The sequence below is a fragment of the Pseudomonas capsici genome (assembly GCF_017165765.1).
Lineage (GTDB): Bacteria > Pseudomonadota > Gammaproteobacteria > Pseudomonadales > Pseudomonadaceae > Aquipseudomonas > Aquipseudomonas capsici.
The window spans coordinates 1-55,339 of sequence record NZ_JAFGZD010000018.1 but is presented as its reverse complement, the minus strand read 5'-3'; the positions used below and the strand labels follow the sequence as shown (position 1 = coordinate 55,339).

The window sequence follows — 55,339 nt, the reverse complement described above, 5'->3', positions numbered from 1 at the left end:
GCTGTGCACTCTCAAGGCACAGAACGGCGTCCCGGACTGGGACAAGGTTCAGGCACTGATCAACGAGTGGAAACCCGATGCCATCGTCGTCGGCCTGCCGCTGAACATGGACGGTACGCCCAGCGAAATGAGTGCCCGGGCCGAAAAGTTCTCGCGCAAGCTCAACGGCCGCTTCAACATTCCGGTCTATACCCACGATGAACGCCTGACCACCTTCGAAGCCAAGGGCGAACGCATGGCACGTGGCGGTCAGCGAGGCAGCAGCTATCGTGACAACCCCGTGGATGCCATCGCCGCCGCGCTCTTGCTGCAAGGCTGGCTGGATGCCAATGCCGAGCTGTTGAATGCGTGACTTTTCGGGCCAGAACAGCTTCGAGATACCCGGATTTCAAGTTTCCGCCTGAGCAGCCAGCCCCATGGGCGGTGCCCGGCCCTTCGATCAAGGAGCAATCATGAGCTTGCCCAACCCCAGCGATCTGATTCGTCAGATGGCCACCGACCTGAGCGCTCACCTGAGCAAGCGCGGCATCAACGACCCTCGCTTCATTGGCATCCGCACCGGCGGCGTATGGGTCGCCCAGGCGCTGCTCAAGGCTCTGGAAAACGACACGCCGCTCGGCACACTGGATGTCTCCTTCTATCGCGATGACTTCAGCCAGAACGGCCTTCATCCTCAGGTTCGCCCCTCGGAGCTGCCTTTCGAGATCGAAGGTCAGCACCTGATCCTGATCGATGACGTGCTCATGAGCGGGCGCACCATTCGCGCAGCCCTCAACGAACTGTTCGATTACGGACGTCCGGCCAGTGTCACGCTGGTCTGCCTGCTGGATCTGGATGCCGGTGAACTGCCGATTCGCCCCAACGTGGTGGGCGCATCGCTGTCCCTGGCTCCCGACGAGCGCGTCAAGCTGACCGGCCCCGAGCCGCTGGCGCTCGAGCTTCAAGACCTTTCCACCGCTTCAGCCCTTTAAGAGTCCCTTGCGATGACGCCTCTCGACGCCAAGCGCCCGCTGCAACTCAACCATCAGGGTCAGCTGCGCCATTTTCTGTCTCTGGACGGCTTGCCCCGCGAGCTGCTCACCGAAATCCTCGACACGGCCGACTCCTTCCTTGAAGTCGGTGCCCGTGCGGTGAAGAAAGTCCCGCTGTTGCGTGGCAAGACCGTCTGCAACGTGTTCTTCGAGAACTCGACCCGCACGCGAACCACCTTCGAACTCGCCGCCCAGCGGCTGTCGGCGGATGTCATCACCCTCAACGTTTCAACATCCTCCACCAGCAAGGGCGAGACACTGTTCGACACCCTGCGCAACCTGGAAGCCATGGCTGCCGACATGTTTGTCGTGCGTCATGCCGACTCAGGTGCAGCCCACTTCATTGCCGAGCACGTGTGCCCGGAAGTGGCGATCATCAACGGCGGCGACGGCCGTCACGCGCACCCGACCCAGGGCATGCTCGACATGCTGACGATCCGCCGCCACAAGGGCAGCTTCGAGAATCTGTCGGTGGCCATCGTCGGCGATATCCTGCACTCGCGAGTGGCGCGCTCCAACATGCTGGCCCTCAAGGCACTGGGTTGCCCGGACATCCGCGTCATCGGGCCGAAGACCCTTTTGCCCATAGGTATCGAGCAGTACGGGGTCAAGGTTTATACCGACCTCACCGAAGGCCTGAAGGATGTGGACGTGGTGATCATGCTGCGCCTGCAACGCGAACGCATGACCGGCGGCCTGCTGCCCAGCGAGGGCGAGTTCTACCGCCTGTTCGGCCTGACCACTGCACGTCTGGCAGGTGCCAGGCCTGATGCCATCGTCATGCACCCTGGCCCGATCAACCGGGGCGTGGAAATCGAATCGGCCGTCGCCGACGGCGCGCACTCGGTCATTCTCAATCAGGTGACCTACGGGATCGCCGTGCGCATGGCCGTACTGTCCATGGCCATGAGCGGACAAACCGCACAACGACAATTCGAGCAGGAGAACGCCCTGTGAAGCTCAGCATTCTCGGCGCTCGCGTCATCGACCCGGTCAGCGGGCTGGATAAAGTCACGGATCTGCACCTTGAAGCGGGCAAGATCCTCGCCATCGGTACTGCTCCATCGGGATTCGAGGCGACTCAGACCATCGACGCCCACGGTCTGGTCGCAGCCCCCGGCCTCGTGGACCTCAATGTCTCCCTGCGCGAGCCGGGCTACAGCCGCAAAGGCACCATCGCCAGCGAAACCCGTGCGGCCACGGCAGGCGGCGTCACCAGCCTGTGCTGCCCGCCGCGCACCAAACCGGTACTCGACACCTCGGCAGTCGCCGAACTGATCCTGGACCGTGCCCGCGAGGCCGGATACAGCAAGGTCTTCCCTGTCGGAGCCTTGAGCAAAGGGCTGGAAGGCGAGCAACTGGCCGAACTGGTTGCCCTGCGCGATGCCGGTTGCGTGGCGTTCGGCAATGGTCTGAGCAGCTTCAGCAACACCCGCACGCTCTGCCGGGCACTGGAATATGCGGCGACCTTCGACCTGACGGTGATTTTCAACTCTCAGGATCGCGATCTGGCTGAAGGCGGCCTGGCCCATGAAGGCCCGACCGCCAGCTTCCTGGGGCTGGCTGGCATTCCGGAAACGGCAGAAACCGTGGCACTTGCCCGGGACCTGCTGCTGGTGGAGCAAAGCGGCGTACGAGCGCATTTCAGCCAGTTGACCAGCGCCCGTGGCGCAGCCCTGATCGCTCAGGCGCAAGCCCGTGGCCTGCCGGTGACCGCCGATGTGGCCTTGTATCAGTTGATCCTGACCGACGAGGCGCTGATCGACTTCTCCAGCCTGTATCACGTCCAGCCGCCACTGCGCACCCGCGCCGACCGCGACGGTCTGCGTGAAGCCGTGAAATCCGGCGTGATCCAGGCCATCTCCAGTCATCACCAGCCTCACGAACGTGATGCCAAGCTGGCACCTTTCGGTGCGACCGAGCCAGGCATCAGCAGCGTCGAGCTGTTGCTGCCGCTGGCGATGACACTGGTTGAAGATGGCCTGCTCGACCTGCCAACCCTGATCGCCCGCCTGAGCGCCGGTCCTGCTGCTGCCTTGCGCCTGCCAGCCGGACAGTTGAGCGCGGGTTCAGCAGCGGATCTGGTGCTGTTCGACCCGGCAGCCTCGACAGTTGCCGGCGAGAAGTGGCTGTCCAAAGGCGACAACTGCCCGTTCCTGGGCCATTGCCTGCCGGGTGCCGTGCGTTACACGCTGGTGGACGGGCGGATCAGTTACAGCGCGTAGCGCTGTGAAGTCTGTGCGGGAGTTCGCCGGTGTCGCACTTTCGCGCAGCAAGCAGGTGTAGATTTTGCGAGCGCTTCGCACTCGGTCGCGGGCAAGCGCGCTCCTACAACGTCCCCCTGCTTGCTGCGCGACAGCGCTGCATCATAGACACCACAACACTTGACGAGGACAGAGCGAATAACCTCAACCGCGCTGCGCGTTCCTGATGGATATCTGGTTATTCATTGTCCAGAAGTCATAAAGCACGCCCAGCAGGAACAGCCCGCCTGTCAGCAGATAGATAAAACCGGTAATCCACTTGCCCTGATACATGCGGTGGACACCGAAAATGCCCAGGAAGGTCAGCAACAGCCAGGCCACGTTGTAGTCGGTCGAGCCCTGATTGAAGCGCAGGTCGGCCTCGCGATCCATGGACGGGATCAGAAACAGGTCGATCAGCCAGCCAATCCCCAACAAGCCGAAGGTGAAGAACCAGATAGTCCCGGTCACCGGCTTGCCATAGTAAAAACGGTGCGCTCCCAGAAAGCCGACGATCCACAGCAGATACCCCAAAAGCTTGCTGTGCGTATCCGGTCGATAGCTGTTCATTTCTTGCCTCTTTGCGCTGATAGAAAAAAATATGTGTGAGTTTTGTGACTTTCATAAGGCATTCCGACGTATGGCATTACGTCGCTGCCAGGTGAGCCAACCCCTTGCCAGCAAAGGGATTGAGCCGAGATCCGCAAGAGTGTGTCGCATAAAACGCAAGGATGCGACTGTGATCGGGTCGACAAATGGGGTCAGGTTTGCCCAAAAAGCTGTTATAAAGTTGCGCGCTGACCACCTATGAGCCCTGCCGCATGCGTCCCTTTTTCAAGACATGGCTGACCATCTGCCTTTTTATGCCTCTGGCCGCCCACGCCACCAACCGTGAGCAACAGCTTCCTGCGAGCTTCACCGGCTATACCGCGAAAAGCCACTTTTCGCCCGTCATTACGCCTCGCACTACCCCCTTGGAAGCCTCTATCCCTCTCAAGTTTCAAAGTGCCACCGACACTCAGATACCGGCACCACGAAAGAATTCAGCCAAGCCCGTCAAAGCCACCAAGACCGTATCGACCCTCAATGCCAGACAAGGCAATGCTGTCGTGAAACGGGCCTTGCAAGCGGTGGGCACGCCTTATCGCTGGGGCGGAAACACGCCGGGCAAAGGTCTGGATTGCAGCGGGCTGGTGAAATACGCCTTCAACGACGTGCAGGAAGTCGATCTGCCGCGCACCTCCAATGCCATGGCTGAAGGTCATGGCCAGAAGGTCGATCGCAAGGATCTGAAGCCGGGCGACCTGCTGTTCTTCAACATCAAGAGTCGCAAGATCAATCATGTGGCTATCTATCTGGGCAATGACCGCTTCGTTCATGCGCCCCGTCGTGGCAAGGCCGTGACTGTCGATACGCTGAAAAAGCCGTACTGGAGCAGCCACTACAAGATCGCCAAGCGTGTGCTGCCCAAACAGACAGCGCCCATGCACGTCGCCCAGCGATAAGACCAAGGCCTGCTTCACTGGCAGGCCTGTTTTCCCTTAGAAGTTATCGGGCACCTTGGCCCGCTCCCGCGCACTGTCGCGGGTGATCAGGCCTTTCTTGACCAGATCTGCCAGACACATGTCCAGCGTCTGCATGCCCACCGATCCGCCCGTCTGGATGGCCGAGTACATCTGCGGCACCTTGTCCTCACGGATCAGGTTACGAATCGCGGGCGTCCCCATCATGATTTCATGGGCTGCCACACGCCCGCCGCCCACTTTCTTGAGCAGTGACTGCGAAACCACGGCATGCAGCGACTCGGAAAGCATGGAGCGGATCATGGATTTTTCCTCCGCCGGAAACACGTCGACCACACGGTCGATCGTCTTGGCGGCCGAAGTCGTGTGCAGGGTGCCAAAGACCAGGTGACCGGTTTCAGCCGCCGTCAGCGCCAGGCGAATGGTTTCCAGATCGCGCAGCTCACCCACCAGAATCACGTCGGGGTCTTCACGCAGGGCCGAGCGCAAGGCCTCGGAAAAGCCCAGCGTGTCACGGTGCACTTCACGCTGGTTGACCAGGCACTTCTTGGATTCGTGAACGAATTCGATAGGGTCTTCGATCGTCAGGATATGGTGATGCTTGTTGCAGTTCAGGTAATCGATCATCGCCGCCAGCGTGGTCGACTTGCCCGAACCGGTCGGCCCGGTCACCAGGATCAGGCCACGGGGCACGTCGGTAATCTTGCGAAACACTTCCCCCATTCCCAGATCTTCCATGCTCAGGATCTTCGAGGGAATGGTCCGGAATACCGCGCCAGCGCCACGGTTCTGATTGAAGGCGTTGACCCGAAAGCGTGCAACACCCGGCACTTCAAAGGAAAAGTCGGTCTCCAGGAACTCTTCGAAAGCCTGACGCTGCTTGTCGTTCATGATGTCGTAGATCAGCGCCTTGACCTCCTTGGCATCCAGCGGCGGCAGGTTGATGCGCCGCACATCGCCGTCCACACGGATCATCGGCGGCAGGCCCGCCGAGAGGTGCAAGTCCGACGCGCCCTGTTTGGCACTGAAAGCCAGCAGCTCGGTAATATCCATACAGCTCCTCAATCACATAGAATGCCGCAGACTTTAGCCCTGCTGGCGCAAATCAATGTCCACGATAGCAGCGAACATTTCAACGCTCGAAGAACGAATTCGCGCAGCGGCACACACCGCGCAGCGCAACCCGTCCACCATTGGCCTGCTGGCAGTCAGCAAGACCAAGCCGTCCAGCGACCTGCGTGAGGCCTTTGCCGCCGGTCTGCGCGATTTTGGCGAAAACTATTTGCAGGAAGCGCTGGGCAAACAGCAGGAATTGACCGACCTGCCCTTGTGTTGGCATTTCATCGGCCCCATTCAGTCGAACAAGACGCGCGCTATCGCCGAGAACTTCGCCTGGGTACATTCCGTGGATCGCCTGAAAATCGCTCAACGCCTGTCCGAGCAACGCCCCGAACACCTTGAACCGCTCAATATCTGCATTCAGGTCAATGTCAGCGGCGAGGCGAGCAAGTCCGGCTGTACGCCACAGGACCTGCCGGCATTGGCAGCCGCCATCAATGAATTGCCTCGCCTGAAGCTGCGCGGGCTGATGGCGATACCCGAACCCACAGAAGACAGCGCTGAACAGAACGCTGCCTTTGCTGCCGTACGTACACTGCAAGAACAATTGAATCTGCCGCTGGACACACTTTCCATGGGCATGAGCCACGACCTGGAAGCCGCCATTGCCCAGGGCGCGACCTGGGTGCGGATCGGCACTGCCCTTTTTGGCGCCCGTGACTACGGCCAGCCATAACCCACGTACAAGGATCTCTTCATGAGCAAGACTCGTATCGCCTTTGTCGGTGCCGGAAACATGGCAGCCAGCCTGATCGGTGGCTTGCGCGCCCAGGGCGTGGAAGCCGCACTGATCCGCGCCAGTGATCCGGGTGCCGAAACCCGCGAGCGCATCGCAACCGAGCACGGAATCACCGTAGTCGCCGACAACGCAGAAGCCATCGAAGGCGCCGATGTGGTGCTGCTGGCAGTAAAACCGCAAATGATGAAAGCCGTCTGCGAAGCCCTGCGCCCAAGCCTCAAACCTCAACAACTGATCGTCTCCATTGCCGCGGGCATCACTTGCGCCAGCATGACTCAGTGGCTGGGCGAGTCGCCTATCGTGCGCTGCATGCCCAACACTCCGGCCTTGCTGCGCCAAGGCGTCAGCGGCCTGTACGCCACCGACAAGGTCAGTGCCGCACAACGCGAGCAGGCCGAGCAATTACTGTCGGCAGTGGGCATCGCAGTCTGGCTTGACGAAGAGAAACAACTGGATGCCGTGACCGCTGTTTCCGGTAGCGGCCCGGCCTATTTCTTCCTGATGATCGAGGCGATGACTGCGGCAGGCGTAAAGCTGGGCCTGCCCGAAGACGTTGCCAAAAAGCTCACTCTGCAGACCGCTCTGGGTGCCGCGCTGATGGCGACCGGCAGTGATGTGGATGCAGCCGAACTGCGTCGCCGCGTGACTTCTCCTGCCGGCACCACGGAGGCCGCCATCAAGGCATTCCAGGCAGGCGGTTTTGAAGCACTGGTAGAAACGGCCCTCTGCGCCGCTGATAATCGTTCGGCAGAATTGGCCGAATTACTGGGTAAATAATTTTCCAGGCTTTCCGGAGCAGATCGATGATTGGATTGAACACCGCTGCAATTTTTGTCCTGCAAACCATTGGCAGTCTTTACCTGCTGATCATCCTCTTGCGCTTCGTGCTGCAACTGGTGCGGGCGAACTTCTACAACCCGCTGAGCCAGTTCACCGTCAAGGCCACACAACCCTTGCTCAAGCCTCTGCGCCGGATCATCCCGAGCGTGTTCGGCCTGGACATGTCTTCGCTGGTGCTGGCGATCCTCGTGCAAATGATCCTCATGGCCCTGACCCTGCTGCTGACCTTCGGCACCACAGGTGACCCGCTGCACCTGCTGATCTGGGCGATCATTGGCGTGACGGCGCTGTTCCTGAAGATATTCTTCTTTGCTCTGATCATCAGCGTGATCCTGTCCTGGGTCGCACCGGGCAGCCACAACCCGGGTGCAGAGCTGGTCAACCAGATCTGCGAACCTGCGCTGGCACCGTTCCGCAGATTTCTGCCCAACCTGGGCGGTCTGGACCTGTCGCCGATCTTCGCCTTCCTGGTGCTCAAGCTGCTGGACATGCTGGTCATCAATAACCTGGCCGCCATGAGCATGATGCCGCAGGTTCTGCGCATGCTGATCTGATGGTTGTTCGCTCCCACTCCTTCTGTACCGTCGGAGTGGGGGTGAATTGATTCGCGAAAAAACCTGCCGCTTTATTTCCTCTGTTGCCGCTACCCCCCGCGATCTTTAGACTTACGCCTCATTCACGCGAGAGCAGGGTCGATGCCCACAGTCTTTCCCCACGATTCTGTCGGTCTGGTCACACCGCAACTGGCACATTTCAGCGAACCCCTGGCACTGGCCTGCGGTCGTTCGTTGCCAGCCTATGACCTTGTTTACGAAACCTACGGCCAGCTCAACGCTGCGCGCAGCAACGCCGTACTGATCTGTCACGCGCTGTCCGGGCACCATCACGCTGCGGGTTACCACAGCCCCGAAGATCGCAAGCCGGGCTGGTGGGACAGTTGCATCGGTCCCGGCAAGCCTATCGATACCAACAAGTTCTTCGTGGTCAGCCTGAACAACCTCGGCGGCTGCAACGGCTCGACAGGCCCCAGCAGCATCGACCCGGAGACCGGCAAGCCTTTCGGTGCCAACTTCCCGGTCGTGACCGTGGAAGACTGGGTCAACAGTCAGGCACGTCTGGCGGATCGGCTGGGTATCGAGCAGTGGGCAGCGATTGTCGGCGGCAGTCTGGGCGGCATGCAAGCGCTGCAATGGACCATCAGCTACCCGGATCGCGTGCGCCACTGCCTGGCTATCGCCTCGGCACCCAAGCTGTCGGCACAGAACATCGCATTCAACGAGGTGGCTCGCCAGGCGATTCTCACCGACCCGGAATTCCATGGCGGCTCCTTCCAGGAAGTCGGCGTAATTCCCAAGCGCGGCCTGATGCTGGCGCGCATGGTCGGGCACATCACTTACCTGTCCGATGACTCCATGGGCGAGAAATTCGGCCGTGGCCTCAAGAGCGAGAAGCTCAACTACGACTTCCACAGCGTGGAGTTTCAGGTCGAAAGCTATCTGCGCTATCAGGGCGAAGAGTTTTCCGGGCGCTTCGATGCCAACACTTACCTGTTGATGACCAAGGCGCTGGACTACTTCGACCCGGCCGCGAACTTCAATGACAATCTGGCGCAGACCTTCGCCAGTGCCAAGGCGAAGTTCTGCGTGATGTCCTTCACCACCGACTGGCGCTTCTCGCCTGCCCGCTCCCGTGAGCTGGTGGACGCCTTGATGGCGGCCCGCAAGGACGTCTGCTACCTGGAAATCGACGCGCCTCAAGGGCACGACGCCTTCCTGATCCCGATCCCGCGCTACCTGCAGGCTTTCGGTAACTACATGAACCGGATTTCGTTGTGAGGACGCCATGAGAGCCGATCTTGAGATCATCCAGGAATGGATCCCCGCCGGCAGTCGCGTGCTCGACCTGGGTTGTGGCGACGGCGAATTGCTGACCTGGCTGCGCGACAACAAGCAAGTCACCGGCTACGGCCTGGAAAACGACCCGGACAACATCGCCGAGTGCGTGGCCAAGGGCATCAACGTGATCGAGCAGGACCTGGACAAGGGCCTGGGCAACTTTGCCAGCAACAGCTTCGATATCGTGGTCATGACCCAGGCGCTGCAAGCCGTACACTACCCGGACCGCATCCTCGACGAGATGCTGCGTGTCGGCCGTCAGTGCATCATCACCTTCCCGAACTTCGGCCACTGGCGCTGCCGCTGGTATCTGGCGAGCAAGGGCCGCATGCCGGTGTCCGAGTTCCTGCCGTACACCTGGTACAACACGCCGAACATTCACTTCTGCACCTTTGAAGACTTTGAAGAGCTGTGCCGCGAGCGCGAGGCACGAGTGATCGACAGGCTTGCCGTCGATCAACAGCACCGCCATGGGTGGGCCAGCAAGCTATGGCCTAATCTGTTGGGTGAAATCGGCATTTACCGGGTCAGCAGCCCCGGCCTGCCGGAACATCAGGTCGCTGTCTGATTCACAGCTTGTGGAGGAGAACGAACATGAGTCGCCTGGCCATTTTCCTGCTGACTGCCTGTCTGGGCCTGCCCGCAATGGCAGCCGATGCCATCAAGGGCGAGCGACAGGAAAGGTTCGGTGACATAACCGTTCACTACTCCACCTTCAACTCGACCTTCCTGCAGCCGGAAACCGCCAAAGGCGTCGAGTTGATCCGCAGCAAGAACCAGGGTGTGATCAATATTTCCGTGATCAAGGATGGCAAGCCACAGGCGGCGCAGGTCAGCGGCACGGTCAAAGACCTGACCAGCGCCTCGATCCCCTTGAGCTTCAAGCAGATCACCGAACCCGGCGCGGTCTACTACATCGCGCAATACCCTGTGCCACAGCAGGAAAACCGGACCTTCGACATTCACGTCAAGACTGGCAGCGATACCCATCGCTTCAGTTTCAACCAGGAACTTTTCCCGGGCCAATGATGAACCTCACGCAACTTGTATTGGCCAGCCACAACGGCGGCAAACTCAAAGAACTCCAGGCCATGCTGGGCGACAGCGTGCAATTGCGCTCCGTGGGCGAGTTCAGCCATGTCGAGCCGGAAGAAACCGGCCTGTCCTTCGTCGAGAATGCCATTCTCAAGGCGCGCAATGCTTCGCGCCTTTCCGGCCTGCCCGCACTGGCCGACGACTCGGGGCTGGCGGTGGACTTTCTCGGCGGAGCACCGGGCATCTATTCGGCCCGCTACGCCGACGGCAAGGGTGACGCGGCCAATAACGCCAAGCTGCTGGACGTCCTGAAAGACGTGCCCGACGAGCAGCGCGGCGCTCAGTTCGTCTGCGTGCTGGCGCTGGTTCGCCATGCCGACGATCCCTTGCCGATCCTTTGCGAAGGCCTGTGGCACGGGCGCATCCTGCATGCGGCCAGCGGCGAACATGGTTTCGGTTACGACCCTCTGTTCTGGGTGCCTGAGCGCAACTGCTCCAGTGCCGAGCTGAGCCCGACCGAGAAAAACCAGCTCAGCCATCGCGCTCGCGCCATGGCCATACTGCGTCAACGCCTGGGCCTGCAATGATCCACGATCCACCTGCGCAGCCGCTGTTTCCGGGTGAGACAGGTTTCTCCTCGGAAAGCCCAAGGGCTGCCCTGGCGCAACTGCCACCGCTGTCGCTGTATATCCATATCCCGTGGTGCGTGCGCAAATGCCCGTACTGCGACTTCAACTCCCACACCGCAAGCCCCGTGCTGCCGGAGCAGGAGTACGTCGATGCGCTGCTGGCGGACCTGGATCAGGACCTGCCGCACGTCCATGGCCGGGAATTGCGCTCGATCTTCTTTGGCGGCGGCACACCCAGCCTGTTCAGCGCCGAAGCCCTTGGCCGTCTGCTGGCCGGTGTAGAACAGCGCATCCGCTTTGCCAGCGACATCGAAATCACCCTGGAAGCCAACCCCGGTACGTTCGAGCAGGTCAAGTTCAGCGCCTATCGCGGGCTGGGCATCAACCGGCTGTCCATCGGTATCCAGAGTTTTCAGGAAGCCAAACTCAAGGCGCTGGGACGGATTCACAACGGTGACGAAGCGATTCGCGCCGCCGACATGGCGCGCATGGCCGGTTTCGACAACTTCAACCTTGATCTGATGCACGGCCTGCCGGATCAGTCCCAGGACGAAGCCCTGAACGACCTGCGCCAGGCCATTGCTCTGGCACCGACACACCTGTCCTGGTATCAGCTGACGCTGGAGCCCAACACCGTATTCTGGAACCAGCCACCGGTCCTGCCCGAAGACGACATCCTCTGGGATATTCAGGAAACCGGCCAGCAACTGCTGGCAGACAGCGGTTATGCGCAATACGAAGTCTCGGCCTACGCCCAGCCAAGCAAGGCCGCGCGGCATAACCTCAATTACTGGAGCTTCGGCGACTTCATCGGTATCGGTGCGGGAGCCCATGGCAAGCTCAGCCAGCCGGGCGGTCGGATTGTCCGCACCTGGAAGACGCGTCTGCCCAAGGATTACCTCAATCTGGAAAAGCCGTTCCAGGCCGGTTCAAAGCTGCTGAGTGTCGAGGAATTGCCTTTCGAATTCCTCATGAATGCACTGCGTCTCACAAATGGCGTGGACGCTGCATTATTTCGCGAAAGAACAGGTCTAAGCGTCGATTCACTGGCCAGCGCCCGCCAGCAAGCCGAACGACGCGGTCTGCTGCAGGCCGACCCGACACGTCTGGTTGCCACCCCGCAAGGCCAGCTTTTTCTCAATGACTTGCTGCAATACTTTCTGATCTAAGGACCCTGCATGGATCTCATACTCGATCTGCTCGCCACCGTCTCGCGCTGGAGTCGCAGCAATCTTTCGGACATTGCACTGGCGCTGGTGGGCTGTCTGCTGGTGCTGTTCGGCTCGGACTTCAAGGTGTGGATCGAACAGCGCATCAGCAGCATGACAGGTGCCTTGCGCATCCCGCTTCTGGCGCTGCTGTGCACCATCGGCAGCGGCCTGGCACTGATCTATGCCACGCCCTGGGTGGTGCGCGGCCTGAGCCAGTTCAACAATTACAGCCTGGCTCCGGTTCTGCTGGTGGTGCTGGTGTTGATTGGCGTTATTGCAGACCGAAAATAGCTTTCGCGGATAAATCCGCTCCCATGACGTCTGTGGGAGCGAATTCATTCGCGAACAGGCTTAAGCCAGCTTCTCGAACTTCAGGTCCCAGACGCCATGCCCCAACCGCTCGCCACGGCGCTCGAACTTGGTGATCGGGCGCTCGGCAGGACGGGGAACATACTGGCCGTCTTCTGCCTGATTGCGATAGCCAGGTGCTGCGCTCATCACTTCCAGCATGTATTCGGCGTAAGGGCCCCAGTCGGTGGCCATGTGAAACACACCGCCGACCTTGAGCTTGCTGCGCACCAAAGCCGCGAACTCAGGCTGCACGATGCGGCGCTTGTGATGACGGCTCTTGTGCCATGGATCGGGGAAGAACAGCATCAGGCGGTCGAGGCTGTTGTCGGCGATGCAGCGGTTCAGGACTTCGATGGCATCGCAGTCGTAGACGCGCACGTTGGTCAGGCCTTGAGTCAGCGCGCCATTGAGCAACGCACCCACACCCGGCGAATGCACTTCGACACCGATGAAGTCGTGCTCCGGTGCAGCCGCCGCCATTTCCAGCAGCGAGTGACCCATGCCGAAGCCGATTTCCAGAGTGCGCGGTGCCGAGCGACCGAATACCTGATCGAAATCGACCGGCGCGTCAGTCAACTGCAAGCCGAACTTCGGCAACCCCTGATCCAGGCCGCGCTGCTGGCCTTCGGTCATGCGACCGGCGCGCATCACAAAGCTCTTGATGCGGCGGTGATGGCGCTCTTCGCCTTCTTCGGTAGCAGGCGACTCTGGGTGTGGAACGTGCGAATCAGTCATCAACGGGCTCTTACTTGATCAGGCCATCCAGCGGCGAGGATGCGCTGGCATAGAGTTTTCTTGGCATGCGCCCGGCGAGGTACGCCAGACGACCGGCAATTACAGCGTGCTTCATGGCCTCGGCCATCATGACCGGCTGCTGGGCGTGGGCAATGGCCGAGTTCATCAGCACGGCTTCACAACCCAGCTCCATGGCGATGGTTGCGTCGGAAGCGGTACCGACACCGGCATCCACCAGCACAGGCACCCTGGTTTCTTCCAGGATGATCTGCAGGTTGTACGGGTTGCAGATCCCCAGACCGCTGCCGATCAGGCCGGCCAGCGGCATGATCGCGATACAGCCGATCTCCGCCAGTTGACGGGCGATGATCGGATCGTCGCTGGTGTAGACCATCACGTCGAAACCGTCCTTGACCAGCACTTCGGCAGCCTTGAGGGTTTCGATCACGTTGGGGAACAGGGTTTTCTGGTCGGCCAGCACTTCGAGCTTCACCAGATTGCGCCCGTCGAGCAGTTCGCGGGCCAGACGGCAGGTACGCACCGCTTCGACAGCATCGAAGCAACCCGCCGTGTTGGGCAGAATGGTGTAGCGGTCCGGCGGCAGCACGTCCAGCAGGTTCGGCTCGCCCGGGTTCTGGCCCAGGTTCGTGCGCCGAACGGCCACCGTCACGATTTCTGCACCCGAGGCTTCGATAGCCAGACGGGTCTGTTCCATATCCGCGTATTTGCCGGTACCTACCAGCAGACGCGACTCAAAGGTCCGACCGGCCAGTATGAATGGCTTGTCGCTGCGAACATTGCTCATCGGAAATCCTCTCAACTAGCACAATGGGGTCATTGCTGTACCGGGGCTAGCCGCCGCCGATGGCATGGACCACTTCGACCTGATCGCCTTCGCGAAGGACGGTGGATTCATGCTGGCTGCGGGGCACGATATCCAGGTTCAGCTCGACGGCCACCCGACGCCCGGCAAGATCCAGACGAGCCAACAACGCCGCGACGGTTTCACCATCGGGCAATTCAAAGGATTCACCGTTCAACTGAATGTGCATGCGCGATAGCAGCCATCATTTTAGGGGCCAGCATTCTAGCCCGATCAGCCGGTATGACCAAGGCATAGCCGAGCCATTCGTCTCAAGCGCGACTGGCGCTCACTGGGATACGCCACCCAGACGCCAGGCCGCAACACCCAGAGTCAGCCAGCCGATCAGAAAAGCCAGACCACCGAAGGGCGTCACGATCCCCAGCTTGCCGATACCGCTGAGGGTCAGCGCATACAGGCTGCCGGAAAACAGCACGATGCCAATGGCAAAGGAAAAACCGGCCCAGGTGACCAGTCGACCGGGAATCTGGGCAGCGAGTACCGCCACGCCCAGCAAGGCCAGTGCATGCACCAGCTGGTAAAGCACACCGGTATGAAAAATCGCCAGATACTCGGGGCTCAGGCGACCCTTGAGGCCGTGGGCAGCGAATGCACCGAGGGCCACACCGGTAAAACCGAAAAAGGCAGCAAGCATCAGGAAGCTACGAAGCATCAAGGATCTCCAGTCAAAAATCGTCCAATGGCGCACGGTCTGTATAATGGCCCGCTCAACGGGTTCGGCCAAGCCATCTCTATGCTGCGTTTTCTCTTGCATCGTGTCGCCAAAATCCTGCTGTGGTTCGCAGTAGGCAGTTTCGTTCTGGTTCTTGCCCTGCGCTGGGTTCCGCCACCGGGTACGGCGCTGATGATCGAGCGCAAGATTGAATCATGGGTCGATGGCGAGCCTATTGATCTGCAGCGCACCTGGCAGCCGTGGAACAAGATTTCCGACAACCTGAAAATCGCGGTCATCGCCGGCGAGGATCAGAAGTTCGCCGAGCACTGGGGTTTTGATATCAATGCCATTCAGGCGGCGATTCTGCACAACGAGCGTGGAGGCTCGATTCGCGGGGCCAGCACCCTGAGCCAGCAGGTCGCGAAAAACCTGTTTCTGTGGTCGGGCCGCAGCTATCCGCGCAAGGCGCTGGAAGCCTGGTTCACCGTGCTGATCGAACTGCTGTGGTCCAAGGAGCGCATTCTTGAGGTGTACCTCAACAGCGTCGAGTGGGATGAAGGCGTATTCGGCGCACAGGCCGCGGCACAGCATCACTTCGGTATCAACGCCAGCGCACTGTCGATGCAACAGGCCAGCTATCTGGCCGCAGTACTGCCCAACCCGCGCCAATGGAGCGCCAGCCATCCCAGCAGCTATGTTTCACGCCGTGCAGGCTGGATTCGTCAGCAGATGCGTCAGTTGGGCGGGGATGGCTATCTGGCGGAGTTGAACAATAGCCGGAAGCTGTAGCTGCCTCGGAGGGAGAGAATTCATTGGCTTTGTCTGCATTAAGTGTTGTGGTGTATCTGGCACAGCACAGGAAAACTGTGGGAGGCAGCTTGCTGGCGACAGGGCCCCAGTCGCCAGCAAGCTGCCTCCCACGGTCCTCTGGCTGACTTGCAACACTTAACGAGGACAGAGCCAATTCATTCGCGAAAAGGTTCGCGGATAAATCCGCTCCTACACATTCTCACACAAACAAAAACGCCCTGAGGTCATCAGGGCGTTTTTTGTCAGGCAGCTATCGAGCTCTTGAGCTTGTTCATCGCACTCTTCTCGAGCTGGCGAATCCGCTCGGCGGAGACGTTGTACTTCTGCGCCAGGTCGTGCAGCGTGGCCTTCTCTTCTGCCAGCCAGCGCTGATAGAGGATGTCACGGCTGCGCTCGTCCAGCACATCCAGAGCCTGATGCAGATTGGCCGTGGAGTTGTCGCTCCAGTCGGAATCTTCCAACTGACGCGCAGGATCGTAGCGGTGGTCTTCCAGGTAGTTGGCCGGCGACTGGAACGCGCTGTCGTCATCGGCTTCCGACGCCGGATCAAAGGCCATGTCCTGACCGGTCAGACGGCTTTCCATTTCGCGCACTTCACGCGGCTCGACACCAAGGCTTTCAGCCACGCGATGCACTTCATCGTTGTTCAGCCAGGCCAGACGTTTCTTCTGGCTGCGCAGGTTGAAGAACAGCTTGCGCTGCGCCTTGGTCGTGGCGACCTTGACGATACGCCAGTTGCGCAGAATGAATTCGTGGATTTCCGCCTTGATCCAGTGCACGGCAAACGACACCAGACGCACGCCCATCTCGGGGTTGAAGCGCTTGACGGCCTTCATCAGGCCGACGTTGCCTTCCTGGATCAGGTCGGACTGTGCCAGACCGTAACCCGAGTAGCTGCGTGCGATGTGTACGACAAAACGCAGGTGGGCGAGGACCATCTGACGAGCCGCATCCAGATCCTGGTCATAGTAGAGACTCTCAGCCAGTTCACGCTCCTGCTCAGGCGTCAGCAGAGGAATGCTGTTCACCGTGTGCACGTAAGCCTCCAGGTTCGCACCCGGGACTAATGCATATGCAGGTTGCAAAGAAGTGGTCATACCTACAAAACCTCCAACTCATGACTCGTGCAGTTCAGCACTGCGAAGATTGACCGGGAACCGCTAGACAAGTTCCCTCTGCTGAAAAGTCAATGGGTTAAACAAAATTCACTTTAACGTGGCGCCAGCTCTCGCAAATGGCGGGCGACCGCAATCCAAGCACCGATATACCCTAACAGGACCGCTCCAAGCAAGAGCGACAGACCGTCGGCCAGAGGAACACCCGCCAGCGCGAAGTCGCTTCCATACAGACCGGCCAATCCGACGACCGAATCATTCAACCAGTCCAGGCCAAACGCCAGTACTCCCCAGGACAGGAAACCCGCCCCGAAACCGTACAACGCGCCCATATAAAGGAAAGGTCGGCGCACATAGCTGTCTGTACCGCCCACCAGCTTGATGACCTCGATCTCGGTACGACGGTTCTCGATATGCAGGCGGATGGTATTACCGATAACCAGCAGCAAAGCGGAAACCAGCAAGACCGTCAAGCCGAAGACGAAACGGTCGCCCAGCTTGAGAATCGCCGCAAGACGCTCGACCCAGACCAGATCGAGCTGAGCCTGCTCCACCTTGGGCAACTCGGCCAGTCGGGCACGCAAGGCTTCAAGGGCTGGCTTGTCGACTTCAGTCGGCGTGACCAGCACCACACCCGGCAACGGGTTCTGTGGCAATTCCTTGAGCGCTTCACCCAGGCCGGACTGCTGCTGGAACTCGCCCAGAGCCTGCTCGCTGCTGATGTACTCGGCCTCGGCAACACCGGGCATGGTCTTGATTTCATCACGCAAACGGGCACCATCGGCCGCATTGGCGTTCAGGTGCATGTAGATCGAGATCTGCGCCGCACGCTGCCAGGAGCCGCCCAGACGTTCGACATTACTCAACAGCAATGACAGGCCCATGGGCAGGCTCAGGGCAATCGCCATCACCAGACAGGTAAAGAAACTGCCGATCGGCTGCTTGCCCAGACGACGCAGGCTGTCGAGCAGGCTGGAGCGATGGCTTTCCAGCCAGGCCGCCAGCAGAGTATTGAAATCCGGACCGTCATCATCATGGTCCTGGCGTTTCTTCTGTTTCTGCGGTGCAGGATCTGCCGCCTTTGGCGCGACGCGATCCGAAACCTTGGGGCTGCGAGTGGCACTCATGCTCCGGCCTCCCCGTCACCGATCAGACGACCGCGCTGCAGGGTCAGCATGCGATGGCGCATACGTGCGATCAGCGCCAGGTCGTGACTGGCGATCAGCACACTGGTCCCCAACCGGTTGATATCTTCAAACACACCCATGATTTCCGCAGCCAATCGTGGATCGAGGTTACCGGTGGGCTCATCGGCCAGCAGCAAGGCCGGGCGATGGACGATGGCACGGGCAATACCGACGCGCTGTTGCTGGCCGGTGGACAGGTCACCGGGATACAGCTCGGCCTTGTCGGACAACGCCACACGCTCCAGCGCCGAATCCACACGCTTGGCGATATCGACCTTGGACAGACCCAGAATCTGCAAGGGCAGCGCGACGTTGTTGAACACGGTACGGTCGAACAGCAACTGGTGATTCTGGAATACCACACCGATCTGACGCCGCAGGAACGGGATCTGGGCATTGCTGATCTGCCCCAGATCCTGACCGGCCAACATCAATTTGCCAGTTGTCGGGCGCTCCATGGCCAGCAACAGGCGCAGCAAGGTGCTTTTACCGGCGCCGGAATGGCCGGTAACGAACAGGAACTCACCGCGACGTACTCGAAAGCTCAGTTCATGCAATCCGACATGTCCATTCGGATAACGCTTACCGACCTGCTCGAAACGAATCATGTACGCTCCCGCTCCGCAAACAGAGCCTGAACAAAGGGTTCGGCCTCGAAGGTGCGCAGATCGTCGATACCTTCACCCACACCGATATAACGGATCGGCAGGCCGAACTGCTTGGCCAGGGCGAAGATCACACCGCCTTTTGCCGTGCCATCGAGTTTAGTAAGAGCCAGACCGGTCAGGGAGACCGTCTGGTTGAACTGCTTGGCCTGATTGATCGCGTTCTGGCCAGTACCGGCATCCAGTACCAGCAGGACTTCGTGAGGTGCTTCGGTATCCAGCTTGCCGATCACCCGACGAACCTTTTTCAGCTCTTCCATCAGGTTGTCCTTGGTGTGCAGACGACCTGCCGTATCGGCAATCAGCACATCGATGCCACGGGCCTTGGCGGCCTGCACGGCATCGAAGATCACCGAGGCCGAGTCGGCACCGGTGTGCTGGGCAATGACCGGTATGTGGTTACGCTCGCCCCAGACCTGCAATTGCTCGACGGCTGCAGCACGGAAGGTGTCGCCTGCCGCCAGCATGACTTTCTTGCCTTCGAGTTGCAGCTTCTTGGCCAGCTTGCCGATGGTCGTGGTTTTGCCCGCGCCATTGACGCCAACCACCAGAATCACGAACGGCTTGTGTTCGGCCTTGATGACCAGAGGCTGCTCCACCGGCTTGAGCATCGCCGCCAGCTCGCCTTGCAGCGAGGTATACAGCGCCTGGGCGTCAGTCAGTTGCTTGCGCGCAACCTTCTGGGTCAGGCTCTGGATGATCACGGAGGTGGCTTCGACACCCACGTCGGCGGTCAGCAGACGGGTTTCGATTTCTTCCAGCAGGTCATCGTCGATGGCCTTCTTGCCCAGAAACAGGCTGGCCATGCCCTCGCCAATGCTGGCGCTGGTTTTCGACAAGCCCTGCTTGAGACGGGCGAAGAAGCCCACCTTGGGAGCTTCTGCCGCTGCCGGCGCGGCGGCAACTGGCGCTGTTTCGGCAACCGGCTCAGCAACGGGCTCGACAACCGGTACAGCAACGGCAACAACCGGCTGCTCGACGACAGGAGCGGCAACCGGCGGTACAACCGCAACGGGTTCAGGCTCCGGCACAACGGCAGGCGCAGCTTCCGGCAGCGGAGCAGGCTCGATCACAGGTTCGGGAGCCGCATGCACCGGCTGCGCAATCGGCGGCGTGACATGAGCCTCACGCTCATCGGTGAAGGCTACCGGCTCTTCGGCCACCGGCAAGGTCAGCCAGGGCTGCGGGGCCGGTTCTCCCGGCTGCACATGTCCATGAGGCTCAGGCGCGGTGGTTGCGTGCGAAGGTTCTGTGGCACGCGGCGGCTCGACAGGCGGCTGCGCCTCGGGAACCGGCTCGGACTGGGCTGTGGATAACTCTGGCGCAGGTTCTACGGTTTCCTGCGGCTTTTTGCGCAGCCATCCGAACAGGCCTTTCTTTTCTCCAGCCGCGGCTGGGGTCTTCTTGTCGTCGTTGGAACCAAACATGGAGGACGGCTATCTCAAGGTAGCGAAACGCCATATGGCGTTTCGGAAAATTCTGACATGTAACCAAGACTGCTTTTAGGGCTGCTTGTTCATCGGGCCGTCGTTAAATAGGCCTGATGTGTAAGTGCGATTTGAACAGGTTTCACTCGCACTTGGCTAATGAAGGCTGTTTCTGTCGCAGACGGATCAGTATCCTAACACCCCCGCGCCCGCCGACGCTAAGTTCAAGCGGGCAGTCCTACAGGTTCAAATTACGAATGAATGCTTTAGCCCGCCGCGCCGCTGGCCTGCTGCTCAGCACAATTTGTCTGCCCCTGACAGCATTGGCCGCCGATCCACAGCCTACTCATGAGTTCACTCTGGACAATGGCCTGAAAGTCATCGTCCGTGAAGACCACCGCGCACCGGTAGTCGTTTCCCAGATCTGGTACAAGGTCGGCTCCAGCTACGAGACGCCTGGCCAGACCGGTCTGTCCCACGCGCTTGAGCACATGATGTTCAAAGGCAGCAGCAAGACAGGCCCCGGCGAGTCTTCATTGATCCTGCGGGATCTGGGTGCCGAAGAGAACGCCTTCACCAGCGACGACTACACCGCCTACTATCAGGTTCTGGCCCGTGACCGCCTGAGCGTGGCCCTGGAGCTGGAAGCCGATCGCATGGCCACCCTGAAGTTGCCCGCCGACGAGTTCAGCCGCGAAATCGAAGTCATCAAGGAAGAGCGCCGCCTGCGCACCGATGACAAGCCCATGAGCAAGGTGTTCGAGCGCTTCAAGGCGATGGCCTACCCTGCCAGCGGCTATCACACGCCGACCATCGGCTGGATGAAAGACCTGGACCGCATGCAGATCGAAGATCTGCGCCACTGGTACCAATCCTGGTACACCCCGAACAACGCCACACTGGTGGTGGTCGGCGATGTGCAGCCCGACGAAGTCAAAGCCCTGGCCGAGCGCTTTTTCGGCTCGATCCCGCGCCGCGATGTACCGCCTGCGAAAAAACCGCTGGAACTGGCAGAACCAGGCGAGCGCCGCATCAGCATGCACGTCAAGACTCAGCAACCGAGCCTGATCTTCGGTTTCAACGTGCCGAGCCTGAGCACCGCTGAAGACCAGCGTTCGATCAATGCCCTGCGCCTGATCTCGGCCCTGCTCGACGGTGGCTACAGCGCGCGCATCCCGACCCGTCTGGAGCGTGGCGAAGAGCTGGTTTCCAACGCATCGTCCATGTACAACGCTTTCGTCCGCGGCGACAGCCTGTTCATGATCAGCGCCACTCCCAACGTGCAGAAGAAAAAGACCCTGGCCGATGTCGAGGCCGGTATCTGGCGCCTGCTCAATGACCTGAAAACCAAGGCACCTTCGGCAGAAGAACTGGAGCGCGTACGTGCCCAGGTCATTGCCGGCGTGGTCTACGAGCGCGATTCGATCACCAGCCAGGCCACCACCATCGGCCAGCTGGAAACCGTCGGCCTTTCCTGGAAGCTGATCGACGAAGAACTGGCCGCCCTGCAAAGCGTGACCCCTGAAGACATTCAGAAAGCCGCCAACACCTATTTCACCCGTGAACGCCTCAGCGTTGCACACGCTCTGCCTGAGGAGAAAGCCAAATGATCAAGCGCAATCCCCGTCACGCCTTGCTGGGTCTGGCCCTGAGCGTTTCGCTCGGTGCATTCGCTGCCCAGCCGGTTCTGGCAGACAACGCAGCAGGCAACGACACCACCCCGGCCCCCGCGCAACTGGGCAGCCAGTTGCAGACCCTCAAGGAACTGGACGGCAAAGCCCCGGCCCGTCGCACGCTGAACATCCAGACCTGGAACACCGCCGAAGGCGCCAAGGTGCTGTTCGTCGAATCCCGCGAGCTGCCGATGTTCGACCTGCGCCTGATCTTCTCGGCAGGCAGCAGCCAGGACAAGGCCTCGCCCGGCATCGCACTGCTGACCAACGCCATGCTCAATGAAGGCGTCAAGGGCAAGGATGTCAGTGCCATCGCCCAGGGCTTCGAAGGCCTGGGTGCCGATTTCGGCAACGGTTCCTACCGTGACATGGCCGTGGCCTCGCTGCGCAGCCTGAGCGCTACGGACAAACGCGAGCCGGCCCTGAAGCTGTTTGGCGAAGTCGTCGGCAAACCCACCTTCCCTGCCGACTCGCTGGCCCGCATCAAGAACCAGTTGCTCTCCAGTTTCGAGCAGAAGAAGCAGAACCCGGGCGCCATCGCCAGTCAGGAACTGTTCAAGAAACTGTACGGCGACCATCCTTACGCCCACCCAAGCGACGGCGATGCCAAAAGCATCAACGCCATCACTCTCGCTCAGCTCAAGGCCTTTCACGCCAAGGGCTATGCGGCTGGCAATGCGGTAATCGCGCTGGTCGGCGACCTGTCACGTGACGAAGCGCAAGCCATCGCCGCACAGGTCTCGGCATCACTGCCCAAAGGCCCGGCACTGCCGAAGATCGCCAGGGCGGTCGACCCCAAGCCTGGCAGCACGCATATCGAGTTTCCGTCCAACCAGACGCACCTGATGCTGGCGCAGATCGGCATCGACCGTAACGACCCGGACTACGCGGCGCTGAGCATCGGCAACTCGATCCTGGGTGGTGGCGGTTTCGGCAGTCGCCTGATGACTGAGGTCCGCGAAAAGCGTGGCCTGACCTACGGTGTTTCGTCCGGATTCTCTCCAATGCAGGCGCTGGGTCCTTTCACCATCGGCCTGCAAACCCGCGCCGACATGAGCGAGAACACCCTGAAACTGGTGCAGGACATCGTGCGTGACTTCCTCGCCAATGGTCCGACCCAGAAAGAACTCGACGACGTCAAACGCGAGCTGACCGGCAGCTTCCCGTTGAGCGCTGCCAACAACTCCGCGATTGTCGGCCAGTTGGGCTCCATCGGCTTCTATGACCTGCCGCTGACCTTTCTCGAGGACTACATGACTCAGGCCCAGAGCGTGACGGTCGAGCAGGTCAAGACCGCCATGAACAAACACCTGAGCGCCGACAAGATGGTAATCGTCACGGTGGGCCCGACAGTGCCGCAAAAGCCGTTGCCGCCGCCCACCGACAAACCCGTTCAACGACCTGCTGGGGTTCCGGAGCACTGATGGCCAATCCACGTCCGAAGACCCATAACGGCCTGGGCCAACTTCGTATCATCGGGGGAGAATGGGGCAGCCGCCGCCTGACCTTCCCCGACGCCCCCGGCTTGCGCCCGACCCCCGACCGCGTGCGCGAAACCCTGTTCAACTGGCTGGCACCCTATATCGCGGGTGCCAAGGTGCTGGATGTCTTCACCGGCAGCGGCGCGCTGTACTTCGAAGCCCTGTCGCGTGGCGCCAGCATGGGCCTGGCGCTGGACAGCAACGCTGCCGCCATCGCCAGCCTGCGCCAGAACCTGAACCTGCTGAACTGCACGACAGGCCAGATCGCCCAGGCCGACGCACTGCGCCATCTGGAAACTGCTGCGGCAACGCCGTTCGACGTCGTCTTCCTCGACCCGCCCTTCCACCAGGGCCTGCTGGCCTCGGCCTGTGCCCTGCTTGAGTCCCGCGGCTGGCTGGCAGAAAACGCCTGGATCTACACCGAAAGCGAAAACGCACCCTCCACCACCGGCCTGCCGGGCAACTGGAGACTGCACCGCGAGAAGAAGGCGGGACAGGTTCATTATGCGTTGTGGGAGAGGGAGGGGGGCTAAGCCCCCCTCCCCAGCGGCAAGCGACAAGCTATAAGCTGCAAGAGAGGTGCGCAGTGCTCTTGCTTGAGGCTTGCCGCTTGAAGCTTGAAGCTTGAAGCTTTTAACTTGCAGCTCCCCACAAAAAAACCGGCCAGAAGGCCGGTTTTTTTGTGAGGCTAAAATCAACCCTTGAACACATCATCCACGCTGGTCAGCGGGTAGTGCTTCGGATACGGCTGGGTAGCAACGCCGCTCTCGATGGCAGCCTTGGCTACTGCATCGGAGATCAGGCCCAGCAGGCGAGCGTCCATTGGTTTCGGGATGATGTACTCACGACCGAATTCCAGCTTGATACCGCCGTAGGCGTCGCTGACTTCCTGAGGTACAGGCAGCTTGGCCAGTTCGCGCAGGGCGTTGGCAGCAGCGATTTTCATTTCTTCGTTGATGCGCTTGGCGCGAACGTCCAGAGCACCGCGGAAGATGAACGGGAAGCCCAGAACGTTGTTGACCTGGTTCGGGTAGTCGGAACGACCGGTCGCCATGATCACGTCGTCACGGGTCGCGTGAGCCAGCTCAGGGGAGATTTCCGGATCGGGGTTCGAGCAGGCGAACACGATCGGGTCCTTGGCCATCAGCTTCAGGTTTTCAGCGCTCAGCAGGTTAGGACCGGACAGACCGACGAAGACGTCAGCGCCGTCCAGAGCTTCGCTCAGGGTGCGTTTTTCGGTCGCGTGGGCGAACACAGCCTTGTACTGGTTCAGATCGGTACGGCCGGAGTGAACCACGCCAGTACGGTCGACCATGAAGATGTTCTCGATCTTCGCGCCCATGCTCACCAGCAGCTTCATGCAGGAGATGGCCGCAGCGCCAGCGCCCAGGCAGACGATCTTGGCGGTGTCGAGGGTCTTGCCGACGATTTCCAGGGCGTTGATCATGCCGGCGGCAGTCACGATAGCGGTGCCGTGCTGGTCATCATGGAAAACCGGGATGTCGCACTGTTCGATCAGGGCCTTTTCGATTTCAAAGCATTCAGGTGCCTTGATGTCTTCCAGGTTGATGCCACCGAAAGTGATGGAAATGCGCTTTACGGTATCGATGAAAGCTTGCGGGCTTTCGGAGTCGACTTCGATATCGAAAACGTCGATACCGGCGAAACGCTTGAACAGAACCCCTTTACCTTCCATGACCGGCTTGGAAGCCAATGGACCCAGATCGCCGAGGCCGAGGATCGCGGTGCCGTCGGAAATAACTGCTACCAGGTTGCCTTTGCCGGTGTACTTGTAGGCAAGTTCAGGGTCACGGGCAATTTCACGCACAGGTTCAGCAACGCCAGGGCTGTAGGCCAGGGACAGGTCACGAGCAGTTGCGGTCGGCTTGGTGAGTTCGACACTCAATTTACCAGGACGTGGATTGGCGTGGTATTCGAGCGCGGCAGTTTTCAAATCTGACATTTAGGGATTCCGCTTTTTTACTGTGGGACAGACGGACCGCCGAGGATACGCAAGATGCATAGTCCTAACAAGACTGACCAGTCACTGCTGTCAATAGGCGCAGATATAGACTTTACGCTTAGAGGACCGGAATAGAATACTGCGGACCATTCATCAGTAAAAAGCCGGATTCGGCAATGAATGCTAGCGACTCGACAGGTTCAGCATGGCCGGATGGGTAATCGGCATCATCCAGCGTGCCTGCCCTGACTCTAGACCACCGCGCCGGGAACGGTCCACCACCCAGCCGCGCGCCTCTATCTGCTTGCCTTTCAGGCGATCAAGCAGGCCGGTATCGAACAGAGAGATCTGCTCGGGAGCGATGCGCAATACCATCGAGTCGGACAGTTCGATCCAGATGCCACCGCGGTTGCGCTGCACATCCAGAACCTGCCCGGAAACCAGGGCAAAGCCGCCTTTGTCGATCTGCCCGGCGGGCTGGACCTGCGAATTGCGCCACACGCCCGATCCGGCCTGACGCGCCTTGAGTTCGGCGCTCTTCTGGCAGTCGACCAGCGCCACGTTGGGCGCAACCGCCACCAGATAACCCAGACCTTCGCTCAGCATCTGCGCTTCAAGATTGACGCCGTTGCGGCCATAGACATTGGCCAGCGTACGACCGTAATGGTCCTTTGCCTGCTCACCGACCCGCAGGCTGACCTGGCCACCGCTTTCATCCACCAGCGCTTGCAGGCGACGCTGGGCAGCCACGGCAAAAGGCTCGGCGGACTGGCCGTTCTTGCCGGTTTCAGGGGTATTGAGGCCGATCATCCGCACATTGCGTCCGTCGGCAAGACGCAAGGTGTCGCCATCCACCACCCGTTGCACCTGAGCGACGGGAAGCCCTTGAGGCGCAGGACAGAAAGCCTGGGCACCGGAGGCCCAGATCGCGGCCATAAAAAAGGCACCCACGAGGGGTGCCTTTTCAAGCTGCCTGGAGTAGCGCAAAAGCCAGCCCAGAGCGGCCAGCATTACTTGGATTTGGTTGCGCCAAACGCACCGAAACGCGACTTGAACTTGTCGACGCGGCCGCCAACGTCCAGAGTCTTCTGCTTACCGGTGTAGAACGGGTGGCACTCGTTGCAAACGTCCAGGCTCAGAGGCTGGGCGAGAGTCGAACGGGTCTTGATGACATTGCCGCAGCTGCAGGTAGCGTCAATGGCTTCGTAAACTGGATGGATATCTGCTTTCATGGGGTACTTCCTCGGTCTAGCGAGCCGCCACCCAACACTATTGTTGAATACCGCACGCAATCAGGCCGCGGATATTACCAGACAATCCGTCTGACGCAAGCGAACCTTTAAACCGGTCGTCTGCTAAGATCGCCCATCTTTCGCCCACCACAGGAAGCCTCGCTTGCCAAACGCCATCCTGCGCCTGGCCCTGCCCTCGCCGCTTCGCCGCCTGTTCGACTACCGCGCTCCTGCCGGAGTCTCGCGCAGCGCCTTGCAGCCCGGCATGCGTTTGCGGGTGCCATTCGGACGGCGGGAAATGATCGGCATTCTGGTGGAAGTGGTCGATCACAGCGAAGTCCCCGACGAAAAACTCAAGCCAGCCATCGCACTGCTCGACAATCAGACGCCCATGCCTGCGTCGCTGTTCAAGTTGTGCCTGTGGACGGCCCAGTATTATCAACACAGCCTGGGCGACACCCTGAGTTGGGCGCTACCGGTTCTGCTGCGCCAGGGCGAACTGGCCGAAACACGCCAGGAACGCTTCTGGCACGTTGCGCCTGGCGCAAGTGTCGACGACCCGCGCATCGCCCGCGCGCCCAAGCAGCGCGAAGCCCTGACCACACTGGCCCAGCACCCTCATGGCGTGGCGCATCAGTTGCTCAGCAAACTGATGCTTAATAAAGACAGCCTCAACCTGCTGCTGGCCAAAGGGCTGGTAGAAGTCGAAATACGCAGCCATGCCCCTGCTGCGCGCCATGAACGCTGGCTGGCGCAGCCGGAACTGCCGCTCAACAGCGAACAGCGCGCTGCCAGCGAAGCGATCCGCACCGGTTTCGGCAGCTTTCATGCCTTCCTGCTGGCGGGTGTTACCGGCAGCGGCAAGACCGAAGTCTATCTGCAGTTGATTCGCGAAACCCTGGAGGCAGGCAAGCAGGCGCTGGTGCTGATCCCGGAAATCAATCTCGGGCCGCAGACCCTGGCGCGCTTCGAGCAACGCTTCAACGCCCGGATCGCCCTGCTACACTCGGCCGTCAATGATCGCGAGCGACTGGACGCCTGGCTGGCGGCACGGGATGGCGAGGCCGATATCATCATCGGAACCCGTTCGGCACTGTTCACCCCGATGAAAAATCCGGGGCTGATCATCATCGACGAAGAGCATGACGGCTCTTATAAACAGCAGGAAAGCCTGCGCTATCACGCCCGCGATCTGGCACTGGTCCGGGCCCGCCAGGAAAACATCCCGATTGTGCTGGGCTCGGCCACGCCTTCGCTGGAAAGCCTGCACAACGCCTACACCGGTCGCTATGGCCTGCTGCGCCTGAACCAGCGGGCTGGCGGCGCGCAGCAGCCGCGCTTTCTGCGCCTGGACGTGAAAAGCCGACCTCTGGACAGCGGCATTTCCGGGCCGATGCAGCAAGCCATCGGCCAGACCCTCGCGGCGGGCCAGCAAGTGCTGGTTTTCCTCAACCGTCGCGGCTTTGCGCCAACCTTGCTGTGCCACGATTGCGGCTGGTTGTCGGGATGCCAGCGCTGCGATGCGCGCATGACCGTGCATCAGCGCTCCGGCGAATTGCGCTGCCACCATTGCGGCCATGTGGAGCGCGTACCGCGTCAGTGCCCTTCGTGCGGCAAGGTGGATCTGCGGCCCGTGGGCGCAGGCACCGAACGGGCCGAGGAGCGACTGGCGATTCTGTTCCCGGATTACCCGGTACTGCGCGTAGACCGCGACAGCACGTCGCGCAAGGACGCGATGAATCAGTTGTTCGCCACTATTCAACGCGGGCAGCCCTGCATTCTGGTGGGCACACAAATGCTCGCCAAAGGGCATCACTTCCCCCGGGTGACGCTGGTCTCGATTCTGGACGCCGATGGCGGGCTGTTTTCCGGCGACTTCCGCGCCAGCGAGCGCATGGCGCAACTGATCGTGCAGGTCGCCGGGCGTGCAGGCCGCGCCGAAGAACCGGGCAAAGTGATTATCCAGACCCATCTGGCCGATCATCCGCTGCTGATCCAGTTGACCGAGCAAGGCTATTTCGCCTTTGCCGAACAGGCCCTGAGCGAGCGTCGCGCCGCTGGTCTGCCGCCCTTTTCGCATCTGGCCCTGCTGCGCGCCGAAGCCCACAAGCCGGGGCAGGCAGAGGAGTTTCTCGATCAGGCCTGCGCCGAAGCCGAGCAGTTGCTGACCCAAATGAACCTGAGCGGCGTTGAACTACTTGGCCCGGTCCCCGCTCCCATGGAGCGTCGCGCCGGACGCTACCGGGCGCAACTGCTGGTCCAGGCCAACGCCCGAGCGCCGCTGCACCGCATGCTCAGCACCTGGCTGCTGATACTGGAGCAAATGCCCAGCGGCAGGCAGGTGCGCTGGTCGCTGGATGTGGACCCGGTCGATCTCTATTGAGAGCTTCCCTCTTTTTTGCTCACACACAGCAAGCAGGGTAAAGGTTGGCAAGGTGGCTTCAGCAACGGATAATGCCCAGTTTTTCCACCCGCGCATCCCGGCGCCACCGCGCTTGCGGTTGAAGAGAGCATCATGAAAGACACCATTCGCCAGCTGATTCAACAAGCCCTGACCCGTCTCGTCACCGAGGGCGTCTTGCCAGAAGGGCTGACGCCGGCGATTCAGGTGGAAAACGCCCGAGACAAGACCCACGGCGATTTCGCCAGCAACATCGCGATGATGCTCGCCAAACCGGCAGGCATGAAACCCCGTGATCTGGCTGAAAAACTGATCGCCGCCCTGCCTGCCGACGAGCAGGTCAGCAAAGTCGAAATCGCAGGCCCGGGCTTTCTGAACTTCTTCCAGAACACCCAGGCTCTGGCTTCGCGCCTGGATGCCGCACTGGCTGATCCGCAGTTGTCGATCCGCAAGACCGGCGCAGCCCAGCGCGTGGTCGTCGACCTGTCGGCCCCCAACCTGGCCAAGGAAATGCACGTTGGCCACTTGCGTTCGACCATCATCGGCGACGGCGTGGCCAATGTTCTGGAGTTCCTGGGCGATACCGTGATTCGCCAGAACCACGTGGGCGACTGGGGCACCCAGTTCGGCATGCTGCTGGCTTACCTCCAGGAAAAACCGGCCACCAGCGACGAGCTGTCGGACCTGGAAAACTTCTACCGTGCCGCCAAGCAACGCTTCGACGAATCCGAAGAGTTCGCCGAGCGCGCTCGCGGTCTGGTGGTCAAGTTGCAGGCCGGCGACGCCGACTGTATGGCTCTGTGGACGCGCTTCAATGAAATTTCGCTGTCCCACTGCCAGAAGATCTACGAACTTCTCAACGTCAAACTGACCCCCGCCGACGTCATGGGCGAAAGTGCCTACAACGACGATCTGGCCAACGTGGTCAGCGACCTGAAGGCTTCGGGCCTGCTGGTAGAGAGCAACGGCGCGCAGTGCGTCTTCCTCGAGGAATTCCGCACCGCCGAAGACACCCCGCTGCCGGTCATCGTGCAAAAGGCCGGTGGCGGCTATCTGTATGCCACCACCGATCTGGCAGCCATCCGCTATCGCAGCAAGACCCTCAAAGCCGACCGCGTGCTGTATTTCGTGGACCAGCGTCAGGCTCTGCACTTCCAGCAGGTTTTTGAAGTCGCCCGCCGCGCCGGTTTCGTGCATGACGGCATGCAACTGGAACACATGGGCTTCGGCACCATGAACGGTGCCGACGGTCGTCCGTTCAAGACCCGCGATGGCGGCACCGTCAAACTGATCGACCTGCTCAATGAAGCGCAAGAGCGTGCCTACGCGCTGGTGAAAGAGAAAAACCCGGAGCTCGCCGAAAGCGAGCTGCGCACCATCGCCAAGGCTGTGGGCATCAGCGCGGTGAAGTACGCCGACCTGTCCAAGCATCGCACCAGCGATTACAGCTTCAACTTCGACCAGATGCTGAGTTTCGAGGGCAATACCGCGCCGTACCTGCTCTATGCCTACACCCGTGTATCCGGTGTGTTCCGCAAGCTGGGCACGCCATTCGATGCCACTCAAGGCAAGATCGTTCTGCAGGCACCCCAGGAGCAGGAGCTGGCTGCACGCCTGGCTCAGTTCGCGGAAACCCTGAACAACGTTGCAGAAAAAGGCACGCCTCACGTTCTTTGTGCTTACCTTTATGACCTTGCGGGTCTGTTTTCCAGCTTCTATGAAAACTGCCCGATCCTTGGTGCGGACAATCCCGATCAACAGCAGAGCCGTCTGCGTCTGGCGGCCCTGACCGGTCGCACTCTCAAGCAAGGCCTGGATCTATTGGGTCTGGAAACTCTGGAGCGTATGTAAGTTGGCAGTTGCGAAGAAGAAACCGGCACCCAAGCGGGGCGCCAGCCGTTATCAGGCACCCGCGAAGAAGCCGATTCCAGGATGGTTATGGCTGGCGATCGGCCTGACCGTGGGTGCATTCATTGTCTTTCTGATGAAGCTCGAACCCGGCGGTGAGGACGTCAAGCGCGCCAAGGCCGAGGCCAAGGCAGCAAAGATCGCCGAAGCGAACAAGACACCACCGAGCCCGACAGCGCCGGTCAAACCGAAGTACGACTTCTACACATTGCTGCCGGAATCGGAAGTGATCGTGCCGAACGAAGCGGTACCGGAAAAGACACCGCCACCCGTGACCCCGATTGCACCGGTAACGCCTGAACAGGCCGCCAAGATCGACACGGCCCGCGCCCAGGCGGCCCTCAGCGGCCTGACACCACCACCGGCACCGCCTGTGGCAACCGCAAAACCGGCCCCCGTGACGCAGTTCTTCCTGCAGGCGGGCTCGTTCCGCAAGAAAGAAGATGCGGACAAGGTACGGGCACAGATTATCCTGCTCGGCCAGACTTCGACGGTGGAGTCCGGTACGGTCAAGGAAGAAACCTGGTACCGGGTACTGGTCGGCCCGTTCAGCAACCGCGAACAACTGACCACAGCCCAGAAGCAATTGGCGAGCGGTGGATTTAGTAACCTGTTGTTGCAGCAGCGCAGCAAGCAGTAGCACAGGCTTCTGACCTCAATCACTTTGCGGGAGGCAGCTTGCTGGCGACTTCAGCGTACAGCCGCAGAATATCTGCCGGTTTCAGGCTTTTTCGCCAGCAAGCTGCCTCCCGCTGGTTTTGTTGCTCATTAACTGATCGGCATTACTCCAACGCAATCACAGCCATCCAGAGAAAAACGAATTCATTCGCGAATGAATTCGCGGTTGAAATACCCAACCCCACCCCCATATGAGTCTGCATCAGGGCATTTTCGCCCCGCTGCGTGGAGACTCTCCCTTGACCACCATCGTTTCAGTGCGCCGCCACGGCAAAGTCGTCATGGCTGGCGACGGCCAGGTTTCCCTGGGCAACACCGTCATGAAAGGCAACGCGAAGAAAGTACGCCGCCTGTATCACGGTGAAGTGATCGCCGGTTTCGCCGGAGCCACTGCTGACGCCTTCACGCTGTTCGAGCGCTTCGAAGGCCAGTTGGAAAAGCATCAGGGCCATCTGGTACGTGCCGCCGTCGAGCTGGCCAAGGACTGGCGTACCGATCGCTCCCTGAGTCGCCTGGAAGCCATGCTGGCCGTCGCCAACAAGGACGCCTCGCTGATCATCACCGGTAACGGCGATGTCGTAGAACCTGAAGACGGCCTGATCGCCATGGGTTCGGGCGGCGCATTCGCACAGGCGGCCGCCCGCGCACTACTGCTCAAGACCGATCTGTCGGCCCGCGAGATCACCGAGACTGCATTGCACATCGCTGGCGATATTTGCGTGTTCACCAACCACAACATCACCATTGAGGAGCAGGACCTCGCTGAATAAGCCGCTGCCTAGCCGACTTCTTTCTGCCTGAGGACCATCAATTACCATGTCCATGACTCCCCGCGAAATCGTCCACGAACTCAACCGCCATATCATCGGCCAGGACGATGCCAAGCGCGCCGTTGCCATTGCCCTGCGCAATCGCTGGCGCCGGATGCAGTTGCCTGAAGAACTGCGCGTCGAAGTAACGCCAAAGAACATTCTGATGATCGGCCCGACCGGCGTCGGCAAGACCGAAATCGCCCGTCGTCTGGCCAAGCTGGCCAACGCGCCGTTCCTGAAGGTTGAAGCCACCAAGTTCACCGAAGTGGGCTATGTAGGCCGTGACGTGGAGTCGATCATTCGTGATCTGGCCGACGCCGCCATGAAGCTGCTGCGCGAGCAGGAGATCGTCAAGGTTCGTCATCGTGCAGAAGACGCTGCCGAAGACCGCATCCTCGATGCCCTGCTGCCACCTGCGCGCAACGGTTTCAGCGAAGAGCCGGTTTCGACCAGCGATTCCAATACCCGTCAGCTGTTCCGCAAGCGCCTGCGCGAAGGCCAGCTGGACGACAAGGAAATCGAGATCGAGATCAGTGAAACCATGGGGGTCGATATTTCCGCGCCACCGGGCATGGAAGAAATGACCAACCAGTTGCAAAGCCTGTTCGCCAATATGGGCAAGGGCAAGAAGAAGAGCCGCAAACTCAAGGTCAAGGAAGCGCTCAAGCTGGTGCGCGACGAAGAGGCCAGCCGTCTGGTCAACGACGAAGAGTTGAAGGTCAAGGCGCTGGAAGCCGTCGAGCAGCACGGCATCGTGTTCATCGACGAAATCGACAAGGTCGCCAAGCGCGGCAACTCCAGCGGCGTCGATGTCTCCCGTGAAGGCGTACAGCGCGACCTGCTGCCGCTGATCGAAGGCTGTACCGTGAATACCAAACTGGGCATGGTCAAGACCGACCATATCCTGTTCATCGCTTCGGGTGCGTTCCACCTGAGCAAGCCAAGCGATCTGGTGCCCGAACTGCAAGGCCGTCTGCCGATTCGCGTCGAACTCAAGGCCCTGACACCTCAGGACTTCGAGCGCATCCTCAGCGAGCCACATGCCTCCCTGACCGAGCAATATCGCGAACTGCTCAAGACCGAAGGCCTGGGCATCGAGTTCCAGCCTGACGGCATCAAGCGTCTGGCCGAGATTGCCTGGCAGGTTAACGAGAAGACCGAAAACATCGGTGCCCGCCGCCTGCACACCCTGCTTGAGCGCCTGCTTGAAGAAGTGTCGTTCAGCGCCGGTGATCTGGCTGGCAGCCCCGATGCCTCGCCAATCCTGATCGACGCCGACTACGTCAACAGCCACCTGGGCGAACTGGCCAACGACGAAGACCTGTCGCGCTATATTCTGTAAGAGCTGCAAGTTGGGAGCTACAAGCTGCAAGCTGATTGTGCTTGTAGCTTGCAGCTGCTTTCACTTGAAGCTTGCCACTTACAGCTTGAGGCTATCCTGATGCCCCCTATCCCCACCGCCATCGAATTACACAAAGCCTCCAAGACCCTGACGCTCAAGTACGGGACGGATGAGGTCTATCATTTGCCTGCGGAATTTCTGCGGGTGCACTCGCCGTCCGCAGAGGTGCAGGGCCATGGCAAGCCGATCCTGCAATTCGGCAAGCTGGGTGTGGGCCTGAGCAAGATCGAACCGGCTGGCCAGTACGCGCTGAAGCTGACCTTCGATGATGGTCACGACAGCGGCCTGTTCACCTGGGAATACCTCTACGAGTTGTCCAGACGCCAGGAATCCCTGTGGGAGGATTATCTGCTGGAGCTGAAAAAGGCCGGCAAGTCCCGCGACCCTTCCGAGCAAGTCATCCGGCTTATGCTCTAGTCATCCGAAAAACCACGACATCGCTCGTCAGTTTTTCCCGCTGCTCCAGATCGCACGATCTTTCCCGGAAAGCTCTAGCCTGCCGTTTGACGTATTAGGAAGCGCTTTCTAATCTGTTTTGTTTCAATATCCCGCGCAGCGGTCAATGACTGACGCTGCTTGCGATTTTTTGAAATCTCGCGTAACCAATGACTTTGGTAAATTCCCTGCATCCCTCCGATGCGCGAATAAGCAGTATGCAAAGCAGTGGTCACACGAAGCGCAGCTGTTCAGGCGCCTTCGCGGTAGCTTGCATAAAAGAATCCGGGAATTGGCAGCCAAGCCATCATCGGTCACACGAGCAGTAGTACTGGCGATTCGCCTGTGTCACTGGTTCACAGGGAAAGTCAGTACTCGTCTCAGGACAATGGAGCGTCGTAGATGAGTAGCAAGAACAACGATGACCTGCAGCAGCATGCCTCTGAACACACCTTGGGTCTGAACCCGGTGGTTGGCTTGCGCCGCAAGGATTTATTGACCACCGCTCGCATGGTCCTGCGCCAGGCAATCAAGCAACCGTTCCACAGTCTCAAGCATGTCGCCCATCTGGGTGTTGAAATCAAGAACGTGATGTTCGGCAAATCGGTCCTGCAACCGGCCGCCGACGACAGACGCTTTTCGGACCCGGCCTGGAGCCAGAACCCACTGTATCGCCGTTATCTGCAGAGTTACCTGGCCTGGCGCAAGGAGCTGCATGACTGGATCGACGGCAGCAACCTGACACCTCAGGACATCAGCCGTGGTCATTTTGTGATCAACCTGATGACTGAAGCCATGTCTCCGACCAACACGGCCGCCAACCCGGCGGCGGTCAAGCGGTTTTTCGAGACGGGCGGCAAAAGCATATTCGATGGTCTGGCCCATCTGGCCAAGGATCTGGTGCACAACGGCGGCATGCCGAGCCAGGTCAACATGGACGCCTTCGAAGTCGGCAAGAATCTGGGGACCACCGAAGGCTCGGTGGTATTTCGCAACGAAGTGCTGGAGCTGATCCAGTACAAGCCCATTACCGAGCAGGTTCATGAGCGACCATTGTTGGTCGTGCCGCCACAGATCAACAAGTTCTATGTTTTCGACCTGAGCCCGGAAAAGAGCCTGGCGCGCTTCTGCCTGCGCAGCAATGTGCAGACGTTCATCATCAGTTGGCGCAACCCGACCAAGGCTCAGCGCGAGTGGGGCCTGTCCACCTACATCGAAGCCCTCAAGGAAGCGGTCGATGTGGTGACTGCCATCACCGGCAGCAAAGACATCAACATGCTCGGTGCCTGCTCGGGCGGCATCACCTGCACCGCATTGCTGGGGCATTACGCCGCGCTGGGCGAACAGAAGGTCAACGCTCTGACGCTGCTGGTCAGCGTGCTGGATACCACCCTGGATACCGAAGTTGCGCTGTTCGTCGATGAGCAGACCCTGGAAACGGCCAAGCGCCACTCCTATCAGGCTGGCGTGCTGGAAGGTCGCGACATGGCCAAGGTCTTCGCCTGGATGCGCCCCAACGACCTGATCTGGAACTACTGGGTCAACAATTACCTGCTGGGTAATGAACCACCCGTGTTCGACATTCTGTTCTGGAACAACGACACCACTCGTCTGCCTGCCGCCTTTCATGGCGATCTGATCGAGATGTTCAAGAACAACCCGCTGACCCGCCCCAACGCCCTTGAAGTCTGCGGCACGCCGATCGATTTGAAGCAGGTCACCAGCGACGTGTTCTGTCTGGCGGGCACCAACGACCACATCACGCCGTGGGCTTCGTGCTACAAGTCGGCCCGTCTGTTTGGTGGCAAGACCGAGTTCGTGCTGTCCAGCAGTGGCCATATCCAGAGCATTCTCAACCCGCCGGGCAACCCCAAGGCGCGCTACATGACCAACACTGAACTGCCCGCCGAGCCTTCGGTCTGGCAGGAAAACGGGACCAAACACACCGATTCGTGGTGGCTGCACTGGCAGGCCTGGAAGACCGAACGTTCAGGCAAGCTCAAAAAAGCACCTGCGGCACTGGGCAACAAGGCCTACCCGCCAAGCGAAGCCTCGCCGGGTACATACGTTCACGAACGCTAAGCTGATAGAGAGCAGCGAATGCCTGTTACCGGGTCCAGGACGGAAGTACCGGCAACAGGCATGCGCAAACATGACCGTCGTACCTCGGTCGATCTGGTAAAAGCGCAGGACGGCTTTCCCAGCGGTTTAACCAACAGGGCTTAGCGTATGCCTCAACCGTTTGTTTTCCGTTCCATCGATCTGGACGGTCATACCATCCGCACCGCTGTGCGGCCCGGCAAGAGTCATCTGACGCCCTTGCTGATCTTCAATGGCATCGGTGCCAACCTCGAGTTGGTATTTCCGTTTGTCGACGCCCTGGATCCGGACCTGGAAGTCATCGCCTTCGATGTGCCGGGAGTCGGTGGTTCTTCGACGCCCAGCCGGCCCTATCGCTTTCCGGGGCTGGCGAAGCTGGCGGCGCGCATGCTCGATTATCTGGACTACGGCCAGGTCAATGCGATTGGCGTTTCATGGGGCGGGGCTCTGGCTCAGCAGTTCGCTCACGATTACCCGGAGCGCTGCCGCAAGCTGGTGCTGGCCGCGACGGCGGCAGGCATGATCATGGTGCCGGGTAAGCCTCGCGTGCTGTGGTTGATGGCCAGTCCGCGGCGATACATCCAGCCTTCCCATGTCATCCGCATTGCGCCGGAAATCTATGGGGGTGCCTTCCGGCGTGACCCGCATCTGGCGGCCAATCATGCGGCCAAGGTACGTTCGTCCGGCAAGCTGGGTTACTACTGGCAACTGTTCGCCGGCATGGGCTGGACCAGTTTCCACTGGCTGCACAAGATCCATCAGCCGACGCTGGTCCTGGCCGGCGACGACGATCCATTGATCCCCCTGGTAAATATGCGTCTGTTGGCCTGGCGTATACCCAATGCCCAGCTACACATAATCGATGACGGTCATTTGTTTCTGATCACCCGCGCCGAAGCCGTTGCTCCCATCATCATGAGTTTTCTGCAGCAGGAGCGCCAACGCGCTGTCATGCATCCACAGCCCACACCACCCCGAGGGCATTGATCAAACCCGTCGTACTTAACGAAGCAGGAACGCTTCGAGACAATCCGCTTTACCGACTGCGCCCCGACCGGAGTGTCACACAGCGCAGAACGACGCATGCCGCCATCACAGGCGCTGCGTCAGCCCATTGGTTGATGGCTTGACGAAGGAGTGTTGCCCTCATGCGAGAAAAATCAACGAAGGTCGCCACCACGACTCCGGCGACCTACATAAACGCACAAAGCGCCATTACCGGCCTGCGTGGTCGAGACCTGTTTCATACCCTGCGCAGTGTGGCCTCCCAAGGCTGGAAACATCCCCTGCGTAGCGCCCGACATGCTCTGGCACTGGGCAGCCAGTTGGGCAAAGTGATGCTTCTGGGAGACATGCCCCACACACCCGACCCGCGTGACAGCCGCTTTGCGGACCCGACCTGGAGCCTGAACCCGCTGTACCGGCGTGGTTTGCAGGCTTACCTGAGCTGGCAGCACCAGACCCGGCTGTGGATCGATGAAAGCGATCTGTCCAAGGATGACCGGGCGCGGGCGCACTTTCTCTTCTCGCTGATCAACGATGCGCTGTCGCCATCCAATACCCTGCTCAATCCGCTGGCTGTCAAAGAGCTTTTCAATTCGGGCGGCAGCAGCGTATTCAAGGGCCTGGGCCACATGGCCGATGACCTGCTGCACAACAATGGTCTGCCCCGCCAGACCACCAAGGATGCCTTCGAGATTGGCCGTACACTCGCCACCACTCCCGGCTCCGTGGTGTTTCGCAATGAAATGTTCGAGCTGATCCAGTACAAGCCGATGAGCGAAAAACAGTACTCACGGCCACTGCTGATCGTCCCGCCCCAGATCAACAAGTTCTATATCTTCGACCTGAGCCCCGCCAACAGCTTTGTCCAGTACGCCCTGAAGAATGGCCTGCAGACCTTCGTCATCAGTTGGCGAAATCCCGATGTGCGGCATCGTGAATGGGGACTTTCCAGTTACGTCGAAGCGACCGAAGAGGCCATGAACATCTGTCGGGCGATTACCGGCGCACGGGAAGTCAATATGCTGGGCGCCTGTGCTGGCGGCCTGACCATCGCCGCCCTGCAAGGCCATTTGCAGGCCAAGCGGCAGATCCGCCGGGTTGCCAGTGCCACTTATATGGTCAGCCTGCTGGACAGCCAGATCGAAAGCCCGGCCACGCTGTTCATCGATGAAGAAGCCCTGGAGGCCGCCAAGCGCCGCTCGTACCAGCGCGGCGTGCTGGAGGGCAGCGACATGGGCCGTATCTTTGCCTGGATGCGCCCCAACGACCTGATCTGGAGTTACTGGATCAACAACTACCTGCTGGGCAAGACACCGCCCGCGTTCGACATCCTGTACTGGAACAACGACACCACGCGCCTGACGGCAGCACTGCATGGCGATCTGCTGGACTTCTTCAAGCACAATCCGCTCAGCCATCCGGGTGGCCTGGAAGTCTGCGGCACGCCCATCGACCTGCAGAAAGTGACGGTGGACAGCTTCAGCATTGCCGGGATCAACGACCACATCACACCCTGGGATTCGGTCTATCGCTCCACGCTGCTGCTGGGCGGTGAACGACGTTTCCTGCTGGCCAACAGCGGCCATGTACAAAGCATCCTCAACCCACCGGGCAACCGCAAAGCCAACTTTGTCGAGAACGACAAGCTGAGCAGCGACCCGCGGGCCTGGTACTACGATGCCAAGCACAACGAAGGCAGTTGGTGGCCAACCTGGCTGAAATGGATTCAGGAGCGCTCCGGCACCCAGCACGAAACCCGGATCGAACTGGGCAATGCCAATTACCCTGCGATGGAGGCTGCGCCTGGAACCTATGTGCATGTGCGCTGAAAGTGTAAGCAGGAGCGAATTCATTCGCGAGAGGTCATCGAAGGCGACAGGCCTTCTTCGGGTGTATGGGCCTGTCGCGAATAAATTCGCCCGGCCTGCGTCAAGTGTTGCAAGTCAGTCAGAGTGCCGTGGGAGGCAGCTTGCTGGCGATTGGTGCCTTGTCGCCGGCAAGCCGCCTCCCACAGGGTCAGCAGCATTGCACCCCCGAACCCCAAACAAGAAGACTGGATGAAAACCCGCGACCGCATACTTGAATGCGCCCTGACACTGTTCAATCAGCAGGGCGAACCCAATGTCTCCACCCTGGAAATCGCCAACGAACTGGGTATCAGCCCCGGCAATCTCTATTACCACTTTCACGGCAAAGAGCCATTGGTAATGGGATTGTTCGAGCGCTTCCAGGCCGAACTGACTCCGCTGCTCGACCCGCCCGCCAATGCGCGACTCAATGCCGAAGACTACTGGTTGTTCCTGCACCTGATCGTCGAGCGTCTGGCGCACTACCGTTTTCTGTTCCAGGACCTGTCCAACCTGGCCGGGCGCCTGCCAAAACTGGCAAGGGGCATTCGCAACCTGCTCAACGCCCTCAAGCGCACCCTGGCCTCGTTACTGGCAAGACTCAAGGCTCAAGGACAACTGATCAGCGAAACCCAGGCACTGGGCCAACTGGTGGAACAGATCACCATGAACCTGCTGTTCTCGCTGGACTATCAGCGCATTCTGGGTCGCGAAGGAGAAGTACGGGTGGTGGTCTATCAGATCATGATGCTGGTGACACCGCATCTGGTGCCGACATCGAGGCAGGCGGCCGAAGAACTGGCCATGCAGTATTTGAGCGGGTAAACCCGACCTGTCGAACAGGCCGGGCTGGGTGCAGCAACCTGTTATCAGGCCTGACCGGTTGTTGGCGTCGACGCAGGAGGTGTCGACGGCGCAGCAGCCGGAGAAGCAGCAGGTGTAGCCGAAGCTGCCGGTTTGGCGGCAGGTTTTGCAGCCGGCTTTCTGGCAGCAGGTTTTTTCGGAGCAGGTTTGGCTGCCGATTTGGCCTTGTCTGCAGTCGAAGACGCAGCCTTGCTCACAGCATCGACCGGCTTGGCGGCTGCCTTCCTGGCTGCCGGTTTGGCAGCTGCTGTTTTGGTCGCGACCTTGTCTGCGGTTTTCTCCACAGTCTTGGCTGCTGCCTTGACCAGCGGTTTTGCCGTGCTTTTGGAAGGAGCTGTCGAACGGGACGCCACAGGCTTGGCCTTGGCACCGGTCAGCAGTTCGATCTGACGGGTCAATTCATCGACCTTGCCGTGCAACGCCTGCACTTCATTACGGCTCGGCACGCCCAGGCGCGAAATGGCGCTGTTCAGACGCTTGTCGAACGCGCCTTCGAGTTCATTCCACTTGCCCAGCGCGAGGTCCTTGACGTCACCCACACGGGATTTGGCAGCCTTCGCGGTGCCCTTGGCATTGTCGAGTTGTTTCTCGGCTTCTGCCTTGGTCTGCTTCTCGGCCTTTTCGCCGTCTTTTACCAGTGTTTCAAATAACTTACTGCCGTCATTGCTGATCTTTGAGTAAGCGCCCAAACCAGCCAGCCAGATCTGGCGAGAGTATTTTTCAACCTCGCCAATCCAGGAGCTGCCTTCTTTTTCAACTTTTTTCTTGCCAGCCATCCTGCTCTCCTTAATGTTCAGGCTCGATACGTTCGAGCTTTTTGGGCTCATTACGCTCGAGCTTTTTAGGCCCGACACGTTCAAGCAATGCCGTCAGCTCATCGAGCTTAGCAGAGAGTGTCTCAACATCATGTTTAGATGGAATGCCAATCCGGTTCAAGCCCCTGGCAACCCGGCGGTCAAAAGCGCTTTCGATCCTGTCGAGCTGCGCCTCGACACGACCTTTGACGCCTGAGACTTCGCCCTTGATCGAGTCGATTTCGCTGTTGGCCGCTTCGAGTTTTTCGTCGACAGCCTTCTTGGCGTCTTTCTGCACTTTTTCGCCGGTCTTGATCAGCTCACGGACGTACTCGGTGCCTTCCTGGTTGGCCTTGGCATAAGCGCCCAGCCCCGCCAGCCAGATCTTGCGGGCATACAGTTTCACTTCGGAAAACGCTGTTGCCTGATCGTCTTCAACTTTTTTCTTCAGGGTAGCCTTGGCCATGGTGCACCTCACTCTCGAAAGTTCAAGGAACCGCCCTTGTCGGGGCATGACTCAAAAGTACGGAGAAAAATTAGAATGCACACCCTAGGTCCTCAACCACCGCTCACTATCTTTTCAGAAACGGTTCATTCGTAGCTAAAATGAGCGAAACCCTGTTTACTAAGACGCAGTGACTAGTGGAGGCAATCATGGCAAAAGCCACACGTAAAAAGCTGTCTGAGGAAGCGATTGAAAACCTCGAGGGACATATTCCCGAAATAGCTGCCAGCGCCACTTCTGCTGCGTACTACCGCGCCCTGGCTGCCGGCCACACCGTCGTGCAGGTCAAAGGATTGAATATCGTGGCATCCGATGCCGATGGAAACACTCACATCATTGCTGCGGCCAAGCCACGTCGTAAAGTCGCTGTAGGTCAGGTCATCAAAGTACGCAGGCTGGATGTAAGTGCCTAACGTACGGCCTTGATACTTTTCTACTGCTCACGGCCTTGGAGACGAAAAAATGAGTACTCAAGGATTGTTTTGCCCCCCAAAGTAAAGCACCGAGCCAAGCCGGCACACAAAATCTGCCACCACCAGCGAGTGTGATCGTCGCTGGCCCAGTTAATCCTGGTGGCCGCTCAAGGTTTTTCGCTGTCTGAAACATCTCGGTCACTTGGACTACAAGCTTGGACACGTGCGATGCAGTAATGGCATAGCAACATGAGAGATACGGGCCATCAAGAGTCGACCGTTCAAACAATCCTGATAAGATCGGCCTCGTGAAATTTCTGACAGGGAGTTAGATATGGCAAAGCCAGCTGCACGCATAACAGATCCCACCAGCTGCCCAATACCAGGGCACGGCACTAAAGCGATTGCCTCCGGTTCTCCCGACGTTTTCTTCGATGGACTTGCAGCAGCCACTAGAGGCGACATATGTACTTGTGGCAGCATTTTAACGTCTGCGGTATCGACTACCGTTTTTATAAACGGAAAAAATGCTGCTCTGGTCGGCACTGTAGGCACCCATGGTGACGTGGTAATTGGCGGTTCTGGTACGGTAATCATCGGTGATTTGCATACGCCGGCAACGTTCATTCCTCCCCTCCCGTTATCACTTCAAAAAACCTACGGGCATACATTCAGGATCGTGGATAGCGAAACGGGACAACCTTTAGCAGGTAGAAGCTTTACTGCCTCCATTAATGGCCAAAAAACTACAGGTATTACTAATAGCTCAGGAATAGCAAATATCAAAACCCCTATCAAAGATGCCTCAATTTCGGTGAGTATTGATTTTAACTCCCCTGCTCGGACGCTCAGAGAACTCACGGAATAGAAAGATGACGGAACAATTTACTTCCAAAGCGAAAGCTACCGAATTAAAAGCCGGAGAGCCCGCCCCTTCTACAAGCATTACTGTCAACGACAGGGCTGCCACCAGAGAAGCCATTCTCAGGCTTGTCCGCAATAAAGGTTGTGAGTTTGTAGAGCGCTCATTTTGGGGAGCGCATAAAGCAAAGGGAGAGATGGTCAATGACTGGGACTACTCGATGATTGCGCTCCATCATGCTGGCAGGAGTGTAGGCTGTGGCGCTGGAGCAGAACAGATGCTTTCGATTCAGAATGCACACCAAGCCAAGTTCGCCGATATCGGCTATCACTATGGCATTGACTGTACGGGGAAAATCTTTGAAGGACGGGATATCCGATTCAAAGGCTCAAATGTCAACAATTACAATACCGGTGTAATTGGCATCGTCCTGCTAGAGAATCTGACAACCGCCGATGAAGGTGGGGATATAGTTGCCCTTACCCGACAAACTCTTGAAACCCTCACCGGCAAAATGGATCAAAAAATTCCTGACATTCAAATCGATGCTCTACTGATCTTGATTCAAGCCCTGACCAGCGTTTTCAGGATTACCACTCTGGGTGGACACCGTGAATTCCCTATGCAGGCAGGCGAAGGAAAAATCTGTCCTGGCAATATAGGAATGGAACTGGTAAACAACCTTCGCATTAAAACCAAACTATTACGACCACCATCCCCATGAAATCACTTATCATTATTTCGTTGATCACTCTTACCTCATTTCTATACGTAGGCTTTTATGAAAAAATGGAAGATGCTTATCCGGAGAAGGTATTTTTCATAAAAAAATACCCAACCCTTAAAATGCAATTCGAAAATATTTTCGCGTACGAGTCAGATGACAAAACGTTGAGTGAATTAAGCGACACGGAACGGCAGCAGGTCATTCAATACTGCAAATACCGGCTAGGTGTAACAACAACCTTGAAAACCCAAAACGAGCTTGAAGAGTGCAAGAAAAGATAAGATTAATTTAATCAAATCTCTATCATTCTATAGCAATGCAAGCAAATTATTGGTTCTGCCTACATTAAGTATTGCAAGTCGTCTGAAAACTGTGGGAGGGCCGTGCATTCAGAGAAAATCAATCGTTTCCAATGACGCCTCGCGAATAAATCCTGATTTGCCTCAGCAAACAGCTGCTCCTGTTACTACACGCCAACCTGATAGCATGGCACATGACCGAAGATTGAAGCCCAGTGAAAATAAATAATGCCATTCTGCTCATTGCTTTAGGCCTGACCGGCTGCGGTGAAGAACCGCAACCTGCGAAGCTGCCGGCTTCAGAGGATGTCCTGGCTCAGTATCAAACAATCCACATAGGCCAGGAGAGGCTGAGCCTGCCGACCATTGCATTGCTCTCCTCCACGACCAACAGCAATTTGACTCTGAGCGACGGTACAGAGGTGCCTGTCAGAAATGTGCTGTCGCAGAGCACTCATGGCTCTCGGGTTTCACAGGTACGATTGGCGCTTGATGCTTATGACCAGTTGTACGACTTCAACCTCGATACACATGCCTATGTCTCTAAAGCTTTTTGCGAAAGGTTGTTGATGGATTGGGAAAGGAACCAATGCAAAACAGGGCTCTACGATGGGAAGACGGTATTCCTTCCTCGCCATATCAGCCTTGTTGAGCGCAGCTATCTTCTCGGCTCGACCGAACAACTATTTGCATTGGCTGGCAAGGGTCCAAGCGCCGGAGAGTCAGCTCGAAGAATGCTCGCACAGACACCCGAGCCACAGTTTACGTGCGTACCAACCCAACAACCTTTGTGCACAGCGATCATACCCATTCGAGGCGATCTTGTTGCCGTCTGGGCCACAGGACGGAAATCCGTAGAAGAGGAACGGGAGAAAGTCAGATGGCTCTTGGAGAAGTATCTGAAGTAAGCAAACTCATTCGCGATGGGCGCTTTCGCGGGCGAATCCGCTCTCACCCGGCACTCAAGCCACCAACGCCTTATCCAGCACCCGCTCCACTTCGGACTTGATCGAGCCGCTCATGGCCGACAGGATGAAGTTCAGCTCGATGCTGATCCGGATCAGTGCATCTTCAACCTCAACCTTGCCTTTGGCGCCCTTGCCTTCCAGCTTCACGGTGTCGCCTACCCATTCGTGGGCCAGGCCGTATTTTTCGGCCAGCTTCTCGACCAGTTGCTCAGCCCTCTCCCGCGCCTTGTCACGGCCCAGGGTGTGTGGGCGTTCAACGGTTATTTTCGCCATTGGAGAGTTCCTTTTCAGTCGTTTGAATTGCGGCGCAACTATAACAGCCACTCATGCCGAAGAAAGCCTTGAGGGTGAGCCTTGTCAAGACAAAGCCAGCCCTGGCGATTAGAATGACCGGCATTCTATTCCGGCGGCAGCGATATGAACGATCAGCGCAAAGGTAGCGATACCGAACCCACCACTCATTTCGGCTACAAAAACGTACCGGAAAGCCAGAAGGCCGAGAAAGTCGCTGAGGTTTTCCACTCCGTAGCGGCCAAGTACGACTTGATGAACGACCTTCTGTCCGGCGGCATGCACCGGCTCTGGAAGCGTTTCGCTATCGAGCTTTCCGGGGTACGTACCGGCAACCGGGTGCTGGATATCGCAGGCGGTACGGGCGACCTGACCCGCAAGTTCTCGAATCTGGTCGGCCCGACCGGTCAGGTAGTTCTGGCAGACATCAACGCTTCGATGCTCAAGGTCGGGCGTGATCGCCTGCTGGACCTGGGTGTCGCGGGCAATGTCGAGTTCGTCCAGGCGGATGCTGAAAAACTGCCGTTCCCCGACAACCATTTCGATTGCGTGACCATCGCTTTCGGCCTGCGCAACGTGACGCACAAGGAAGATGCCCTGCGCTCCATGCTGCGCGTGCTCAAGCCCGGTGGTCGTCTGTTGGTGCTGGAGTTCTCCAAACCGACCAACAAGCTGATGTCCAAGGCCTATGACGCCTACTCGTTCGCGTTCATGCCACTCATGGGCAAGCTGGTGACCAATGACTCGGAAAGCTATCGCTATCTGGCAGAGTCGATCCGCATGCACCCGGATCAGGAAACCCTGAAGTCGATGATGGTAGACGCCGGTTTTGACCGGGTGACCTACCACAACATGACATCCGGCATCGTTGCCCTGCACCGCGGTATCAAACCCTGATGTTGCTCCGGGGTCTGCTCGCCAGCGTCGAGCACGGCATCAATCGCGTACTGCGCTTGGACAGCACGGCGGCGCCGCGCCTTGCCGAACTGACCGGCAAGGTCATCGCCATCGATTGCCGCGACCCGGCGTTGCAACTGTTCATCCTGCCCAGTGACGAAGGTCTGCTGCTGGCCGCTGACTGGGCAGCCGATGCCGACTGCATCCTGCGCGCCCCCGCCACCAGCCTGCTGCGTCTGGCGTTGAGCCAGGACAAGACCGCCGTATTGCATGGCCCCGAAGTCGAGCTGGACGGTGACAGCGCGGTATTGCTGGAGCTGGTCGGTATCCTGCAAGACCTCGAACTGGACTGGGAACATGAACTCTCCCGCTGGCTCGGCCCGGTCGCCAGCCAGTTGCTCGGTGGCCACCTGCGCAGCCGCACACGCTGGACCCGCGACAGCTTTGCCAGCCTCGGCCAGAACGTGGCCGACTACCTGAGCGAGGAATCGCGTACTCTGGTGGGCAAGCACGAGGCCGAAGCCCGTTTTGCCGAACTCGATCAGATCAAAATGGATCTGGAACGTCTTGAGGCGCGCTTTGCACGCCTCGCCCAATCCCTCAATTCCAGCGATAACGCATGAAGCTGCTTGCCGTCCGCCGTCTGTTCCGCATTCAACGTGTCGTGATCCGCTACCGCCTCGATGATTTGCTCTTCGCTCTGCCGCTGCCGTGGTGGATGCTGGCCGTGCGCTTTGTCCTGCCGTGGCGCTGGTTGCCGCGCAAGGCCTCGGAGCTGAACCGTGGTGCCCGCCTGCGTCTGGCACTTCAGGATCTGGGGCCGATCTTCATCAAGTTCGGCCAGTTGCTGTCGACCCGCCGCGACTTGCTGCCCGAAGACATCGCCGACGAGTTGATGCTGCTGCAGGACCGCGTACCGCCGTTCGACCAGCAACTGGCCGTACAACTGATCGAAGAGCAACTGGGCGCAAGCATCAGCGATGTGTTCAGCCGCTTCGACGTGACGCCACTGGCCTCGGCTTCCGTGGCCCAGGTTCATGCCGCACGCCTCAAGAGCGGCGAGGAAGTGGTGGTCAAGGTCGTGCGCCCGGGCCTCAAGCCGGTCATCGGCCAGGACATGGCCTGGCTGTTCATCCTGGCCCGCACCGCCGAGCTCCTGTCTGCCGACGCCCGCCTGCTGCATCCGGTGCAGGTGGTCAGCGATTACGAAAAGACCATCTACGACGAGTTGGACCTGCTGCGCGAAGCGGCCAACTCCAGCCAGTTGCGCCGCAACTTCGAAGGTTCCGACCTGCTGTATGTACCCCAGGTCTACTGGGACTGGTGCCGCCCGAAAGTGCTGGTCATGGAGCGCATCTACGGCGTTCAGGTCACCGATCTGGCCACTCTGGCCGACCAGCGCACCGACATGAAACTGCTGGCCGAGCGTGGCGTGGAGATCTTCTTCACTCAGGTGTTCCGTGACAGCTTCTTCCATGCCGACATGCACCCGGGCAACATTTTCGTCAGCACGGTCAATCCATGGCGCCCGCAGTACATTGCCATCGACTGTGGAATCGTCGGCAGCCTGACGCCTCAGGATCAGGATTATCTGGCCCGCAACCTGTTTGCCTTCTTCAAGCGCGACTACCGCCGCGTGGCGCAACTGCACATCGATTCCGGCTGGGTGCCTGCCGAAACCAAGCTCAACGAGTTCGAGGCGGCGATTCGTACCGTTTGCGAGCCGATTTTCGAGAAGCCGCTCAAGGATATTTCCTTCGGTCAGGTGCTGATGCGCCTGTTCCAGACCGCACGCCGCTTCAATATGGAAGTTCAGCCGCAACTGGTATTGCTGCAGAAGACCCTGCTCAATATCGAAGGTCTGGGCCGTCAGCTCTATCCGGACCTGGATCTGTGGACTACCGCGCAGCCGTTTCTGGAGCGCTGGATGCGTGAGCGGGTCAGCCCGAAGACCCTGGTTCAGAACCTGCAGACCCAGGTCGAACAGTTACCGCATATTGCAGGCATGACCCGCGACCTGCTGGAGCGCCTGTCCAGGCCCCATGCGAACGATCCTCCGCCACCACGACTGGGTTCCGGCGATGGCTGGGCCTTGCGCCTGCTGGGCGCGGCGCTGCTCAGTGGTGGCGCAGTGCAGGTATGGGCGTTGAGTGCAGCCGGCCTGCCACTATTGACGCTGACTGCATGGCCGGTTGGAATCATGCTGGTGGCCGGGCTGTATCTGATCGTTCGCCGATAGCCAGCGACGCATGTGACTGGCACACTGTTCAACCCGCCGGGATTATTGACGCCCGGCTGCCGGAGTAGTTATGAAAGACTGGCTGGACGAAATCAACTGGAACAGCGACGGCCTGGTGCCTGCAATCGCTCAGGATTACAAGACCGGTCGTGTCTTGATGATGGCCTGGATGAACCGCGAATCCCTGAGCCTGACTGCAAAAGAGAACCGTGCAATATATTGGTCGCGTTCGCGTGGCAAACTCTGGCGCAAGGGAGAGGAATCCGGTCATGTTCAGCAACTGCATGAGCTGCGCCTGGATTGCGACGCCGACGTCATCATCCTGATGGTCGAGCAGATCGGCGGCATTGCCTGCCATACCGGACGCGAAAGCTGCTTCTACCGGGTTTATGAAAACTCGGGCTGGAAGACGGTCGACGCGGTGCTCAAGGACCCGGATGCCATTTATCACGCAGGACACTGAACATGACTGATACCTTGTCCCGTCTGGCCCAAGTGCTGGAATCGCGCAAGGATGCCGCTGCCGACAGCTCGTATGTCGCCAGTCTGTACCACAAGGGTTTGAACAAGATTCTGGAAAAGATCGGTGAAGAGTCGGTCGAAACCATCATTGCTGCCAAGGATGCCGCCATCAGCGGCGATTGCAGCGATGTCATCTACGAAACCGCTGACCTCTGGTTTCACAGCATGGTGATGCTGGCGGCACTCGGTCAGCATCCACAGGCCGTGCTCGATGAGCTGGACCGCCGTTTCGGGTTGTCCGGACACGCAGAAAAAGCTGCACGCACAGCGGATTAATGACCTGTCCTTCAGGTTCGAATTTTCTACGAGGAATGCTTCATGGGTATTTTTGACTGGAAACACTGGGTCGTCATCCTGATCGTGGTCGTGCTGGTTTTCGGCACCAAGAAACTCAAGGGTCTGGGTAGCGATATCGGCGAATCGATCAAGGGCTTTCGCAAGGCCATGAACGATGAAGAAAAGCCTGCCGAACAACCGGGCGCGCAACCACAGCAGGCTCAGGCCGCCCCTCAGTCCTCGCCTCTGAACCAGCCACACACCATCGACGGGCAGGCGCACAAAGTCGAAGAGCCGACCCGCAAAGACCAGGTGTAAGCCATGTTCGGTATCAGCTTCTCTGAACTGCTGCTCGTGGGTCTGGTGGCCCTGCTGGTGCTGGGTCCCGAGCGCCTGCCGGGTGCAGCGCGCACCGCCGGCCTGTGGATAGGCCGGTTGAAGCGCAGCTTCAATGCGATCAAACAGGAAGTTGAACGTGAAATCGGTGCCGACGAAATCCGTCGGCAACTGCACAATGAGCACATTCTGTCTCTGGAAGAGGAAGCGAGAAAAATCTTCTCGCCCTATTCCGAGCCGGAACCTGCCGCAGAACCGCAGAACGAGCCGCCAGCAGCACCAGCCCAGGAAATCGGCCCGGCAGAACCGGCACCCAAGAGCCAGCTGTCTCTGGAAAAACATCCCAAACAGTCGGCTCCCAAAGTCACAGCCACGCCACCTTCCGCCCACGATTCGTCACTGCCCCCACGAGCCCCATGAGCGATATCCCGGAAAACGATCAGCAAATGCCGCTGGTCTCGCACCTCACAGAATTGCGTACACGCCTGCTGCGTTGTGTTGCGGCGGTGTTCCTGATTTTTGCCGGCCTGTTCTACTTCACCCAGAAGATCTACACGCTGGTTTCGGCTCCGCTACGGGTCTACCTGCCCGAAGGCGCGACCATGATCGCCACGGACGTGGCCTCGCCGTTCCTTACGCCGTTCAAGCTGACCATGATGGTGGCGCTGTTCCTGTCGATGCCGGTGATCCTGCATCAGGTATGGGGCTTTATCGCTCCAGGCCTGTACAAGCACGAGAAGCGCATTGCGGTCCCGCTGCTGGTATCGAGCATCATCCTGTTCTATGCAGGCATGGCGTTCGCTTACTTTCTGGTCTTCCCGCTGATATTCCACTTCTTCGCCAGCGTGACCCCGGAAGGCGTGTCGATGATGACCGATATCGCCAGCTACCTGGACTTCGTCATGACGCTGTTCTTCGCCTTCGGGGTCGCCTTCGAGATTCCGGTGGCCGTGGTGCTGCTGGTCTGGATCGGCATCGTCGACGTCAAGTACCTGAAAAAGATTCGCCCTTACGTGATCATCGGCTGCTTCGTGGTCGGCATGATTCTCACCCCGCCGGACATCTTCTCCCAGACCCTGCTCGCCGTGCCCATGTGGCTGCTGTTCGAGCTGGGCATCCTGTGCAGTTCGATGATCAGGAAGCGTGGCGAGCATCCGGACGACCAGCCCGACGACGCCGACAAGCAAGACCAGCCGCCCGCGACACTGTCGTGAACATGCTGCTTCTTGAAGAGGCCGACTTCATTGCGGCCGACCGGGTCATCCTGCGCGACCGACGCCTCAGACACATGCAGGAGGTGCATCGCGCAGAAGTCGGTGACAGCCTGCGCGTCGGTCGCATCAACGGCCTGCTGGGCACAGCTGAACTGCTTCGTCTTGAAAGCCATGAAGCCGAGCTGCGCATCAGCCTGGACACTGCACCTCCCGCCAAACTGCCCCTGACCCTGCTGCTGGCCGTGCCCCGGCCCAAGATGCTGCGCCGGGTGTTCCAGACGGTTGCGACCATGGGCGTGCCAAAAGTCATCCTGCTCAACAGCTACAGGGTGGAGAAAAGCTTCTGGCAGACCCCGTTTCTGGAGCCCGAAGCCATTCGTGAACAGTTGATTCTGGGGCTGGAACAGGCCCGCGACAGCGTGCTGCCCGAGATCGTCATCGAAAAACGCTTCAAACCGTTCGTCGAAGACCGCCTGCCACAACTGGCCCGCAATACACTGGGACTAGTCGGTCATCCCGGCGACTTTCCCGCCTGCCCACGCGCCGTGGAGCAACAGGTCACACTGGCAATCGGCCCCGAAGGCGGCTGGATTCCCTATGAGATCGACCTGCTGCGCAAGTCCGGCCTGCAACCGGTACAACTCGGAGAGCGGATACTGCGCGTTGAAACAGCCGTGACCGCTTTACTCGCGCGCTTGTTCTGACCTTTCTTTTATCGATTTGATGACTACAGTTTTGTATTTGTAAGCCGATGTAAGAGCGGGCCTACAGGATATTGAGGAGTTGTCATGTATCGCGGGTTAGCTCGAAGTCTCGCCAATGCGAGCGTAAGTCTGAAACTGGCGATAGGCTTCGGCCTCGTCCTGCTATTGACCCTGATGATCACGGCCACGGCCTGGTTCAGCACCCACGGCCTGATATCCCGCGGAGACAGGGTTGCAGCGATCACCGAAGTGAACATGCTGACACTCGAGTTACGCATCAACCGGATGCGTTACGAAACACTGTATAACGCCGAAACGGCCTCGGCTGTAGTGGCAAATCTGGACAAACTCGACGCGGCCCTCAAGACCGCCAGAGGCTTGCTGCGCTCCGCCGAGAACATCAAGCGCCTCGACACCCAGATCCAGAGCGCCACTGAATATCGCCAGGCATTCGGCGAAATGACCAAAGCCATCGAGACCCGGGAAGGCACCCGCAGCCTGATGGGCGACAATGCCGACAAGGCCGTTGCCGAAGTCGGCAAGATCGAAGCCGAACTTCTGAAGGCCGACAATATCCTGGCCTTCAACAATATTGTCGGTGCCAGCAAACAGATCCAGCAGGCCCGCTTCCAGGTGCGCGGCTACACCTACAGCGGCCGTGCCGAGTTCGAGAAGAATGCCAATGCGGCCATCGATGAAGCGATGACCGCCATCAATACCCTGGCGGGCGATATTTCCTCTTCTTACCTGCCCATGCTGCAAGAGGCCATTGTCGGCCTCAAAGGTTACCGCGCCGCCGTCGGGCAATACCGCGATGCCCAGGCAGCCAGCAAGGTAGCGCTGGAAAAAATGACCGCTCTGGGCGTCAAAATGCTGGACCTCAACGATGAAATGATCGATGCGCAGACCGCCAGCCGCGATGCGGAAAGTGAGCAGGCCGTCGTGATGATTTCCATCGCAACGGCACTGGCACTGGTCTTCGGTATTCTGGCGGCCTGGGTCATCACTCGCCAGATCACCGTGCCACTGCAACAGACACTCACCGTGGTGGAGCGTGTTGCTTCGGGCGACCTGAGCCGCAACCTGACCATCGATCGCAGCGACGAACTGGGCAGACTGCAAGGCAGCATCCAGCGCATGACGGTTTCCCTTCGCGAGCTGATTGGCGGCATTCGCGACGGCGTGACCCAGATCGCCAGCGCTGCCGAAGAGCTGTCCGCCGTCACCGAACAGACCAGCGCCGGAGTCAACAGCCAGAAGGTCGAGACCGATCAGGTCGCCACCGCCATGCACGAAATGACGGCAACGGTGCAGGAAGTCGCGCGTAACGCCGAAGAAGCTTCGGAAGCCGCAGTCGCCGCCGATCAACAGGCCCGCGAGGGCGAGCGCGTGGTCAAAGAAGCGATTTCCCAGATCGAGCGCCTGGCCTCGGCGGTCGGCAACTCCAGCGAAGCCATGGGCGCACTCAAGCTGGAAAGCGACAAGATCGGCAGCGTCCTGGACGTGATCAAGTCGGTTGCCGAGCAGACCAACCTGCTGGCGCTCAACGCGGCCATCGAAGCGGCACGTGCCGGTGAAGCCGGTCGCGGGTTTGCGGTGGTCGCGGACGAAGTACGCAGCCTCGCGCAGCGCACCCAGAAGTCCACCGAGGAAATCGAAGCACTGATTGCCAGCCTGCAGAACGGCACCCAGCAAGCCTCGAACATCATGGACAGCAGCCGTGACCTGACTGCCAGCAGCGTGGACCTGACCCGTCGTGCGGGCACCTCGCTGGAAAACATCACCCAGACCGTTTCGGCGATCCAGTCGATGAACCAGCAGATCGCCGCAGCGGCCGAGCAGCAAAGCGCCACTGCCGAAGAGATCAACCGCAGCGTGCTCAACGTGCGCGACGTCTCCGAGCAGACCTCCGCAGCCAGCGAGGAAACCGCTGCCTCCAGCGTCGAACTGGCGCGCCTGGGCAATCACCTTCAGGTGCTGGTGAGTCGCTTCACCATCTGATGCGAGCAGGAAGCGGTGCAGGCCACCGCTTCCTTGTTCGACAGGTTACGTCACGCAACGTGACCGGCTTCACTCGACAATTCTCCCCGGAAATCTCCTACGACCTCTTCAGGTCGAGCGGCTCCTCCTCCCTGCCGATGCGCTCATGACGCATGCCCTGCAACCTTCAGGGCCTGCTTTTTGCTCGCTGATAGCAGGAGAAGCCCGATGTTCAGATGGATCAATCGCTCGCTCGATAACATGAGCGTCAAACTCAAACTGTCTCTGGGCTTCGGCCTGGTGCTATTACTGACTCTTTCCATCACGCTGACCGGCTGGTATGGCCTGGACACCATGATCGAGCGTTCCGAGTCGCTTTCGTCCATCGGCCAGCTCAGCAGTCTGACCAAGGACCTGCGTACCGAACGCATCATTTTCCGCGATGAAAATACCGAAGCAAACGCCAATCGGGTGCTAGAGCGGCTCAATGAACTTGAAGCCCAACTGGTGACGTTGCGCAGGGAAACCGAGGATGCCAGAAGCCTGGCGCTGCTCACCGAACAGAGCCAGATCGTCAGTCGCATGGAGAAGGTCTTTTCCGACCTTGGCCTTGACCGCAAGGCCCGCGATCAGTCGCGTCTCGAGCTGGACCGGCAATCGGAGCTGGCGATGAAAGCCGTGGCGCTGGTCGAAAGCGAGGTACTAAAAGCCGTGAGTCAGGAGCAGGACAACGGCGAACGGCTGAATGAGTTCACCAATATCTCCCAACTCAGGCAGCAGATCCAGATTGCCCGTTATCAGGTCCAGGCTTACACCTTTACCAACAAGGAAGCCGACGAAGCGGCTGCCATCGCCGCCATCGACGAAGCACTCAGGGAAGTGCAGCAGATCTCCCGGGAACAGGCCGACGAGAACATCCAGGGGCTCATACCCGCCGGCGAGACGTTACAGCTTTATCGTGAGCAACTGACCCGCTTCAAGGAGATCCAGGTCAAGGTTGAGGCCCTTCAGGAAAGCATGGAAGAACTGGGCGACAGGATGCTTGATCTGGTGGCCCGGCTGATCAGCCTGCAAAGCGCTCAGCGCGATGTCGAGGCTGCAGGTTCGAGAACCCTGCTGACCAGCGTGGCCGGGCTGGCCTTGCTCATCGGCTCATTGGCGGCCTGGATCATGACACAACAGATCACACTCCCATTGCAGCAGTCTCTGGTGGCTGCCGGACGTATTGCCGAGGGCAATCTGAGCAAGGATCTGGATATCCAGCGCCAGGATGAAATGGGCCGGCTTCAAGACAGCATGCAGGCCATGACCCTGAGCCTGCGCACTCTGGTGAGCGGTATTGGCGATGGTGTCACGCAGATCGCCAGCGCTGCCGAACAGCTCTCGGCGGTGACGGAGCAGACCTGCGCAGGGGTCAACAGCCAGAAGGACGAAACCGATCAGGTGGCCACCGCCATGAATCAGATGACGGCCACTGTGCAGGAAATCGCCCGCAACGCACAGGAAGCCTCCCAGGCGGCCATCACCGCCGATCAGCAGGCACGGGACGGCGACCGGGTGGTCAGCCAGGCCATTACCCAGATCGAGCAACTGGCCAGCGAGGTCGCCAACTCAACCCAGGCCATGAATCGGCTCAAGCAGGAAAGCGGCAAGATTGTCGGGGTACTCGATGTGATCAAGTCCGTGTCCCAGCAGACCAACCTGCTGGCTCTCAATGCGGCCATCGAAGCGGCACGTGCCGGTGAAGCCGGGCGGGGGTTTGCAGTGGTTGCCGACGAGGTCCGCGGTCTGGCGCAACGCACTCAGGAATCCACGGAGGAAATCGAGGAACTGATCGCAGCCTTGCAGAACGGCACCCAGCAAGTCGCCACGACTCTGGACAGCAGTCGCAGCCTGACCGACAGCAGTGTCGAACTGAGCCGCCGTGCGGGCTGCGCGCTGGAGCAGATAACCCGCACCGTGGCCACCATTCAGGACATGAACCAGCAGATCGCAACCGCCAGTGAAGAACAGAGCAATGTGGCCGAGCAGATCAACAGTAACGTGCTCAGGGTACGGGATATTTCGGAACAGACCGCTGCGGCGAGCGACGAGACGGCAGCATCAAGCGTTGAGCTGGCCCGGCTGGGCACTCACTTGAGGGAGTTGGTGGGGAGGTTTCAGGTCAATTAAGAGCTTCGCGAAGGAATTGGCTCTGTCTGCATGAAGTGTTGCAAGTCCGTCAGAGGACTGTGGGAGGCAGCTTGCTGGCGACTTCACCGTTGTCGCCAGCAAGCTGCCTCTCATCAAACAAGACGCAAGGACATGAATTAAAAAGTATTTTTCGTGGGGTAAAACGCGCTCCGGTGGACATATCCATTATCGGTATGTGCTGGTTCTACCGGTTCCGCCTTTACGGCGGCCCCCTTTGTTTCGGCA

Annotated in this window: 59 protein-coding genes and 2 pseudogenes (1 of these 61 cut by a window edge); 45 read left to right on the top strand and 16 right to left on the bottom strand. The window is 59.3% G+C overall.

The genetic code is table 11. The annotated features are described in order from the left end of the window. The 4 genes from ruvX to JSY17_RS20230 form a co-directional block, all read left to right on the top strand. Positions 1–352, top strand: partial view of a Holliday junction resolvase RuvX gene (gene ruvX / locus JSY17_RS20245; protein WP_206402792.1) — the 3' portion only. 92 nt of this gene lie to the left of the window's left edge; the window shows 352 of its 444 coding nt (coding positions 93–444); its start codon lies off the left edge, out of view; its stop codon occupies positions 350–352. A gap of 100 nt (positions 353–452) precedes the next feature. Continuing rightward, the gene (pyrR, locus tag JSY17_RS20240; RefSeq protein WP_117182537.1) at positions 453–971 is read left to right on the top strand and encodes a bifunctional pyr operon transcriptional regulator/uracil phosphoribosyltransferase PyrR; all 519 of its coding nucleotides are present in this window, start codon (positions 453–455) and stop codon (positions 969–971) included. Positions 972–983: 12 nt separating this feature from the next. Further along, positions 984–1,988 (top strand): aspartate carbamoyltransferase catalytic subunit, encoded by a 1,005-nt coding sequence (locus tag JSY17_RS20235; RefSeq protein WP_117185323.1) that lies wholly within the window; start codon positions 984–986, stop codon positions 1,986–1,988. Beyond that, positions 1,985–3,256 carry a dihydroorotase gene (locus tag JSY17_RS20230; RefSeq protein ID WP_206402791.1) on the top strand — a complete coding sequence of 424 codons (1,272 nt, stop codon included), beginning with the start codon at positions 1,985–1,987 and terminating at the stop codon, positions 3,254–3,256. The genes JSY17_RS20235 and JSY17_RS20230 overlap by 4 nt, the downstream gene beginning before the upstream one ends. 183 nt (positions 3,257–3,439) lie before the next feature. Here the strand turns inward: JSY17_RS20230 and JSY17_RS20225 are convergent, their stop codons facing one another. Next, positions 3,440–3,844, bottom strand: a complete 405-nt coding sequence (locus JSY17_RS20225; RefSeq protein WP_117166434.1) for an NINE protein — start codon at positions 3,842–3,844, stop codon at positions 3,440–3,442. 251 nt (positions 3,845–4,095) lie between these two features. Between JSY17_RS20225 and JSY17_RS20220 the strand changes: the two genes are divergently transcribed. Then, positions 4,096–4,779, top strand: coding sequence for a C40 family peptidase (locus JSY17_RS20220; RefSeq protein WP_206402789.1), 684 nt, complete (start codon positions 4,096–4,098; stop codon positions 4,777–4,779). Positions 4,780–4,815: 36 nt separating this feature from the next. Here JSY17_RS20220 and JSY17_RS20215 read toward each other — a convergent pair whose 3' ends face one another. Further along, a complete protein-coding gene (locus tag JSY17_RS20215) occupies positions 4,816–5,850 on the bottom strand; it encodes a type IV pilus twitching motility protein PilT (RefSeq protein WP_117166436.1) in 1,035 nt (344 codons plus the stop codon). A gap of 55 nt (positions 5,851–5,905) precedes the next feature. Between JSY17_RS20215 and JSY17_RS20210 the strand changes: the two genes are divergently transcribed. The 9 genes from JSY17_RS20210 to JSY17_RS20170 all read left to right on the top strand — a co-directional run bounded on the left by JSY17_RS20210 (position 5,906) and on the right by JSY17_RS20170 (position 12,556). Continuing rightward, complete coding sequence (locus JSY17_RS20210) at positions 5,906–6,592, top strand: YggS family pyridoxal phosphate-dependent enzyme (RefSeq protein WP_117182534.1); 687 nt, start codon at positions 5,906–5,908, stop codon at positions 6,590–6,592. 21 nt (positions 6,593–6,613) lie between these two features. Next, positions 6,614–7,432, top strand: coding sequence for a pyrroline-5-carboxylate reductase (proC, locus tag JSY17_RS20205; protein ID WP_206402787.1), 819 nt, complete (start codon positions 6,614–6,616; stop codon positions 7,430–7,432). A 26-nt stretch (positions 7,433–7,458) separates the two neighbouring features. Then, a complete protein-coding gene (locus JSY17_RS20200) occupies positions 7,459–8,049 on the top strand; it encodes a YggT family protein (protein WP_117166439.1) in 591 nt (196 codons plus the stop codon). Between the two features lie 141 nt (positions 8,050–8,190). After that, positions 8,191–9,330 (top strand): homoserine O-succinyltransferase MetX, encoded by a 1,140-nt coding sequence (metX, locus tag JSY17_RS20195; protein WP_117182532.1) that lies wholly within the window; start codon positions 8,191–8,193, stop codon positions 9,328–9,330. Between the two features lie 7 nt (positions 9,331–9,337). Further along, positions 9,338–9,958 (top strand): methionine biosynthesis protein MetW, encoded by a 621-nt coding sequence (gene metW / locus JSY17_RS20190; RefSeq protein ID WP_117166441.1) that lies wholly within the window; start codon positions 9,338–9,340, stop codon positions 9,956–9,958. A gap of 26 nt (positions 9,959–9,984) precedes the next feature. After that, on the top strand, positions 9,985–10,419 hold the full coding sequence (locus tag JSY17_RS20185) for a DUF4426 domain-containing protein (RefSeq protein ID WP_200978653.1): 435 nt from the start codon (positions 9,985–9,987) through the stop codon (positions 10,417–10,419). Then, positions 10,416–11,012 (top strand): RdgB/HAM1 family non-canonical purine NTP pyrophosphatase, encoded by a 597-nt coding sequence (rdgB, locus tag JSY17_RS20180; RefSeq protein WP_038400085.1) that lies wholly within the window; start codon positions 10,416–10,418, stop codon positions 11,010–11,012. The genes JSY17_RS20185 and rdgB overlap by 4 nt, the downstream gene beginning before the upstream one ends. Further along, positions 11,009–12,223, top strand: a complete 1,215-nt coding sequence (gene hemW / locus JSY17_RS20175) for a radical SAM family heme chaperone HemW (protein ID WP_232849564.1) — start codon at positions 11,009–11,011, stop codon at positions 12,221–12,223. Before rdgB ends, hemW begins: the two co-directional genes overlap by 4 nt. Before the next feature lie 9 nt (positions 12,224–12,232). After that, positions 12,233–12,556 carry a DUF3392 domain-containing protein gene (locus tag JSY17_RS20170; RefSeq protein WP_117166444.1) on the top strand — a complete coding sequence of 108 codons (324 nt, stop codon included), beginning with the start codon at positions 12,233–12,235 and terminating at the stop codon, positions 12,554–12,556. A gap of 60 nt (positions 12,557–12,616) precedes the next feature. Here the strand turns inward: JSY17_RS20170 and trmB are convergent, their stop codons facing one another. The 4 genes from trmB to JSY17_RS20150 form a co-directional block, all read right to left on the bottom strand. After that, positions 12,617–13,264: a tRNA (guanosine(46)-N7)-methyltransferase TrmB gene (gene trmB / locus JSY17_RS20165; protein WP_221033428.1), complete on the bottom strand. Its 648-nt coding sequence runs from the start codon at positions 13,262–13,264 to the stop codon at positions 12,617–12,619. Between the two features lie 97 nt (positions 13,265–13,361). After that, positions 13,362–14,156, bottom strand: a complete 795-nt coding sequence (locus JSY17_RS20160) for a thiazole synthase (RefSeq protein ID WP_117182530.1) — start codon at positions 14,154–14,156, stop codon at positions 13,362–13,364. Between the two features lie 46 nt (positions 14,157–14,202). Beyond that, complete coding sequence (thiS, locus tag JSY17_RS20155) at positions 14,203–14,403, bottom strand: sulfur carrier protein ThiS (protein ID WP_117166447.1); 201 nt, start codon at positions 14,401–14,403, stop codon at positions 14,203–14,205. A gap of 99 nt (positions 14,404–14,502) precedes the next feature. Further along, positions 14,503–14,886 (bottom strand): DUF423 domain-containing protein, encoded by a 384-nt coding sequence (locus JSY17_RS20150; RefSeq protein WP_117166448.1) that lies wholly within the window; start codon positions 14,884–14,886, stop codon positions 14,503–14,505. A gap of 81 nt (positions 14,887–14,967) precedes the next feature. On the opposite strand from JSY17_RS20150, the gene mtgA reads away from it, so the two are divergent. Next, complete coding sequence (gene mtgA / locus JSY17_RS20145; RefSeq protein ID WP_122370280.1) at positions 14,968–15,678, top strand: monofunctional biosynthetic peptidoglycan transglycosylase; 711 nt, start codon at positions 14,968–14,970, stop codon at positions 15,676–15,678. A gap of 263 nt (positions 15,679–15,941) precedes the next feature. On the opposite strand, the gene rpoH is transcribed toward mtgA, so the two are convergent. The 4 genes from rpoH to ftsY form a co-directional block, all read right to left on the bottom strand. After that, the gene (rpoH, locus tag JSY17_RS20140; RefSeq protein ID WP_117166449.1) at positions 15,942–16,796 is read right to left on the bottom strand and encodes an RNA polymerase sigma factor RpoH; all 855 of its coding nucleotides are present in this window, start codon (positions 16,794–16,796) and stop codon (positions 15,942–15,944) included. Positions 16,797–16,909: 113 nt separating this feature from the next. Continuing rightward, positions 16,910–17,941, bottom strand: a complete 1,032-nt coding sequence (gene ftsX / locus JSY17_RS20135; RefSeq protein WP_117185317.1) for a permease-like cell division protein FtsX — start codon at positions 17,939–17,941, stop codon at positions 16,910–16,912. Then, positions 17,938–18,609 carry a cell division ATP-binding protein FtsE gene (gene ftsE, locus JSY17_RS20130; protein WP_117166451.1) on the bottom strand — a complete coding sequence of 224 codons (672 nt, stop codon included), beginning with the start codon at positions 18,607–18,609 and terminating at the stop codon, positions 17,938–17,940. Before ftsE ends, ftsX begins: the two co-directional genes overlap by 4 nt. Next, entirely contained in the window at positions 18,606–20,093 is a 1,488-nt protein-coding gene (gene ftsY / locus JSY17_RS20125; RefSeq protein ID WP_117185316.1) for a signal recognition particle-docking protein FtsY, read from the bottom strand. Before ftsY ends, ftsE begins: the two co-directional genes overlap by 4 nt. Before the next feature lie 257 nt (positions 20,094–20,350). Here ftsY and JSY17_RS20120 point away from each other — a divergent pair, with 257 nt between their 5' ends. From JSY17_RS20120 to rsmD, 3 genes are read left to right on the top strand one after another with little or no spacing between them, the layout of a single operon-like run. Beyond that, positions 20,351–21,703 carry a M16 family metallopeptidase gene (locus tag JSY17_RS20120; protein WP_117182527.1) on the top strand — a complete coding sequence of 451 codons (1,353 nt, stop codon included), beginning with the start codon at positions 20,351–20,353 and terminating at the stop codon, positions 21,701–21,703. Continuing rightward, positions 21,700–23,190 (top strand): M16 family metallopeptidase, encoded by a 1,491-nt coding sequence (locus JSY17_RS20115; protein ID WP_206402785.1) that lies wholly within the window; start codon positions 21,700–21,702, stop codon positions 23,188–23,190. The genes JSY17_RS20120 and JSY17_RS20115 overlap by 4 nt, the downstream gene beginning before the upstream one ends. Next, positions 23,190–23,780, top strand: a complete 591-nt coding sequence (gene rsmD, locus JSY17_RS20110) for a 16S rRNA (guanine(966)-N(2))-methyltransferase RsmD (protein WP_117166455.1) — start codon at positions 23,190–23,192, stop codon at positions 23,778–23,780. Before JSY17_RS20115 ends, rsmD begins: the two co-directional genes overlap by 1 nt. 161 nt (positions 23,781–23,941) lie before the next feature. On the opposite strand, the gene JSY17_RS20105 is transcribed toward rsmD, so the two are convergent. The 3 genes from JSY17_RS20105 to rpmE form a co-directional block, all read right to left on the bottom strand. Continuing rightward, positions 23,942–25,210, bottom strand: a complete 1,269-nt coding sequence (locus JSY17_RS20105; protein ID WP_117166456.1) for a malic enzyme-like NAD(P)-binding protein — start codon at positions 25,208–25,210, stop codon at positions 23,942–23,944. Positions 25,211–25,393: 183 nt separating this feature from the next. After that, the gene (locus JSY17_RS20100) at positions 25,394–26,197 is read right to left on the bottom strand and encodes a thermonuclease family protein (protein WP_201015468.1); all 804 of its coding nucleotides are present in this window, start codon (positions 26,195–26,197) and stop codon (positions 25,394–25,396) included. Positions 26,198–26,220: 23 nt separating this feature from the next. Beyond that, entirely contained in the window at positions 26,221–26,442 is a 222-nt protein-coding gene (gene rpmE, locus JSY17_RS20095) for a 50S ribosomal protein L31 (protein ID WP_117166457.1), read from the bottom strand. Positions 26,443–26,605: 163 nt separating this feature from the next. Between rpmE and JSY17_RS20090 the strand changes: the two genes are divergently transcribed. From JSY17_RS20090 to JSY17_RS20045, 10 genes are all read left to right on the top strand, one after another. Then, a complete protein-coding gene (locus JSY17_RS20090) occupies positions 26,606–28,825 on the top strand; it encodes a primosomal protein N' (protein WP_206402783.1) in 2,220 nt (739 codons plus the stop codon). 132 nt (positions 28,826–28,957) lie between these two features. Then, positions 28,958–30,694: an arginine--tRNA ligase gene (gene argS / locus JSY17_RS20085; protein ID WP_206402782.1), complete on the top strand. Its 1,737-nt coding sequence runs from the start codon at positions 28,958–28,960 to the stop codon at positions 30,692–30,694. A 1-nt stretch (position 30,695) separates the two neighbouring features. After that, entirely contained in the window at positions 30,696–31,391 is a 696-nt protein-coding gene (locus tag JSY17_RS20080; protein WP_117166460.1) for an SPOR domain-containing protein, read from the top strand. A 277-nt stretch (positions 31,392–31,668) separates the two neighbouring features. Beyond that, entirely contained in the window at positions 31,669–32,199 is a 531-nt protein-coding gene (gene hslV, locus JSY17_RS20075) for an ATP-dependent protease subunit HslV (RefSeq protein WP_025262300.1), read from the top strand. 46 nt (positions 32,200–32,245) lie between these two features. Next, on the top strand, positions 32,246–33,583 hold the full coding sequence (hslU, locus tag JSY17_RS20070; RefSeq protein WP_117182522.1) for an HslU--HslV peptidase ATPase subunit: 1,338 nt from the start codon (positions 32,246–32,248) through the stop codon (positions 33,581–33,583). 99 nt (positions 33,584–33,682) lie between these two features. Continuing rightward, complete coding sequence (locus JSY17_RS20065) at positions 33,683–34,060, top strand: gamma-butyrobetaine hydroxylase-like domain-containing protein (RefSeq protein WP_200993725.1); 378 nt, start codon at positions 33,683–33,685, stop codon at positions 34,058–34,060. 420 nt (positions 34,061–34,480) lie between these two features. Then, a complete protein-coding gene (gene phaC, locus JSY17_RS20060; protein ID WP_117166463.1) occupies positions 34,481–36,160 on the top strand; it encodes a class II poly(R)-hydroxyalkanoic acid synthase in 1,680 nt (559 codons plus the stop codon). 147 nt (positions 36,161–36,307) lie between these two features. Further along, complete coding sequence (phaZ, locus tag JSY17_RS20055) at positions 36,308–37,165, top strand: poly(3-hydroxyalkanoate) depolymerase (protein ID WP_117166464.1); 858 nt, start codon at positions 36,308–36,310, stop codon at positions 37,163–37,165. A 161-nt stretch (positions 37,166–37,326) separates the two neighbouring features. Next, complete coding sequence (phaC, locus tag JSY17_RS20050; RefSeq protein WP_117182519.1) at positions 37,327–39,012, top strand: class II poly(R)-hydroxyalkanoic acid synthase; 1,686 nt, start codon at positions 37,327–37,329, stop codon at positions 39,010–39,012. Positions 39,013–39,240: 228 nt separating this feature from the next. Next, the gene (locus JSY17_RS20045; protein ID WP_117182518.1) at positions 39,241–39,855 is read left to right on the top strand and encodes a TetR/AcrR family transcriptional regulator; all 615 of its coding nucleotides are present in this window, start codon (positions 39,241–39,243) and stop codon (positions 39,853–39,855) included. A 44-nt stretch (positions 39,856–39,899) separates the two neighbouring features. Here the strand turns inward: JSY17_RS20045 and JSY17_RS20040 are convergent, their stop codons facing one another. Continuing rightward, complete coding sequence (locus JSY17_RS20040; protein ID WP_206402781.1) at positions 39,900–40,670, bottom strand: phasin family protein; 771 nt, start codon at positions 40,668–40,670, stop codon at positions 39,900–39,902. A gap of 10 nt (positions 40,671–40,680) precedes the next feature. After that, positions 40,681–41,154, bottom strand: coding sequence for a phasin family protein (locus JSY17_RS20035; protein ID WP_117182514.1), 474 nt, complete (start codon positions 41,152–41,154; stop codon positions 40,681–40,683). 188 nt (positions 41,155–41,342) lie between these two features. On the opposite strand from JSY17_RS20035, the gene JSY17_RS20030 reads away from it, so the two are divergent. From JSY17_RS20030 to JSY17_RS20015, 4 genes are all read left to right on the top strand, one after another. Then, the gene (locus tag JSY17_RS20030) at positions 41,343–41,606 is read left to right on the top strand and encodes a hypothetical protein (protein WP_122372760.1); all 264 of its coding nucleotides are present in this window, start codon (positions 41,343–41,345) and stop codon (positions 41,604–41,606) included. 334 nt (positions 41,607–41,940) lie between these two features. After that, positions 41,941–42,474, top strand: coding sequence for a PAAR domain-containing protein (locus JSY17_RS20025; protein ID WP_117185307.1), 534 nt, complete (start codon positions 41,941–41,943; stop codon positions 42,472–42,474). A 4-nt stretch (positions 42,475–42,478) separates the two neighbouring features. Then, on the top strand, positions 42,479–43,192 hold the full coding sequence (locus tag JSY17_RS20020; RefSeq protein ID WP_117185306.1) for a peptidoglycan recognition protein family protein: 714 nt from the start codon (positions 42,479–42,481) through the stop codon (positions 43,190–43,192). Between the two features lie 517 nt (positions 43,193–43,709). Beyond that, positions 43,710–44,402 (top strand): hypothetical protein, encoded by a 693-nt coding sequence (locus tag JSY17_RS20015; protein WP_206402780.1) that lies wholly within the window; start codon positions 43,710–43,712, stop codon positions 44,400–44,402. Between the two features lie 54 nt (positions 44,403–44,456). Here JSY17_RS20015 and JSY17_RS20010 read toward each other — a convergent pair whose 3' ends face one another. Further along, positions 44,457–44,735, bottom strand: coding sequence for a polyhydroxyalkanoic acid system family protein (locus JSY17_RS20010; RefSeq protein WP_117182510.1), 279 nt, complete (start codon positions 44,733–44,735; stop codon positions 44,457–44,459). A gap of 144 nt (positions 44,736–44,879) precedes the next feature. On the opposite strand from JSY17_RS20010, the gene ubiE reads away from it, so the two are divergent. From ubiE to JSY17_RS26130, 13 genes and pseudogenes are all read left to right on the top strand, one after another. Further along, complete coding sequence (gene ubiE / locus JSY17_RS20005; protein WP_117182508.1) at positions 44,880–45,650, top strand: bifunctional demethylmenaquinone methyltransferase/2-methoxy-6-polyprenyl-1,4-benzoquinol methylase UbiE; 771 nt, start codon at positions 44,880–44,882, stop codon at positions 45,648–45,650. Further along, on the top strand, positions 45,650–46,273 hold the full coding sequence (locus tag JSY17_RS20000) for a ubiquinone biosynthesis accessory factor UbiJ (protein WP_200978664.1): 624 nt from the start codon (positions 45,650–45,652) through the stop codon (positions 46,271–46,273). The genes ubiE and JSY17_RS20000 overlap by 1 nt, the downstream gene beginning before the upstream one ends. Further along, the gene (gene ubiB, locus JSY17_RS19995) at positions 46,270–47,889 is read left to right on the top strand and encodes a ubiquinone biosynthesis regulatory protein kinase UbiB (protein ID WP_201013080.1); all 1,620 of its coding nucleotides are present in this window, start codon (positions 46,270–46,272) and stop codon (positions 47,887–47,889) included. The genes JSY17_RS20000 and ubiB overlap by 4 nt, the downstream gene beginning before the upstream one ends. Before the next feature lie 70 nt (positions 47,890–47,959). Continuing rightward, positions 47,960–48,352: a phosphoribosyl-AMP cyclohydrolase gene (gene hisI, locus JSY17_RS19990; protein ID WP_117182502.1), complete on the top strand. Its 393-nt coding sequence runs from the start codon at positions 47,960–47,962 to the stop codon at positions 48,350–48,352. Between the two features lie 2 nt (positions 48,353–48,354). After that, entirely contained in the window at positions 48,355–48,687 is a 333-nt protein-coding gene (locus JSY17_RS19985; RefSeq protein WP_025262314.1) for a phosphoribosyl-ATP diphosphatase, read from the top strand. 42 nt (positions 48,688–48,729) lie between these two features. Next, on the top strand, positions 48,730–49,005 hold the full coding sequence (locus JSY17_RS19980; RefSeq protein WP_117166479.1) for a twin-arginine translocase TatA/TatE family subunit: 276 nt from the start codon (positions 48,730–48,732) through the stop codon (positions 49,003–49,005). Between the two features lie 3 nt (positions 49,006–49,008). After that, the gene (gene tatB / locus JSY17_RS19975; RefSeq protein WP_206402779.1) at positions 49,009–49,443 is read left to right on the top strand and encodes a Sec-independent protein translocase protein TatB; all 435 of its coding nucleotides are present in this window, start codon (positions 49,009–49,011) and stop codon (positions 49,441–49,443) included. Next, a complete protein-coding gene (gene tatC / locus JSY17_RS19970) occupies positions 49,440–50,237 on the top strand; it encodes a twin-arginine translocase subunit TatC (RefSeq protein WP_117166481.1) in 798 nt (265 codons plus the stop codon). The genes tatB and tatC overlap by 4 nt, the downstream gene beginning before the upstream one ends. Next, entirely contained in the window at positions 50,234–50,941 is a 708-nt protein-coding gene (locus JSY17_RS19965; RefSeq protein ID WP_206402778.1) for a 16S rRNA (uracil(1498)-N(3))-methyltransferase, read from the top strand. The genes tatC and JSY17_RS19965 overlap by 4 nt, the downstream gene beginning before the upstream one ends. Positions 50,942–51,025: 84 nt before the next feature. Further along, positions 51,026–52,087: pseudogene (locus JSY17_RS26220) on the top strand (methyl-accepting chemotaxis protein); the annotation flags it as partial. Then, positions 52,079–52,942: a methyl-accepting chemotaxis protein gene (locus tag JSY17_RS26215; RefSeq protein ID WP_444993351.1), complete on the top strand. Its 864-nt coding sequence runs from the start codon at positions 52,079–52,081 to the stop codon at positions 52,940–52,942. The pseudogene JSY17_RS26220 and the gene JSY17_RS26215, both read left to right, overlap by 9 nt. Before the next feature lie 207 nt (positions 52,943–53,149). Next, positions 53,150–54,232: pseudogene (locus tag JSY17_RS26135) on the top strand (methyl-accepting chemotaxis protein); the annotation flags it as partial. Then, complete coding sequence (locus JSY17_RS26130) at positions 54,218–55,093, top strand: methyl-accepting chemotaxis protein (protein WP_408636105.1); 876 nt, start codon at positions 54,218–54,220, stop codon at positions 55,091–55,093. The pseudogene JSY17_RS26135 and the gene JSY17_RS26130, both read left to right, overlap by 15 nt. The last annotated feature ends 246 nt before the right edge of the window (positions 55,094–55,339 follow it).

Bases quoted from the DNA above. Each gene is read 5' to 3' on its own strand.
- pyrR (WP_117182537.1), top strand. From the start codon at position 453: ATGAGCTTGCCCAACCCCAGCGATCTGATTCGTCAGATGGCCACCGAC.
- JSY17_RS20235 (WP_117185323.1), top strand. From the start codon at position 984: ATGACGCCTCTCGACGCCAAGCGCCCGCTGCAACTCAACCATCAGGGT.
- JSY17_RS20225 (WP_117166434.1), bottom strand. From the start codon at position 3,844: ATGAACAGCTATCGACCGGATACGCACAGCAAGCTTTTGGGGTATCTG.
- JSY17_RS20220 (WP_206402789.1), top strand. From the start codon at position 4,096: ATGCGTCCCTTTTTCAAGACATGGCTGACCATCTGCCTTTTTATGCCT.
- JSY17_RS20215 (WP_117166436.1), bottom strand. From the start codon at position 5,850: ATGGATATTACCGAGCTGCTGGCTTTCAGTGCCAAACAGGGCGCGTCG.
- JSY17_RS20210 (WP_117182534.1), top strand. From the start codon at position 5,906: ATGTCCACGATAGCAGCGAACATTTCAACGCTCGAAGAACGAATTCGC.
- proC (WP_206402787.1), top strand. From the start codon at position 6,614: ATGAGCAAGACTCGTATCGCCTTTGTCGGTGCCGGAAACATGGCAGCC.
- JSY17_RS20200 (WP_117166439.1), top strand. From the start codon at position 7,459: ATGATTGGATTGAACACCGCTGCAATTTTTGTCCTGCAAACCATTGGC.
- metX (WP_117182532.1), top strand. From the start codon at position 8,191: ATGCCCACAGTCTTTCCCCACGATTCTGTCGGTCTGGTCACACCGCAA.
- metW (WP_117166441.1), top strand. From the start codon at position 9,338: ATGAGAGCCGATCTTGAGATCATCCAGGAATGGATCCCCGCCGGCAGT.
- JSY17_RS20185 (WP_200978653.1), top strand. From the start codon at position 9,985: ATGAGTCGCCTGGCCATTTTCCTGCTGACTGCCTGTCTGGGCCTGCCC.
- rdgB (WP_038400085.1), top strand. From the start codon at position 10,416: ATGATGAACCTCACGCAACTTGTATTGGCCAGCCACAACGGCGGCAAA.
- hemW (WP_232849564.1), top strand. From the start codon at position 11,009: ATGATCCACGATCCACCTGCGCAGCCGCTGTTTCCGGGTGAGACAGGT.
- JSY17_RS20170 (WP_117166444.1), top strand. From the start codon at position 12,233: ATGGATCTCATACTCGATCTGCTCGCCACCGTCTCGCGCTGGAGTCGC.
- trmB (WP_221033428.1), bottom strand. From the start codon at position 13,264: ATGCGCGCCGGTCGCATGACCGAAGGCCAGCAGCGCGGCCTGGATCAG.
- JSY17_RS20160 (WP_117182530.1), bottom strand. From the start codon at position 14,156: ATGAGCAATGTTCGCAGCGACAAGCCATTCATACTGGCCGGTCGGACC.
- thiS (WP_117166447.1), bottom strand. From the start codon at position 14,403: ATGCACATTCAGTTGAACGGTGAATCCTTTGAATTGCCCGATGGTGAA.
- JSY17_RS20150 (WP_117166448.1), bottom strand. From the start codon at position 14,886: ATGCTTCGTAGCTTCCTGATGCTTGCTGCCTTTTTCGGTTTTACCGGT.
- mtgA (WP_122370280.1), top strand. From the start codon at position 14,968: ATGCTGCGTTTTCTCTTGCATCGTGTCGCCAAAATCCTGCTGTGGTTC.
- rpoH (WP_117166449.1), bottom strand. From the start codon at position 16,796: ATGACCACTTCTTTGCAACCTGCATATGCATTAGTCCCGGGTGCGAAC.
- ftsX (WP_117185317.1), bottom strand. From the start codon at position 17,941: ATGAGTGCCACTCGCAGCCCCAAGGTTTCGGATCGCGTCGCGCCAAAG.
- ftsE (WP_117166451.1), bottom strand. From the start codon at position 18,609: ATGATTCGTTTCGAGCAGGTCGGTAAGCGTTATCCGAATGGACATGTC.
- ftsY (WP_117185316.1), bottom strand. From the start codon at position 20,093: ATGTTTGGTTCCAACGACGACAAGAAGACCCCAGCCGCGGCTGGAGAA.
- JSY17_RS20120 (WP_117182527.1), top strand. From the start codon at position 20,351: ATGAATGCTTTAGCCCGCCGCGCCGCTGGCCTGCTGCTCAGCACAATT.
- JSY17_RS20115 (WP_206402785.1), top strand. From the start codon at position 21,700: ATGATCAAGCGCAATCCCCGTCACGCCTTGCTGGGTCTGGCCCTGAGC.
- rsmD (WP_117166455.1), top strand. From the start codon at position 23,190: ATGGCCAATCCACGTCCGAAGACCCATAACGGCCTGGGCCAACTTCGT.
- JSY17_RS20105 (WP_117166456.1), bottom strand. From the start codon at position 25,210: ATGTCAGATTTGAAAACTGCCGCGCTCGAATACCACGCCAATCCACGT.
- rpmE (WP_117166457.1), bottom strand. From the start codon at position 26,442: ATGAAAGCAGATATCCATCCAGTTTACGAAGCCATTGACGCTACCTGC.
- argS (WP_206402782.1), top strand. From the start codon at position 28,958: ATGAAAGACACCATTCGCCAGCTGATTCAACAAGCCCTGACCCGTCTC.
- hslU (WP_117182522.1), top strand. From the start codon at position 32,246: ATGTCCATGACTCCCCGCGAAATCGTCCACGAACTCAACCGCCATATC.
- JSY17_RS20065 (WP_200993725.1), top strand. From the start codon at position 33,683: ATGCCCCCTATCCCCACCGCCATCGAATTACACAAAGCCTCCAAGACC.
- phaC (WP_117166463.1), top strand. From the start codon at position 34,481: ATGAGTAGCAAGAACAACGATGACCTGCAGCAGCATGCCTCTGAACAC.
- phaZ (WP_117166464.1), top strand. From the start codon at position 36,308: ATGCCTCAACCGTTTGTTTTCCGTTCCATCGATCTGGACGGTCATACC.
- phaC (WP_117182519.1), top strand. From the start codon at position 37,327: ATGCGAGAAAAATCAACGAAGGTCGCCACCACGACTCCGGCGACCTAC.
- JSY17_RS20045 (WP_117182518.1), top strand. From the start codon at position 39,241: ATGAAAACCCGCGACCGCATACTTGAATGCGCCCTGACACTGTTCAAT.
- JSY17_RS20040 (WP_206402781.1), bottom strand. From the start codon at position 40,670: ATGGCTGGCAAGAAAAAAGTTGAAAAAGAAGGCAGCTCCTGGATTGGC.
- JSY17_RS20035 (WP_117182514.1), bottom strand. From the start codon at position 41,154: ATGGCCAAGGCTACCCTGAAGAAAAAAGTTGAAGACGATCAGGCAACA.
- JSY17_RS20030 (WP_122372760.1), top strand. From the start codon at position 41,343: ATGGCAAAAGCCACACGTAAAAAGCTGTCTGAGGAAGCGATTGAAAAC.
- JSY17_RS20025 (WP_117185307.1), top strand. From the start codon at position 41,941: ATGGCAAAGCCAGCTGCACGCATAACAGATCCCACCAGCTGCCCAATA.
- JSY17_RS20020 (WP_117185306.1), top strand. From the start codon at position 42,479: ATGACGGAACAATTTACTTCCAAAGCGAAAGCTACCGAATTAAAAGCC.
- JSY17_RS20010 (WP_117182510.1), bottom strand. From the start codon at position 44,735: ATGGCGAAAATAACCGTTGAACGCCCACACACCCTGGGCCGTGACAAG.
- ubiE (WP_117182508.1), top strand. From the start codon at position 44,880: ATGAACGATCAGCGCAAAGGTAGCGATACCGAACCCACCACTCATTTC.
- JSY17_RS20000 (WP_200978664.1), top strand. From the start codon at position 45,650: ATGTTGCTCCGGGGTCTGCTCGCCAGCGTCGAGCACGGCATCAATCGC.
- ubiB (WP_201013080.1), top strand. From the start codon at position 46,270: ATGAAGCTGCTTGCCGTCCGCCGTCTGTTCCGCATTCAACGTGTCGTG.
- hisI (WP_117182502.1), top strand. From the start codon at position 47,960: ATGAAAGACTGGCTGGACGAAATCAACTGGAACAGCGACGGCCTGGTG.
- JSY17_RS19985 (WP_025262314.1), top strand. From the start codon at position 48,355: ATGACTGATACCTTGTCCCGTCTGGCCCAAGTGCTGGAATCGCGCAAG.
- JSY17_RS19980 (WP_117166479.1), top strand. From the start codon at position 48,730: ATGGGTATTTTTGACTGGAAACACTGGGTCGTCATCCTGATCGTGGTC.
- tatB (WP_206402779.1), top strand. From the start codon at position 49,009: ATGTTCGGTATCAGCTTCTCTGAACTGCTGCTCGTGGGTCTGGTGGCC.
- tatC (WP_117166481.1), top strand. From the start codon at position 49,440: ATGAGCGATATCCCGGAAAACGATCAGCAAATGCCGCTGGTCTCGCAC.
- JSY17_RS26215 (WP_444993351.1), top strand. From the start codon at position 52,079: ATGACGGTTTCCCTTCGCGAGCTGATTGGCGGCATTCGCGACGGCGTG.
- JSY17_RS26130 (WP_408636105.1), top strand. From the start codon at position 54,218: ATGCAGGCCATGACCCTGAGCCTGCGCACTCTGGTGAGCGGTATTGGC.